Source organism: Acinetobacter sp. 826659, assembly GCF_000588515.1.
Taxonomy (GTDB): Bacteria; Pseudomonadota; Gammaproteobacteria; order Pseudomonadales; family Moraxellaceae; genus Acinetobacter; species Acinetobacter pittii.
The window spans coordinates 519,041-576,711 of the sequence record NZ_JFYD01000001.1; the positions used below are offsets into that span (position 1 = coordinate 519,041).

Sequence of the window (57,671 nt, forward strand, 5' to 3'; positions counted from 1 at the left end):
AACAACATAAACACGTTGCTCTACATCGTTATTGGTCTTTTGTTCAGGCTCAATTTCAACAGTTACAGGTTCAAATAACCATTGTCTTGCCAAATTAAGAACGTCATAACTAAACGTCGCTGAGAACATGAGTGTCTGACGTTGTTCCTTGCGTGGTGAATAACGAACAATACGTTTTACCGAAGGAATAAAGCCCATGTCTAATAAACGGTCAGCTTCATCAATGACTAAAAATTCAATTTGATCGAGCCAGACTTCTTTTTGTTCTACAAAATCGATTAAACGCCCAGGTGTGGCTACCATGATATCGACAAAATTAGCATCAAGTTGCTTCTTCTGCTTATCGAAATCAACACCACCCAATAGGGTCACTAAATGTAAATTAGAGAATTTTGTGAGAAATTTCGCATCACTTTCAATTTGCAATGCCAACTCACGAGTAGGCGCCAAGATTAAAGCACGAGGCTCGCCACGGAAGCGTTGCTCTTGAATCGGATTATTGAGTAAATCATTAATTACACTAATCAGAAAGGCAGCTGTCTTACCTGTTCCTGTTTGTGCTCGCCCAATTGCATCATGCCCGGCTAATGTATATTTTAAAACCTTTTGCTGAATTGGGGTCATTTGAGTAAACCCTAAAGCATCAATCGCCTTTTTAAGTTGCGGATGTAAATTCAAGGTTTCAAAACCAGATGTCATAAATACGCGCTCTAACAAACAATCTCTCGAATGAGAAGATCATTATAAACAAAAACGCCCCAATTCAAAAATTGGAGCGTCCATCATTCATCAAAAAGATGAATTAGTCTTAGTCTAAAGGCTGAACGTTTTCAGCTTGAAAACCTTTTTGACCTTGTACAACGCTAAATTCTACGCGTTGACCATCACGTAGAGAACGGTGACCGTCACCTACGATTGCACGGAAGTGAACGAATACATCGTCGCCGCCGTTACGTTGAATAAAACCAAAGCCTTTAGTGTCATTAAACCACTTTACTACGCCTTGTTCACGAGCTGTCATAAGTCAATCCTCAGATGTTGAAAAAAGGACCTTCCGGTGTTGCAAACAGCAGAGCAAACAAGGTTTTAAAATATTTATAATCTTAAAGCTTGTAATCATTCTGTAAAACTATCAACAATTTCCGGTTACATCCATTTGTTATAGGGTTATTAAATCAATTTGATTGTGTGGTAAATCCTAAAACGGTTCGAGCTTAACACGGGTTTATGACAATTAATAGAATTTTTTTCAAATATTTCCCCTATTTTTAGTTCTTTTTTTAAACAGCTTATTACAATATTTTTTATAGAAATTCCTGCATCTTCTTTCATAAAATATGCTGTATTTATTAAAAATTTGTTAGAATATTTTTTTTAGTTGTTTTGATGATGAATGAGCAATACTTCTTCTAATACAGCACCCATTGAAATTAATGCCCTTGGACAACCCTGCCCAATGCCATTGTTAATGCTAAAACGTGAACTTAAAAAAGCGTCAGGCAAACAACAATTTTTATTAAAATCTTCAGATCCTCATAGTGAAATTGATGTAACTCGTTACTGTGGTTTACATCATTTTATGTGTCAAACTACACACATATCGGAAAGAGAATTTCACTATTTAATTGAAACTCAATAATTCTTTGCTAAACTAAAAGATTAGAAATTGCATAAAATTTTACATTTCTCTACCCAATTTTCCTTAATTATGAAGCTGATTCAAATTAAGATGAATTTATTGGTTATCCCATTCGATCCTATAAGGAGAACTCATGAGTGACAGCAGCAATCAATTGATGCCCCTGTCATTGTCTGCGCCCGGTGTAAACCTTGGTGCATATATCAGTACTGTCAATCAGATTCCTATTTTAACGGCCGAGCAAGAAAAAGAACTTGCTGAACGTTATTATTATGACCAAGATCTTGATGCCGCAAAAATGCTGGTAATGTCGCATTTACGTTTTGTCGTTCATATTGCGCGCAGCTATGCAGGTTATGGCCTACCACAAGGCGACCTTATTCAAGAAGGTAATTTAGGCTTAATGAAAGCCGTGAAACGTTTCGACCCAAATATGGGCGTGCGTCTAGTATCTTTTGCCGTCCACTGGATTAAGGCAGAAATTCATGAATACGTTATTCGCAACTGGCGTATCGTCAAAATTGCAACGACAAAAGCTCAGCGTAAATTATTTTTCAATTTACGTAGTTTAAAGAAATCGAGTAAAAAGTTAACGCTCGAAGAAGCTCAATCGATTGCGAATGACTTAAATGTAACTCCAGAACAAGTTCTTGAAATGGAAGGTCGTTTAACTGCTTATGATGCTGCTTTTGAAGCACAAGGCGATGATGACGATGATACTCCACACACAGCGCCTGCGTTGTATCTTGAAGATAACCGCTACGATCCTGCCCGTTTAGTCGAGAACGAAGACTGGGAAGAGCAAAGTACTTCAGCCTTGCATGATGCAATGGACCAGTTAGATGACCGTTCGCGTAATATTTTACAACGCCGCTGGTTAGATGATGACAAATCTACTCTTCACGAGTTAGCAGCTGAATATAATGTTTCGGCAGAACGTATTCGTCAGCTTGAAAAAAATGCGATGGAAAAAATCAAAACTGCCATGTCAGCAAGCTAAAATAAATGAAAAAAATAAAAGGGCGAATCGCCCTTTTGTTTTATCTGGCTATGTTTAGCCAACCCAATCTATGTTAACGTTGCCTTTCATTATTCAGTTGCGTTTTTTGTTATGTGGATCGCCATTTCAGCCCTTAATCTTGCTTTTGCAGTCATGTTGGGTGCTTTTGGAGCACATGGTCTTAAAGCTCACGCGGGTCCTGAGCAACTTGCTTGGTGGCAGACTGCAACCGACTACTTTTTTTATCATGCGCTTGGCCTATTAGCTCTTGGTATTTTAAGTAAGGTTCTTCCTCATTTCCCAATCAAGTTATCTTTCTTGCTTATCCAAATTGGTATTCTATTTTTTTGTGGTTCGCTTTACATCATGGCGCTAGGTTTACCACGAATATTAGGCGCAATTACGCCAATCGGTGGAGCCTTAATGATTGCGGGATGGCTGGTTTTGGCTTGGAATGCTTTCAAATACGCAAAATAATCGGAATGTGATCATGCAAATTTATTTAAATGGCGAATTAACGGACACGCCTAGCCAAAACCTGTTGCAACTCATTCAGGAGCTGGCACTTGAAGGAAAACGCTTTGCTGTGGAGCACAATCAGCAAATCGTTTCTAAAAGCAAATTAGAGCAAATTACGATTGCTCAACATGACCGTATCGAAATTATTCACGCTGTTGGCGGCGGCTAAGTCGGAGTTATCCATGCAAGACACCCCTCTCATTATTGGTTCACGTTCTTTTCAATCTCGTTTATTGGTCGGAACTGGAAAATATAAAGACTTAAATGAAACGGATTTAGCTATTCAAGCCAGTGGTGCAGAAATCGTAACCGTCGCAATCCGCCGTGTGAATATTGGACAAAATCCAGATCAACCGAATTTACTTTCGGTCATTCCACCAGAAAAATATACAATTTTGCCAAATACCGCAGGTTGTTTTGATGCTGACAGCGCAGTACGCACGTGTATGCTAGCGCGCGAGCTACTTGATGGTCATAACCTAGTAAAACTTGAAGTATTGGGTGATGAAAAAACCTTATATCCAAATGTAACCGAGACCCTAAAAGCGGCTCGTACTTTGATTGATGATGGTTTTGAGATTATGGTCTATACCTCTGATGATCCAATCATTGCGCAAGAACTTGAAAGTATGGGCTGTGTTGCGATTATGCCTTTAGGTAGCCTCATTGGTTCAGGTTTAGGTATTTTAAACCCACACACCATTTCAATTATTAAAGAAAATGCGAAAGTTCCAGTTTTAGTCGATGCAGGCGTTGGCACAGCAAGTGATGCTGCTATTGCGATGGAACTCGGTTGTGATGGTGTATTGATGAATACTGCCATTGCAGCTGCGCAAAACCCTATTTTGATGGCTTCTGCAATGAAAAAAGCTGTTGAAGCAGGACGTGAAGCATTTTTAGCAGGTCGTATGCCACGTAAACGCATGGCAAATGCAAGCTCGCCAGAAACAGGCTACTTCTTTAAGTAATCATTAATTTTGCCTAAATTTTAAAGCACGATAACAAAAGCTATCGTGCCGAGTGGCATGGATGCCACTGTTGAACAGGGGCCACATGGATGTGCCCTCTGTTCAACAAAGGTTTTTGTTACTTTTGACCTTTCAAAAGTAAGTCATAGCCAATATAGAGTTTAATAAATTAAAAATGAGATCAAGGTCGCTTGGCATGTGAAATTATTAATTTAATTAAGCCACTTGCTCATCACGTTTAAACACCAACTCTTTTGCTGATGAGTTATCAACATCAAAGTAGTAACCCTCGGTATTAAAAGCTTTGATGTCTTCAGCTTTATTTAATTGGTTTTCAATAATAAAACGAGCCATTAAACCGCGTGCTTTTTTCGCATAGAAACTAATGACTTTATATTTGCCATTTTTCTGGTCAAGAAAAACGGGCTTCACAATTTCAGCCTTAATTTTCTTTTCATTGACAGACTTGTAATATTCATCTGAAGCTAGATTTACCAGTAATTCAGATTTAATTGCTGCCAAATCTTCATTAATCTGGTTAGTGATAATTTCATCCCAGAACTCATACAAATTATGACCACGCGTATTTTTTAATTTCGTACCCATTTCTAAACGATAAGGCATCATTAAATCTAAAGGACGCAGTAAGCCATAAAGACCAGAAAGCATACGTAAATGCTGCTGTGCAAAATCAATATCTTTGTCTTTTAATTGATAAGCATCTAAACCAGTGTAGACATCTCCTTTAAATGCATAAATTGCTTGGCGAGCATTCGAGAAATTAAATTCTGGATTCCAGTCTCTAAATCGATCTGCATTTAATGTGGCAATTTTTTCACTCACACTCATTAAACTCGCAATTTCCGAAGCAGAAAGTTTGCGACACACATCAATTAATTGTGCTGAGTTTTCTAACAAGCGAGGCTGAGTAAACTCATCTGTAGGTAGTGCTGTTTCATAATCTAAAGTTTTTGCAGGAGAAATTAAAGCAAGCATAGACAACCTGAAAAAATTATTCTTAATACCAACTATAACAGTAGATATTTTTTAATGCTAACTCGTGTTTTCAATGACGACTATCGGTAAAATAGCATTACGTATTGTTATTTAGCGGTTCTTATATGTCTGAGCAAACTTTCATCCAGGGTCCAGTTGGTAAAATTGAACTTTTCGTTGACCGCCCTGAAGGTGAAATCAAAGGCTTTGCGGTTGTTTGCCATCCGCACCCATTGCAAGGTGGAACTCCTCAACATAAAGTCCCTGCTCTTTTAACCCAAATTTTTAATGAATATGGTTGTATTGTTTACCGTCCTAGTTTCCGTGGTTTAGGCGGCAGTGAAGGCGTTCATGATGAAGGTCATGGTGAAACTGAAGATATTTTAGCTGTAATTGAACACGTTCGTAAGCTTCATGAAGGCCTACCATTTTATGCAGGTGGTTTTAGCTTTGGTTCACATGTTTTAGCAAAATGCTTTGCACAGCTCGAATCTGAATTACGACCTGTACAGTTAATTTTATGTGGTTTACCAACGGCTACTGTAGTAGGTTTACGCCACTATAAAACTCCTGAAATTCAAGGTGATATTCTCCTCATCCATGGTGAGCAAGATGACATTACTTTGCTTTCAGATGCGATTGAATGGGCAAAACCACAAAAGCATCCAATCACGATTTTACCTGGTGCTAACCACTTCTTTACAGGTTATTTAAAACAGCTTCGCCAAATCATTACACGTTTTATTATCATGAAATAAACGGTAACTTGATGGGTATAGATTGAGTCTACGCCCATCATTTTATAAGCCGTTTCATTATTGAAAATTATTCCAACTCAGCCCAAAACGGGCCAAATATTTTTTCACCCGATCACTATCGTTCGTTGTATTACGTTGTTGACGAGACACCGAAAAAAGTTGTCTTCCCACCTCTGCCATTGATTTTGAATTTTCACAAACTTTAAGTACCCCACGTAATTGAATCTGGTCAAATTCATCTATTTGCTCTAGTTGTTCAGAACTCAAATAGCTCAATAGAATGTCTGCATCTCTATTTCCATCATTGCAAGATGCGGTCTGAATAAGCCAAAGTTGCTTTAACCGTTGAATTTCTTTTTCTACAGTTTCACGGCGAATTAACTCACCTTCCGATAAAGTTGCTAAACGAGTCACGCTCGCGGCTAGATCTCTAAAATTTCCTTGCCATGATGCATCTGCTGATTTAGCAAATTTTAAATACATTTCTAAAGCTTCACGTTGAAAACGTAATTGTCTTTGATGAATTGCTGCAAAACGTTGTAGCTCAAAATCAATGTTGGGGGCAATATCTTCTATACGGTCTTTTAAATTTGGTAAAAAGAATGTCCATGTATTCAAACGGGCCCATAAATCTTCACGAAAACGACCAGCCCGAACTTCATTACGTAAATCACGGTTAGTACCAGCTATTAGTTGAAAATCGGCCTGAATTTCCTTATCACTCCCAACAGGAAAAAAGCTTTTATCCTCTAGTGCTTTTAGCAGCATAGCTTGCTCATCAAGTCCCAATTCACCGATTTCATCTAAAAATAAAATGCCTTGGTCAGCACTTTTTAATAAACCAGCACGAGATGCAGCTGCTCCTGTAAATGCACCTTTTATGTGACCAAATAAGGTCGACATAGCACTATCACCACGTAAGGTTGCACAGTTAACATCGATAAAACGACCGCTTAATTGAAATTTATCTTTCTTTAATTGAAAAATCTGTTTTGCCAAATGAGACTTACCAACCCCTGTTGCCCCCATAATTAAAATAGGTGCACTAGAACGGGTTGCAACTAATTCAACTTCCTCAATAAGTTGATTAAACGCTTTATTATGAGTAGAAATATTGGCTTTAAGTTGTTGCCAATTTTGTTTTTGTTCATCATCGAAGCGCTGTTTTAAAACATCGTATCGAGATAAGTCTAAATCAATAATTCTATATTCACCTTCTGAGGTCTTTTGCTGATTAGGTGAACTTTGGATAAGTTGAGCTGGTAAATAATGCGCATCTATCAATAAATACCAACAAATTTGAGCAACATGCGTTCCCGTTGTGATATGCAATAAATAGTTATTTTTTTCGACATCAAACGGATAGGTTTTTACAAAATCATAGAGTGCACCATAAACTTCAGCAAAATCCCAAGGATCTTTTATACTGACCTTATGTCCAGAAACCTCAGTTTGTGGAGAGATTTCTTTAGCATCCGCTGCTATAGACTTAACTAAATTAAGATGTTGTCGGTCGTGTAACAGTACCAATTCATCTACAAGCAAATCTTCATGCATTAACAGGCTAATCGTAGGACGCCAACGTTGCCATCGATCTGGCTTTCTCCCCTGATCAAGTGTAGAACCGACAAAGCCAATAACGACTGTTTTCTTTGCATCCGCCATAATTTCTATAAAATTTTATAAGTGTCTATAATATACAATACGCATTTGACCAAAAAATTCCAAGAATATGCTTCATTTTACTTTTTTAGGCACATCTTCCGGTGTACCTACCCTGACACGTAATGTTTCAGGATTAACAGTTCGTAACAGCAAAAATAAGGACTGGATTTTAATTGATGCCGGCGAAGGTACACAGCACCGCGTTCAACAAGCCAGACTTTCTCTACAAAACTTAGTTGCCATTTGTATTACACACGTTCACGGCGACCATTGTTATGGTCTAGTTGGTTTACTAGCAAGTGCAGGCATGAATGCCCGTAGCAAACCATTAATCATGATTGCACCGAAAGAAATTCAGCAATGGTTTGAAATCACTGCCCAGCTTACTGACTTACACTTACCTTACTCACTACAATTTATTGATGTAAATGAAGCAATGCAGCCACAACAAATCACTGATGAATTCATTGTTCAAGCACACCTACTAAGCCATCGTGTTCCAAGTTTTGCTTTTAGTATTTATATAAGATCTATTCAAAAGAAGTTAGATACCCAAGCTCTAACTCAGTTAGGCGTACCTCAAGGCGATATGTGGGGCCATTTAAAACGAGGCTACAATATTGAATTTGAGGGAAAAATATTAAAAGCTCAAGACTTTATCAAAATTCAAAATCAACAAGTTCATGCAATTATAGGTGGAGATAATGACCAACCTGAACTGTTAGCAGACGCTTGCAAAGATGCTCAACTACTTATTCACGAATCAACTTACTTGCAAACGGTTTTAGATAAAGTAGGAAAAGGTCCAATGCATAGCTCAGCAAAAATGGTGGCTGAATTTGCAGAGCAGCAATCTCTGGGTAATTTAATTCTGACGCACTTTAGCCCTAGACATCAGGATAAAGCTGGACAGCACGCTATTGCTGAAGAAGTTCGCCAGTTTTATAAAGGTCATTTTTATTTAGCAAATGATTTTGATGAGTTTACTTTAAACGAAGCTGGACAGCTTTTAAAAGTCGATAAAAATCGTAAAGCCCATTAATAACATATATCTAAAAATATATTTAAATATCTTTTTAGATATATGTTAAACGTTAAAATCTCCAATAAAAATTAATCACACAGAGAAACCAATTATTTTTACATATTAATTTCAATAACTTAATTTAAAGTTAAGTGTTTTTTAAAAAAGTTGGCACACTCAGTGCAATAGTACAAAGCACACAACATCATTGGGATATTGTGAATAACACCTGCCTGCAAACGCTTGGCAGGCAGGCTTTGAAAGGAAAAGAAAATGTCTGTCATTGAAGAAATTAACCAACAAGCTCAATTTGAACAAAAGCAGCAAGAACGTTCTTATCAAGTTCTGCAAAATGAAAAAAGTATGCCAGTCAAAATGTGGACTAAAGGCGTGCTTGTTGATGACAACTCAAAACAACAATTATTGCAAACTGCTCAAATGCCTTTTATTTATAAATGGATGGCTGTAATGCCAGATGTACACTTCGGTTTAGGAGCAACTATTGGTAGCGTGATTCCAACTAAAGGGGCAATTATTCCTGCTGCTGTGGGTGTAGATATTGGTTGTGGAATGATGGCAACCCGTACAAGCTTAACTGCTTCAGATTTACCAGATAACTTACATGCTCTACGTACTGAACTAGAACGATTAATTCCACATGGAATGACTAAGCGCGGACGTGATCGAGGGTCATGGGAAACTCCACCAGAAATGGTAGATCACGCTTGGTCCGATCTAGTGGCAGATTTTGAATACATTTGTGCCAAACATCCACGTTTAAAAAACACCAATAACCGTAAGCATTTGGGAACTTTAGGTACTGGAAACCATTTTGTCGAAATCTGTCTAGATGAGCATGATCATGTCTGGATTATGTTGCACTCAGGTTCTCGTGGTGTAGGAAATGCTATCGGTAACCATTTTATCGAACTTGCACGTAAAGACATGCAGAAGCATTTCATTAATTTGCCAAATAAAGATTTAGCATATTTAGTCGAAGGAACTGAACACTTTGATGATTACTGGTTTGCTGTAGGTTGGGCTCAACGCTTTGCGATGAAGAACCGAGAAATCATGATGCAATCTGCGATTAAAGCCTTGGCTACGATTGTACCAAAGCCTTTTCAGGCACGTTTGGAAGCAGTGAACTGTCACCATAACTATGTGGAAAAGGAAGAACATTACGGTGAAGAAGTAATGGTTACTCGCAAAGGTGCAGTCCGTGCACGCCTAGGTGAATACGGTATTATTCCAGGTTCAATGGGTGCGAAGTCGTTTATTGTCCGTGGACTTGGAAATCAGGAATCTTTCTGTTCATGTTCGCATGGTGCAGGCCGTGTTATGAGCCGTACTGAAGCAAAACGACGTTTTACTGTGGAAGATCAGATTGCACAAACTGAAGGTGTGGAATGCCGTAAAGATGCTGCTGTTATTGATGAAATTCCATCGGCATATAAACCGATTGAAGATGTAATGAAAGCTCAAAGCGATTTGGTTGAAGTGGTGTATACCTTACGACAAGTGGTGTGTGTTAAAGGGTGATTATGGAAAAAGATAGTTTAGATATTCGAAGCTATAGAATCAGGTCAAATGAAGAAAAGCATCTGTTTCTGCCTAGATATCCCTATTCCATCATCTTGGTTGTGGAAACCGATCAAATTCTGCCTAAATGGCGTAATTGGATCTGTGAGCAGATTGTCTATTCAAAACACTGTATTCAAGCAATGGTTACAGGGTATAAGTGTTCTATTTGGCAGGATGTCCTAGATGAAACATATCTATTTTTTTACAACTATCAACCACCAGCCGATCATTGCTTTATGACAACTTGGCAAGAAGATGAAACTTTAGAAGACATTACTGAATGTGCAAAAACTACTATGCAATTAGAAGATATTTCAAACTTAGTGATTGTACATATTGAATAAAAGGTAAATAAAATGAAACTCGCAGAAGCACTTTTACTTCGAAGCGATCAACAAAAAAAGCTTGCTTCGTTAAAACAACGAATTAATGCCAATGTATTGGTACAAGACGGTGATGAACCTAGTGAAGATCCAAATGAGCTCATCAAACAAGTATTCGCTTTAACTCAGGAAAGCAATCAATTGATTTGTCGTATTCACTTGACCAATGCACAAGCAAAACTGGAAGATGGCAAAGTATTATTGTCTCTATTAAGCTTGCGCGATAGTTATGCTGAACAGCATAAGATTTTAATAGATGCGATTGCCAATACACATCGAGAACCTGATCGTTATAGCTCACGTGAAATTAAGTGGAAGAAGGTCATTCCGGTTTCTAGCTTACAAAAGCAGGCGGATGATATCAGTGCGAAACTCCGTGACTTAAACGTTAAAATTCAGGCTGCTAATTGGCAAATTGATCTAATCGATTAAACAATAGATTTTGTGAAATCCTTTTCACAATCAAAGTTTGGACATACTGGGCGAGTACAAGATCCTGCGTTACTTCGATCTGAGGGATTGAAAATAATTCAGGCGGCTATGGCAGCATGTGAGCCGTGCATCGATATTCACTTATCAGGCTCAGCACTATGCACCTAGTAAACCTTTGTCAAAAGCAAAGTCACGCGTTACTTCGCATTACCATGTACTGACAGTATGTTCATTAAATTAGAAAATAAGGAAAATATAAGTGAATACAGTTTTGGCAAATATGCCAAAAGCCATTCAAATTGATGGCTCACAAGGTGAAGGTGGTGGACAGATTTTAAGAACCGCCCTTACCCTTTCAATGATTACAGGTCAGGCATTTGAATTAATTAATATACGTGCAGGACGTAAAAAACCAGGATTAATGCGTCAACATTTGGTTTGTGTACAAGCATCTCAACAAATTAGCCAAGCTTATGTAGAGGGTGCTGAATTACATAGCCAACGTTTATATTTCGCACCTCAGCATGTTCAAAGTGGTAAATATCAATTTCAAATCGGTTCAGCGGGTAGTACAACACTGGTTTTACAAACGCTTCTACCTGTTTTGTTATTACAAAATGAAGCTACTGAACTCACCATTTCAGGGGGTACACATAACCCACTTGCACCAACAGCAGATTTTATTGAACACTGCTTTTTACCTGCTCTAGCTCAAATTGGAATTAACGTAGATTTTAAATTAAGTAAAGCCGGCTTCTTTCCAATTGGTGCAGGTGAAATTCAGGTTACCGTTCAACCATGGCAACATCGAAACAAGCTAAATTTATTAGATCGCGGTGCTTTGCAAAGTAATGAGGCCTTTGCAGCTATATTAAATCTTTCAGAAGAAGCACAGATAGCACAACGTGAATTAACCACATTAAGTAAAAAACTAAACTTAAGCTCTCAGCAGCAATTTCATTTAAATGGAATTAGCCAAGGCAATACAGTCTATGTGAAAGTTACTCATCAATATCACACTCAACTGTTTACGGCTTTAGGTGAGATGCGCAAAAGTGCAGAGCAAATAGCTGAGCATTTAGCAAAAGATGTAAATCTATATTTATCTTCGCAGGCTGTTGTAGATGAGTATTTGGCAGATCAATTGCTTCTACCTTTAGCTCTAGGTCAAGGTGGTGAATTCACCGCACAATGTATTAGCGAACACACTCGTACTCAAGCAGCCATGATTGAAAAATTTATTGATTGTGAAATCGAGTTTATCGAGTTAAATCCACATCATTTTCATGTAAAAGTTAAAGTTTAAGAAGCTCACAATTGAGCTTCTTATTTGTAAAAACTACTCTACAGATGCTAAAGCTGTTACCAGCAGCTTCCAGCATTTCTCTACAGTATCAACTTTGACTCGTTCACCCGGTGCATGTGCCCCCTGAATATCTGGTCCAAAAGAAACCATTTGTAAATGTGGATAATGCTCGGCAATAATCCCACACTCTAAGCCTGCATGAATTACTTTTAGATTTGGCTCAATATTAAATGCATTTTGATAGGCCTGCTGTAAGCACTTTAGAGCAGCCGAATCTGGATTTGGTGTCCAACCCGACACTAACGGCGTAAGTGTAGAGCCGATATTAAATTGACTGAAATGTTTTTGAATTTTTTCTGCAAAGTCTTGAGCTTCTTGATTCACCATTGAGCGAACCATTAAAACAGCTTTTCCACCTTCTCTATTTAGTCTCACCACTCCAATATTATTTGAAGTCTCAACTACATCTGATAGAACCTGACTCATACTTGCAACGCCATAAGGACTTGTTGCTAAAGCTTGCAACCATTCATTTTGCTGTTGTTGAGCAATCACTTCGGTCACTTCAGCACTATTAGGCTGAATAGTTAATTGCAGATTGTCATCAATACCTTGTAGCTGTTTTTTCCATGCTGTTTGATATTCAGCGAGTAATTTTTCTAATTCAGGCAATTGGTTAGATGAAATGGCAATGGTTGCTACAGCTTCGCGAGGTAAAGCATTACGAGCTGTACCACCTATAAACTCAACAAGTCGTCCACCAAGCTTCGCTAAATGCTGATTTAAAAAACGGGCCAGAATAACGTTGGCATTACCACGTCCTAAATGGATATCTACGCCAGAGTGGCCACCTTTAAGACCAGCCATCTGAATATTAACAATATTCAAATTTTCAGGAATTGGTTCATAATTAAGCGGTTGCTCAACTTCAACATCAATACTACCAGCACATCCGAGATACAACTCGCCCCACTCTTCTGTATCAATATTAAATAGCCACTTCCCTTTTAGTACCCCTGCCTGTAAAAGTCGCGCACCACTCATACCTGCTTCTTCATCCACTGTTAAAAGAACTTCAATTGGCCCATGAGCAATATCATTTGAGTCTAAAACTGCCAAAGCTAATGCTACCCCAATGCCATTATCAGCACCTAAAGTAGTATCTTTAGCAATTAACCAGCCATCTTCGAGGACTGGCTGGATCGGGGCTTTAAAGAAGTCGTGTACTGTGCCAGTATTGGCTTGAGTGACCATATCTAAATGGCCTTGCAGAATAACGCCAGACACATGTTCTTTACCCAGAGTCGCATTCTTACGAATAATCAAATTCCCCACTTCATCTACATAAGTTTCTAAATTCCGACTTTCGGCCCAGTTTTGTAAAAACTCACGAAGTTGCTGTTCATGCTTTGACGGACGAGGAATAGTACAAAGTGTTTGAAAATGCTGCCAAACGACTTGAGGAGATAATGCTGCAATATCAACTTGTGTCATGAAAACTACACTCTAATTATGTAAATAACTTAATAATTTCAATATACACAAAGCATTAAAGATAGGTAGCGATTTCGGGAAAGATTTTGTATTTTTATATTTAATTTAAAGAAATTGTACGACTTTTCTAAAAAGCCGTACTTCACAAATAAGTCTTAACAATAATATGTTTAGCTTTTCCACTCAAATGCTGAAAAGCTATGATCGGCCTTTAAACTATTTTCAACGGCCTGTGCAAGCTGACGAATAATACTTTGTGTTTCGATTTTCTCAAACCAGTCTTGTTCTTCATCAGGATTGGCAGAGATTTCACACATTAAATGCCCATCATGGTCTGTTTGCTGGCAAGTAATAGACAATGGTAAAAGGTGATTATCAATACTTACTTCCACCTTTTCATGTTCATGCACAATATGCTGTGCATCAAAACCATAATTCCCCAATTGTTTAAACAGTAAAGCCGCTACATATTCTTGAGTGATATGGCATTCATTTGGTGGATGATCAAGCACCCCATGTTGTGGGCAACTGGCAATAAATTGTAATTTTTTCATCCTTTGTCCTAACACTTTTATCATTATCTGCGCTTAGCATAAGCAATAAACAAACAGCAGCCAAGCCTTTAGCCCGCTGCTGCCGTTGCTATTGTGTTAGCAATTATAAAATGTGTTAGGTCAAAAGTTATTGGCTAACTTCGATTGTTAAGCCTGCACGATTCGCCAACTCCGTGAAAGTCGGAAAGCTTGTCGCCACAGTTTCAGTACCCTGAATGGTAATCGGACCAGAATTACGAAGCCCTGCCATACTAAAACTCATGGCAATACGGTGGTCATGATGTGACTCGATTTCACCGCCAGCAAAGATTGGTGACCAATCGCCAGCTTTGCCTTTACCTTCGATAATGATGCCATCATCAGTTGGCGTACAATCAATACCCATGATTTTTAAGCCATCAGCCATGACCTGAATGCGGTCAGACTCTTTCACACGAAGTTCTGCCGCACCAGTTAATACTGTTTGGCCTTCGGCACAAGCTGCTGCAATAAATAAAGCGGGGAATTCATCAATTGCTAAAGGAACTTGGTCTTCCGGCATATGAATGCCTTTAAGTGTGCGTGAACCTTTAATATGAATATCAGCAATCGGTTCGCCACCAGCAATACGTTCATTTTCAACAGTCAGGTCAGCACCCATCTGTTTTAAAATTTCAATTACGCCAGTACGTGTTGGATTAATACCTACAGCTTCCAGAACAACATCGGAACCTTCTGTAATTGCAGCACCCACCATAAAGAAAGCAGCAGATGAAATATCAGATGGAACCTGAATATCAGTACCTATTAATTTCCCGCCACCAACAAGAGAAATCTTGTTGCCTTCGGTTTTAACATCATAACCAAAAGCACGAAGCATACGCTCTGTGTGGTCACGAGTTGGTTCTGGCTCAGTTACCGAAGTTTCACCTTCAGCCCATAGGCCCGCAAGTAAAATACCCGACTTCACCTGAGCAGATGCCATTGGCAAGTCGTATTGAATGCCTTTTAATTGCTGAGCACCAGTAATACTTACAGGTGGTGTGCCTTTCTCACCTGTTGTCTGGATTTGCGCACCCATTAAACGCAATGGCTTAGCAATACGCTCCATTGGACGTTTAGAAAGTGAAGCATCACCTGTCATGACAGAATCAAACTTTTGTGCTGATAACATGCCTGAAAGCAAACGCATGCTGGTTCCAGAGTTACCCATATACAAGGCACTCGCTGGTGCTTTTAAACCATGCATGCCCACGCCATGAATGGTCACTTCACCATTTTTAGGGCCTTCAATGCTTACACCCATATCACGGAAAGCTTGTAAAGTTGCTAAAGCATCTTCACCTTCAAGGAAGCCAGTTACATGAGTCGTGCCTTCTGCAATAGCACCAAACATAATGGAGCGATGTGACACAGATTTGTCACCCGGTACGGTAAATTTACCTTTAAAAGCCTTATTTCCCGGTAAGATACTGAATTGCTGTGTCACCTTATTTTTCTCCATTAAAGGTTTTTTGGCTAACATATGATTGAAATGCTGACGTGCAGCCTGAGCATGGCCGAGTAAACCCATTAATGCATGAGAGTCTTCGTTTTCAATCAATTTTCTAAGTACGGCAAGTTGCTTTTCGAAGCCATCTACAGCATTTAATATGGCTGTTTTATTGGCAAAGAAAATGTCATGCCACATTTGTGGATCACTAGCTGCAATCCGTGAAAAGTCACGAAAGCCACCTGCTGCATAGCGGAAAATATCAAGGTTATCTTCACGATTCGCAAGTTGCTCAACCAAATTAAATGCCATCAAATGTGGTAAATGGCTCGTATGCGCCAAAACCTCATCATGCTTGGCAACGTCCATACAAATGACTTCAGCTTTAGCAGCAGACCAAAGTTGAATCAGTTTATCAACAGCCCATGCTGCACTTGTTGGTAACGGCGTTAAAATCACTTTGTGATTTGCAAATAAATCGACCTTACCTGCATGAACGCCCGTATGCTCACTACCAGCAATAGGATGTCCCGGCACAAAACCTGCTGGTAAATCTTCACCAAATACAGCTTTTGCTGCATCAACGACATTACCTTTTGTACTTCCTACATCAGTTACAATCGTGGTTTCTGTCAAATGAGGTTTAATTAGCTCAAGCACTTTTTGTGTCGCACGTACTGGCAAGGCTAAAACAACTAAATCTGCCCCTTTCACAGCCTCTACAGGATCAGAAAATCCTTCTTGTATTAAGCCAAGTGATTTTGCATCTTCTAAAGTTTTCTGTGAGCGTGTAGAAGCCACAATATTTGTCGCCAACTTTTCAGCAACAATAACCCGTGCCAAACTCGACCCGATGAGTCCTAAACCAATAAATGCAACTTTTTTAAATAGGGGTTGTGACATAACTTCAACTTTGCTTTTACTCAAAGTGATTTAAACCTTTGAGCAATTTGTTTTTAAGCATAATGACATGACCATCTTGATGCATGTCATTATTCCAACATGAGTAATTAGAGAACGGCAGCAGGATATGAACCTAAAATACGAAGCTCTTTCACCATTGGACGAATATCATTGATTGCAGCAGCAACATTCTCTTGATCGATATGACCTTCTAAATCGATAAAGAATACATATGCCCATTTTTCAGGTAATGCTGGACGGGTCTCAATACTTGTTAAGCTAATATTATGTTTTGCAAACGGCGCTAAAATTTCTAATAAAGCACCAGCACGGTCATGTGCTGAAATTAATAATGAAGTTTTGTCATTGCCACTTTGTGGAATTTTTTCACGGCCAATGACTAAGAAACGAGTGGTATTTTCCGGATTATCTTCAATATTGCTATGTAAAATTTCAAGGTTATACATACCTGCTGCAATATCTGATGCAATCGCTGCTGAATGCCATTCGTTGCGAATACGACGTGCAGCTTCTGCATTTGAGTTTAAAGCAACACGTTCAACACCCGGATAATGCGCGTCTAACCATTGACGACATTGAGCCAAAGTTTGTTGGTGTGCATAAATCTGTTTAATACTGTCTTTACGTGTATTTTCAGAGACTAGAAATTGATGATGAATACGTAATTCAACTTCACCAATCACATTTAAATTCGATGTTTTAAAACAATCTAAAGTATGGTTCACAATACCTTCAGATGAGTTTTCAACCGGAACTACACCATAATGAGCGCTACCCGCTTCCACTTCACGGAACACTTCATCAATTGTTGGTAGTGGACGAACAACTGCATCTTTACCAAAATGCTTAAGCACGGCAGATTGAGTAAAAGTCCCTTCTGGTCCTAAGAATGCAATACTTTGCGGAGCTTCTAAAGCAAGGCAAGCAGACATAATTTCACGGAACAAACGCGCCATGGTGACATCAGACAAAGGACCTTGGTTGCGCTCCATGACTTTGCGTAAAACTTGTGCTTCACGTTCAGGACGATAAAACAAAGGATTCTCTTCGGAAGCAAATTTAGCTTTAGCAACAGCTTCAGCAAGGCTTGCGCGGCGATTTAATAATTCTTGAATCTGTTGATCTACACTATCAATATCTTCACGAATTTGTTCTAAACTAAGAGAAGTCGTTTTGTTTTGATCATCGTTGATCATTAGAATGCAGCCTCAGTAAAATCATCTTTTAAACGAGAGTATAACAATAGTCTGCTTTGATTTGTTAGGCAATATAGCTGTAAGAGCTTTTTTCATTAACCTTTTTGCTTCCATTTCTTGATTACTTTATTTGATAATGATTTTCATTTATCATTTGTATAATAAATTTTATTATCGCCCATTATGCAAAGATCATTTTTCCTTTTATCTACTAGTTTTTTATTGAGTACTTTAATAAGCTGTTCTACCTTCGCCCAAACGCCTATACAAAATCAACCAAAAATCGTTTTTCAAAATAATCAGGCTCAATTTCAAATTAAATCTAAAAATACAGGCCATGATTATCTTATTCAAATTTATAAACCGCCTGTCGCCCCGCCCCAACATGGATATCCAGTACTTTATATATTAGATGGAAATGCTACATTTCCAAGTGCTGCCAATATTGCTCAGTCGATTGGCACTGGTTCTACCAAATTAGGACTAGATCCACTAATGATCGTAGCGGTTGGTTACCCTCAGCAAAAAACCTTTGATGTGCAAAAGCGTGCTTATGATTACACTCCAAAACCTTCTGCTGAATTTCAAGCACAAGGTAAATATAAATATGGGGGTGCTGATCAGTTTATTGCTTTTTTAAATAGCGAACTCAAGCCTACAATTGCAAAACAATTTCCGATTAATAGCCAACAACAAAGTCTTTATGGACATTCTTTTGGAGGTTTATTTGTGCTTTATCATTTTTTTCAAAAGCCAGATGCATTTCAGCGTTACTTTGCTGCAAGCCCTTCCCTCTGGTTTGACCAAGGCATGTTATTTCAGCAGTTAAATCATTGGCAAAGTCAGAAACCAAATCATTCCCCTTTACTCATGACCACAGTCGGTACACATGAGCAAGGTGGTCCTCGCACTCAACTTAACAATAAATTTAATGAAACAGATTTCTTTAAAGCCTTAGAAAATAAACGTTCAAACCAATTTAGTTATTGGCATTTTTATAATCCAGCTGAACAACACATTACAAATTTGTATGCGAGCTTGCCTAAAGCGCTTATGTTTGCTTCGTGCAAAGACCTAGAAAGCTGTAAATCTTTATTTGATGGGCCATTGCAGCAGCCAGCCAAGTAAAAACATAATTACATTTAAAGATGATTATTTTGTTGTTCTTAAAGATAGTCCTCTTAATATATAGATTGGTTATACTGACTCAATATGTCATAACAACAGTAAAATAGAATGAATAAAATTATTGTTTTAAGCCTATTGGGTTTTGCAACTTTTAGTTTAACAGCTTGTGGCGGTTGTCCAATAATTGCAGGTTGCAATGGTACTGATAATTCTCCCTACTATATGACGACTGTCGGTAATCAAGTTCGTGGCATTCCAATCCCACCTCAAACCAAGCTGACATATCAGTCACAACATTTTAGGCAGAAATATGAGCAAACACATGCTTTAAAAGAGAAAAATTTATCAGGCATCTATTTACCACCAGATATAGCAATCATTTGGGGCGGTATGCCAGTAGATATGTTTTTACAGTTTTCTAATCCCGAAATGAAAGGCTTCTCGGTCTATCCAGCACGAGGATTTAAAGCAGAATTATCAAATGAGTTTTTACGTTTATGGAAAAGCTGTGAAAGTGATTTAAACATTAACTTAAAGAATCCAAATGATTGGTCATTTAATCCTGAAAATATGAAAATAACGGGTTGTGGTGTCGTCTTTCAAGAACGTAGTAAATACACCGAAGATTCATTCCATCAAGATGAAGCTGATGAGTTTTTAAGAAAGATGAATCATGCATTACAGCAATTACCGAAACAACAAGACTATCCTGTCATTCAACAGAAGACCAAATAGTTAAAAACAAAACAGCCCATTCTAGGACAGGCTGTTTTTCTCTGCTCAATTAAGCTTTGCCAATTAATCCACGCGCTACGATTTCTTTCATAATTTCATTTGTACCACCGTAAATACGTTGAATACGTGCATCTACAAAGAAACGTGAAATTGGATATTCAGTCATATAACCATAACCGCCAAAGAGTTGCAGCAAGTTATCTGCGACTTTCATTTGCATGTCAGTGCTGAAGCTTTTAAGCGCTGCCGCAGTTTCCACATCTAGCTTGCCTTCTTGATATAGAGCAACATTTCTCTCGTAAAAAGCAGCTGTAGCAAGCTCATCAATTTTTGCTTGTGCTAAAACAAAACGCGTATTTTGGAACTGTGAAATGGGTTGACCAAATGCATGACGCTCTTTTACATAAGCAGTTGCCAAATCAATTGCACCACGAATAGCGCCAATTGCGGTAGATGCAATAGCTGTACGTTCTCGCGGTAACTCTTGCATTAAATAAGCAAAACCTTGTCCAGCTTGACCGAGTAACTGGTTTTTAGGAACTTTAACATTGTCAAAAAATAGCTCAGATGTGTCTTGAGAATGCAGACCGATTTTGTCTAAATTTGTGCCTTTTTTAAAGCCTTCTAGATGCGTATCTGCCAATAATAATGACACGCCTTTTGCACGCGCTTGAGGATCAGTTTTTACTGCAAGCACCACAAGATCAGCATGTTGTCCATTTGAAATAAAGGTTTTTGAGCCATTTAATAAATAATGGTCATCTTGCAAAATGGCGCTAGTACGCATTGATTGTAAATCCGAACCCGCTCCAGGTTCAGTCATACCAATTGCACCAACCACTTCACCTGTTACCATTTTCGGCAACCAATATTGTTTTTGCTCTTCTGTCCCGATGTGTAAAATATATGGTGCAGCAATTTCAGAGTGGCAAGAAATCGCTGTTGATAATGCACAGAATCCAGCACGTGCCGATTCTTCAACCAACATTAATGAATAATAGGTTGGTACGCCGTAACCACCGTATTCTTCTGGAACATCCACACACAAAAAGCCATTTTCGCCCAGTTGATTCCAGACAGCACGTGGCATGATTCCTTCGCGTTCCCATTGATCGTATTGCGGTGCAATATGCTCATTCATAAAACGTTTAAAATTATCACGGAATAATTCTAAATCTGCATCGTATGCCAACATAATATTTTCCTTCGGCTTTATTGTTTTATCTAATCTGATTGTTGTGCATGCTAATCATTTTTTAAGCTACTGTCATGACATAGCTGCTCATTAAAACTGTACTTTTCAGTCAGCCAATAAAAAAGGAAGCCAAAGCTTCCTTTTTTATATAGGTTTATTTGAATTAATCTAAACCTTCAGCGACTTGAGGAGTTTTTTGCTCCATCATTTTTCTGTCGACTTCATCTGGATTGTTTAAAGCATCATTTAGCTTATCTTTATCTAAAGCACCGACCCATTTTGCAACAACAATCGTTGCTAATGAGTTACCAACGAGGTTAGTTAAAGCACGTGCTTCTGACATGAAACGGTCAATACCTAAAATCAATGCCAAACCTGCTACTGGAATATGTCCAACAGCAGACAAAGTTGCAGCCATAACAATAAAGCCAGAGCCTGTTACACCCGCCGCACCCTTAGATGAGATTAAGAGTACTAATAGCAAAGTAATCTGATGTTGAATATCAAGCTGTGTATTTGTTGCCTGAGCAATAAAGATTGCAGCCATAGTCAAATAAATTGACGTACCATCAAGGTTAAATGAATAACCTGTTGGGATAACCAAACCAACCACAGATTTTTCACAACCTGCAATTTCAAGTTTACGTAACATGCGAGGCAAAACAGATTCAGAAGAAGATGTACCAAGTACAATTAATAACTCTTCACGAATCAGGCGAATCATCTTAAGAATACTGAATCCACTAATACGGCTGATTGTACCCAAAATTAAGAAGATAAAGAGTAAGCACGTAATATAGAAGCAGATAATGAGCTGCCCTAATTGTACGAGTGAACCAACGCCATATTTACCGATAGTGAATGCCATTGCACCGAATGCACCAATCGGAGCCAATTTCATGACCATATTCACAATGTTAAAGAACACATGTGCAACTTGATCAATAAATTTTAAAACTGGACGTCCTGCATCACCTAACTTATGTAAAGCAAAACCAAAGAGGATTGCAAAAAGAAGGACTTGTAAGATTTCACCATTTGCAAATGCACCAACCACCGTATCAGGGATGATGTGCATTAAGAAATCAATGGTAGATTGTGACTCACCAGAACTGACGTATTTTTGAATGCCCGAAGTATCGAGAGTGGTAGGGTCAACATTCATCCCTACACCCGGTTTAGCAATGTTAATTACAACAAGGCCAATTAGAAGTGCAATTGTTGAAACGATTTCAAAGTATAACAACGCAACGCCGCCAGTTTTTCCGACTGACTTCATGCTTTCCATGCCAGCAATACCGCTTACCACGGTACAGAAAATAACTGGAGCAATGATCATCTTGATCAAGCGAATAAAGGCATCACCTAATGGCTTGAGTTTTTCACCTAACCCCGGAATATGCTGTTCGACACCATTGACAATTTGCGTTGAGCTTGGGGAAAAATGTCCTACCAAGATACCCGCAATAATTGCAATAATCACCTGAAAATAAAGTGATTTATAAATCGGTTTTTTAGCCATAACTTTACTTCAATCTATATTTCCAAGTCCGTTGGAAATACCAAAATGAAACGTCTATTCTTTACGAATACACAGCCCTAACCTTTCACATTAACACCGCAAAAGGGAAATGGTTTTTTGTGAACAAAAAACCTTCCTACTACCTCAATGAAAACAAAATCAATGTTTTCTAAAACAGGAGAATACCTGAAGTTTCTAACCACTTTGAGTAGCTAGAAATAACCTCTTACTTTTTCAATAAAAAGCTGAAGATATAGGAGAATCACATAAAATTATGATATGAGTGCTCAAAAAAGCACGAGAAAGTGTACTCGAATTAAATAACGATTCGGTTAATTTTTTAGCTAATACGCATAAAAAACACTCAGGTAACCCTAAGACTTTAGTATAAGAAACACTTTTGATATTTTTTCAGCAGCTTTTTATGTCATATTGATTAAATACTTGTGGACATTTCATTTTGAGCTGCCTACATCCCATCATTTTTATTGTTTTGAACTACGATGAATACTAAACGTAATATCTATAAAGATGCTGAACATCCCTTTGCTCAATATGTCCGTATTTTAGGTAAGGGGAAAACCGGATCTCGCTCTTTAAGCTATGAAGAAGCTTATCAAGCATTTACCATGATTTTAAAAGGCGAAGTGTTAGATGTGCAGCTAGGCGCATTTTTAATGCTGCTTCGGGTTAAAGAAGAATCTATTGAAGAACTCGCGGGTTTCGTTCAAGCAACCAAAGACCAGCTTCATTTTGAGCCTTTAGATGTTGATTTAGATTGGTCATCTTATGCAGGTAAGCGAAAACACTATCCATGGTTTTTATTAGCCGCTCTTACGCTTGCCCAGCATGGCCATAAAATTGTTATGCATGGTGCGTCAGGTCACACGCTTAACCGTGTTTATACAGAGCAAGTCTTAGAATATCTTGGTTATCAAATTTGTCATTCTGAACAAGAAGTTCGTACACAATTAGCAGAGCAAAATTTTGCTTACTTACCACTAGACGTGATTTCACCAGTTTTAAGCGAATTGATATCTCTAAGAAATGTCATGGGATTGCGTTCACCTATTCATACTTTGGCCCGTTTAATCAATCCTTTTAACGCTAAGGCTACCTTACAAGCAATATTCCACCCTGCTTACAGAACTACTCACCAACATAGCGCATTACGCTCAGGCTATCAAAATAGTGCCGTTATTAAAGGCGAAGGTGGTGAATTTGAACGAAACCCAGATGCTAAAACACTCATTTGCGGTATTAAAAATGGTGAGCTCTATGAACATGAGTTGCCAAAGCTCACACCTGAACGAAGCCCAATTGAAGAAGAATTAGATTTAGCAACGTTTAAAGCAGTATGGCTTGGTCAACAGCACCATGAATATGGAGAAATAGCCGTAACAGAAACCATCGGAATCGCGCTATATACGATGGGCGTTGTTGCTAGTTTTGAAGAAGCGATGCAAAAAGCAAAAGTGTTATGGGATACACGAAATTTAAGCAATCTTAATTCGTAGTTAACAAATGCTATCGTGAAGGTCGACATGGATGTCGACCGTATCACTGCGATACAGGAAGTATCGTCAGTGATACAAAGGATTTTTGTTACTTTTGATCCTTCAAAAGTAATAAAAGCCTATATGCTATAACTTATGAAAAACATGCTATATAAGGCTCTATGGAATAACCAAAAATAATTTTTCTGTCTTATTAAGTTTTAAACAAAACGAATCGGTTTAAACTCTGGTTCATGCTTGTGATGATCATCATCACACTCTTCACCTTCTTCTTTTGTACCACGGTCAATATAACCGCTACGCTGATCTTCTGGTAAGTTCTTCAACTCCCAAGCGATTACAGCTTGCATACAAGTTTCACGCTGCTCTTTCGTTAAAACAACGCCATTTGGCCATTTACCAATTTCTACTGCTGTTTTTAAACGCTCTACAATTTCAGGGTTTAAAACAGATAGCATTTGTTCAATATTCATGATTCATCTCTTTGAAAAGATTCAAAATCTTGGTTCCAACCAAGTTTGGTACGGCAGGCCATATAGAAATCATAACCTGGTGGATGCAATAAACTTAGTTTAAATGGGTGTTTACGGATGTGTAAACTGTCTCCAACATTGAGCGAGACACTATGTTGTCCATCTGCACTCACCATTGGTAACACCCGATTTTCGCGAATAACGATTTTAATTTCGCTTTGACCACCGACTACGATGGGACGTGATGACAATGTATGGGGATGCATTGGAACTAATGCAATAGCATCCATACTTGGATGTAAAATTGGGCCACCACCTGACAATGCATAAGCCGTTGATCCGGTTGGCGTCGAAACAATTAAACCATCACTATGTTGGCGGTAAACATATTGACCATCAATATTAAGTTCGAAGTCAATCATGTGTACCGATTTACCCGAGTGCAAAACCACATCATTTAAAGCAATGGCGTCATAAATGACTTCACCATTTGTTCGTACTTCCATTTCAAGTAAGAAACGACGGTCAAGCTGGAAATGACCTTGAAGTACTTGGTCAAGTTTGAAAATGGCTTCTGAAGGTTTGATATCAGTTAAAAAACCTAACCGCCCGCGGTTAATACCAATAACAGGCGTATTGTAGCGAACTAAAGCTCTAGCAGCGTGGAGTAAAGAACCGTCGCCTCCAACAACTATGACTAAATCAGCAACTTCACCCAATAAATGACGACTTACAATTTGTGCATGATCATAAGGCACTAATTCAGCAGTTTCCTGATCAAAAATGGGGTTTAAGCCTAGGTTCAACAAATGATCATGAATTAAACATAGTGTTTCTACTACTGATGATTTATCTGGTCGACCGATTAACCCGACGTTTCTGAAGGACTTATGTGAAATTTGCACGAATGAGTAAGCTCCGCTGCGATACTTGGCTATAATAACATTAACCTGATTAATTTAAAAAAACATAACAACAAGATGCTGTAAAATTCAATCTAAGTTTTCCAATTATTCACAGTTTTATCATTGCAAATTGATGACAAGCTATCGCATCATTACAGGCATTGTTAGGGTTTTATCTCATTTTTATGAAGTTTGAACGTGGTATCGGTTTCTTTGCACTAATCTTTTCCATTTTGGTCATTGGTGCTTTTATTGCTCTTAGTATCTATCTGATTCGTTTAGATAATATTATCCGTGAAAAATTTGAAGGACAACGGTGGGATATTCCCGCCAAAGTGTTTGCACGTCCTTTGGAAATTTATAATAACGCACCTATTACCCAAGCAAATTTCACTCAAGAATTAAAACTCTTGGGTTACAAAACTTCAAGTAATTATGACAAGTCTGGAACCTATGTTGCTCAGGGTAGCAATATGTATATCCACACGCGTGGTTTTGATTACGGCGACAGTGTTGAACCCGAACAAGTACTAGAGTTAAGTTTTGCAAATGACCAAGTTGCTGAAGTTAGAAGTACAAAACCTTCTTCAACGGGTGTTGCGCGACTAGAGCCACTTCTGATTGGAGGGATCTACCCTCAACATAATGAAGACCGTGTTCTCATTAAACTGAATAATGTCCCTAAACCACTTATTGAAGCTTTAATTTCAACAGAAGACCGTAATTTCTATCATCATCACGGTATTTCAATTCGTGGTACTGCTCGTGCATTAGTGAGCAATATCACAGGTGGTAAACGTCAAGGTGGTTCAACCCTGACTCAACAATTAGTTAAAAACTTCTACCTCACACCTGAACGCACACTCAAACGTAAAGTTAATGAAGCATTAATGGCTTTACTCATTGAGCTGCATTACAGCAAAGATGAAATTTTAGAAGCCTACTTAAATGAAGTGAATCTAGGCCAAAATGGTAGCTACTCAATTAATGGCTATGGTTTGGCTTCTCAATTTTATTTTGGTTTACCTTTACGTGAGCTTAGCGTTGCACAGCAAGCTTATTTAGTTGGTTTAGTGCAAGGCCCTTCTTTATATAATCCTTGGAAAAATCCTGAAGGTGCAAAAAAACGCCGCGATACCGTGTTAAATAACATGCGTGTAATGGGTTATTTAACTCAAGCAGAATATGAAGATGAAATTGCACGTCCTTTAAATGTGTTAAATAAGCCAAGTTTAGGCCCTGCAAAATTCCCTGACTTTTTAGATATCGTGCGTCGTCAATTACGCACAGAATATCAAGAAAGTGATTTAACTAATCAAGGTTTGCGTATTTTTACGACTTTAGACCCAATTACTCAAACTCAAGTTCAAAATGCGTTTAAAGCCTCAGTAGACCGCTTAGCAAACAGCAACCCATCACGTTTGAAAAACTTACAGGGTGCTGTACTGATTGCACATCCAGAAAACGGCGAGCTTGTTGCTGCTGTTGGTTCTACACAAGACTTTACTGGTTTTAACCGTGCTGTAGATGCGAAACGCCAAGTCGGTTCTTTATTAAAACCTGTAATTTATTTAAGTGCTATTGAATCTGGGCGTTACAACTGGGCAACCCAAATTGAAGATGCGCCGATTAGTGTCCCTGTAGATGGTGGCAAAAGTTGGACACCTAAAAACTACAGTGGTGGCGGACATGGTGTAGTCAGCTTGAGTGAAGCTTTGGCAAATTCATATAACCTATCTGCTGTGCGCTTGGGTCAAGAGTTTGGTCTATCGACATTTACCAACAACTTAAGAAAGTTTGGTGTTGAATCAACCATTCCTGCTTACCCTTCTATTTTCCTTGGGGCAGTCAATATGTCACCAATGGAGGTTCTGGGAATTTATGAGAACTTTGCTACAGGTGGCTTTAAATATCCGACTCGTGCGATTCGATCTGTCGTAGATGCAAATGGTCGCCTGCTTGACCGTTATGGCCTGAATGTTCAACAAACCATTGATCCATCTGTTGGCTATATTATGAATTATGGTCTACAACAGGTTATGTCTTCGGGTACTGGTCGCGCAGCTTATAATAGCTTGTCTCCAGCTTTAAAATTGGCAGGTAAATCAGGTACGACTAACGATACACGTGACTCATGGTTTGCGGGCTACTCAGGCAACCACGTTGCTGTAGTTTGGTTAGGTTTAGATGACAACAAAGTGACTGGATTAACAGGTTCATCTGGTGCATTGCCAGTATGGATTAATGTGATGAAACAATTACGTCAAACGCCTGTAAACCTACGCCAACCAGACACTGTACAGTGGCAGTGGATTGACCGTGCAACGGGTGATTTATCTGCTCAAGCTTGTGATGGTGCTATGTATATTCCGATGCTAACGCATACGGTTCCGCACCGTGCTACGCCATGTGGAGCACCTTATTATCAAGTTGATCCAACATATACGCCACAAAGTGATAACACAATTCCTGACTCTCAGGATGATAATACCGACAGTTATATTCGTGAAAGTGAAAACCAGATGGAACAAGATCTGTCAAACAACTCACGAGTAATTTCAAGTGGTAGTTATAACAACTAAGCGTTAACAGGAAATTAGGATATGTTGAAGAAAGGTGTTTTTTATATTGGTGCTGTTCTTATGGTCGGCTGTACAACTCTGCCCGATCATTCTGACTCCAAAGAGAAAACACCTACTCCTCCAGTCAAAAAGACGGAAACTCCATCAGGTGTAAAAATTACGCCTTATGATCACCCAGAAATTCAACGTAAAAATTTACAGGTGATTGTTCCTCAGCAAAAAAAGCCTCAACATTTTAGTGATGATGGCAGCCAGCTACCAGCTTTTAAAGTGTTAATGCAAAAAACGCAGCAGGCTTATAAAAACCAGCAATGGTCAGAGGCTGAGCGCTATGCGCTTCAAGCACAGCGTTTAGCACCACAAGCAGCTGAGACTTACTTATTCCTTGCCCTTACGGCAAATCATAAACAGCAATATTCTAATGCTGAGTCTTTAGCAAGACGTGGTTTGAGTTTTGCCCAAAGTCAGCCAATGAAAAAGCAGCTTTGGTTGGTTATCTTAAAAGCTGGGCAACAACGCAATAATCAAAAAACTGTTCAAGAAGCACAACAAGCATTAAAAGCTCTCTAGCTTTTAATGCTTTTTTATTTTCTCATTAGAAATTACGAATACCTGCTAAGCCATATGCACCATGCTGCTGTGCAGTGGCTAAATCTTCCGGATCCACTCCTCCTAATGCAAAAACCGGAATCTGGCTATTTTGAGCGAGATCACTAAAACGTTCCCAACCTAATGCTACAGCTTCTGGATGAGTCATTGTTGATTTTACAGGACTAATAAAAACAGCATCACAACCAATCTGCTGAGCTTGCTTTAAAGAAACAGCATCATGACAAGCAGCAATATATCGTACGCCCACTGTTAAATCGCCTTTATGCAAATTCATGAGCTGAGATTGTTTTAAATGAACGGTCTTTATTTGTTTTTGTAATTCAGGACTTAATTGCTGCCACATATCGATATTAATAATTAAATTTGATCGTTGCCCTTCATCTAAAGCAGTTAATTGCTCTATATACTGCGGCTCAAATTCTTCGATACGCCAGTACAATAAAGCATCACTGCTTTCTACCATTGAAAGCGTATTGCTAATTTTGATGAGATGAGGCCAGTAGAGCCTTTTTATAATATCTTTATTCGCTTTTGGAAAGTTTAGATGAAGCAACTGTTCACGTGTATACCAGGCCCATGGTTGATGAATAAGATTTAATAACTCGTCAGGTACATAACTATGGAACAAATGAAGGTTGACGATAATGTCATCATATTCATGGTGAATATAATCAAACTGGTGCCAATCTTTTAAACCAATACCCACTTCTTCATAGATTTCACGGCGGCAGGCTTCTTCTGGTGTTTCACCCTGCTCAACCTTTCCTCCAGGGAACTCATGCTTTCCACCTTGATGTTGCTGCTCTTCGCGCCATCCAACTAAGATTTTTCCACGATGGATCAAGATTGCTATAGCGACATCGACTATTGGTTTGGGCATCTTTTTACTCTCTAAAACTTTTCTCAAGTGTAAGCAAATTTTATCATTTTATAAAATCTTAAAAATCTCATTGACAGATCTATTCGATAATGATTATCATTTAAATCGTTCAAGAACATACCACGGAGCACAACAAATGAACGCACCTTTTAGCTTATTTACCCGTAACAATGACACAGCTCACGCCTTACCAATGTTACATTCTAATAACCTCTTTGCATTAGGCCGTGAAATTCGCATTATGCATGCTGGCGAGGAATATCGTTTACGCCTCACTCGCAACAATCGCCTAATTTTAACTAAATAAAAAACATACTCGCGTTTCAATAATATTCGTGGGAAAACAAAAAATGGATAGCATGGGTAACCATGCTATTTTTTATGAAGGAAGAATAATCTCCGCCCTCAGACCACCTTGGTCAGCATGCATAAAACGTAATTTGCCATTATGCAATTCAATAATTTTTCGAGTAATTGAAATTCCTAAGCCAGAACCTTGCTGCTGAGTACCAAGTACCCGAAAAAAACGCTGCCCTAACCGTAATAGCACTTCATCATCTACTCCATTTCCCGTGTCTTCAATAGACACCTTAATTTGCTGTTCATATTGACTAATCTCAACATGAATAGAGCCTAGTGTCGGACTATAACGAATGGCGTTATCAAATAAATTTCTAAAAGCAATAAACAGTAATTCTTCATTCGCATATGTTTTAGTTTCTGTCGATAAGGTATTTACCTCTATCAACATCTGTTTAGCTTTCGCGTCTAAATCTACAGTTTCAATCACTCTAGCCAGTAAGTAATTTAAATCGATAACTGTCTTAGGAAGTTCGGGTTGTTCAGCTTCATTGGGTTCTAAGCGGGCCAGAAGTAGTAAATTCTCAAGTATTTTTGTACTTCTAGAAACGTCTTCTTGTATGCGTTCAAAATCTTGATGAAGTTCTGGAAGATGTTGGTATTTACGCTGTAAAACCTGAAGACGCATTTGTATGGCAGATAAGGGAGAACGTAGCTCATGCGAAGCATCCGCGGTAAAACGCTGTTCAGCAACAAGAGCCCTTTGCAATCTTGCAAGCAATTGATTTAATGCATCTATAACAGGTTGAATTTCTGTAATGACATCTGGTTCTTGAATTGGCTCTAAATTTGATGCAGTTTTTTGAGCAATTCGTCTAGAAAGTAAATTGAGTGCAGCCAATTGATGCTCGGTACGCCAACTTACAATGACCCATTGCAGTAACCAAAACAACACCATAAGACCGCTATATCCAGCAAGTGCTTTGAGTACCTCTTCAACACGTGTACTCATTGGTTGAAAAACTTCAACTTGTAGCTGAGAGTCTTCTTGTTGTGCAGCCAGACTACGCCATAATTGGCCATCAAACCAAAAATACGAAAAACCTTCTGATAAGTTACCTTGCTCAAAAAGTTCATGCTGATAGCTATGAGAATGGGTAAGTACTTGGCCTGTGTTTAATAACTCATACTGAATATCAAATTCATCACTCAACTCATCAAACTGTTTCATGGAGTGTTCAGAAAGATCGGAAACCAGCAAAGTATCTGAAATTTCATCCATGATTTCGTCTTGCACTGACATGTTGTGATAGATCGAAAATATGGTGAGTAAGCTTAAAGCCAGTAATCCCACCACGATACTACTCCACATCGTAGTTTTAACCAGTTGCGATTGCAAAGATGAGCGATTCGATTTCATTTTAAATCTCCCATACGGTAGCCTAGCCCCCGTATGGTTTTAATACTGCTGCTTCCGATTTTTTTTCGAAGTTGATAAATAAATACTTCGATTGCGTTACTTTCAATTTCCTCGCCCCATGCATAGAGTGCTTCTTCTAATTGATCACGGGTAATAATATGCTCGGGATGCACCATAAGCTTACGCAATATTTGGAATTCTTTTGCCGTTAAATCGATAGACTTGCCTGCGCTTAATACAACTTTCGCTTGTGTATCAAGTTGTAGGTCACCCCATGTTAAAACCGATTGCTGACTCAAAGTTTGTTTGCGTAATTGAGCGCGGATGCGAGCCGATAACTCTTCTAAACTAAAAGGCTTAACCAAATAATCATTTGCGCCTAAATCTAGCCCCTCTACCCGATCATGAATGCTGTCACGTGCAGTGATAAAAATAACAGGAACATTTTTTTGTTTATGGCGGATCGTTGTTAAAACCTTTTCACCAGCCAGTTGAGGCAGCCCCCGATCAAGTAAAATACAGTCATAATCATGCTGTTCGATTGCCGTAAGTGCATAATCACCTCTTTCGACCCAATCTACCTGATAACCGTCTAACTCTAACCATGATTGAATGCTTTCAGCTTGAGAGCGATCATCTTCTGCAAGCAAAATTCTCATCTATTTTTCCTGTTATATCCTGATTTGATCTTGCCAAGCCTTTATAAAAAAAGCAAAGCCGCATGATTTAAATGCGGCTAAAAGTAGTAGATCTACAGACCTTATTCATTAGAACTGAACTTGATCCACATCAATTTCTACGCGTTTTAAAGGCTTATAGTCAATGTCTACTTCACCAATTAAAGTTACATTTGTATTGGCTGAAATAGGGCGACCTTGCCAAAGTTCATCATCTACATCAATTGTAATGCTACCTGTTTTGTCACGGAATTGATATTTTTCATCACCTAAAGATTTTACAACCTGACCATGTAATTTGATCGGTGTATTATCTTTTGAGGTTAATGCCTGTTTTACTGTGGTGACAGTTGCCGGAGCAATTGCAGCTTGATTCACTGGTGTATTCGCCACAACTACGCCAGCAGCAGTCATACCAGCAGTCATCAACATTACTTTAAGCATATTCATATTATTACCCTCTGTTTATGGTTCCCTCTTGGGATAAAGCAATTAAATCAACCATAAATGAGGTGAATCTTAAGAAAAACTTAATTTAATGGCACAACCCTCAAGACCTCTTCTAATGTCGTAAGCCCTTCAATCACTTTACGGGCTCCAGCAATTCTTAAAGGTTCTATACCTTCTTTTTTAGTTTGAGTTCTTAAATCATTTAATACGACATGACTACTAATAAGATGTTTAAGCTCAAGACTGACTGGCATAAATTCGTAAATACCGACTCGCCCTTTATAGCCTGTATGTCGACATTCTTCGCAGCCTACCGCTTGATAAACCGTTTCAGGCATTTCCATAATGTAGTCAAAGGTTAGGTGTTCCCACTCATCCTCATTAATGTGAGTTTTTTGCTTACAGTGTGGACAAAGCTGGCGGACTAAGCGCTGCGCGAGAACACCTAAAATGGTTGCGGCTGTCAAAAATGGCTGAACCCCTAGATCATGTAAACGAGTCAAACTAGACGGTGCATCATTGGTATGTAAAGTTGATAAAACCAAATGACCTGTTAATGCTGCCTGAATGGCCATATTCGCTGTATCTTGATCACGAATTTCCCCAATCATAATAATGTCAGGGTCCTGACGCATAAGCGCACGCACGCCGTCTGCAAAGCCTAATTCAATTGCATTATTGACCTGCATTTGGTTAAAACTAGGCTCTAGCATTTCAATCGGATCTTCAATGGTACAGACATTGACCTGCTCGGTTGCAAGCTGCTTTAAAGATGAATATAGCGTGGTCGTTTTACCGGAGCCTGTGGGACCCGTGACTAAAATAATGCCGTGGCTATTTTTTGTTAATTGTTGCCACTGTTGTAATAAACGCTCTTCAAAACCTAGTTGCTGAAAAGAACGTACCAGCACATCAGGATCGAAAATTCGCATCACCAGTTTTTCACCAAATGCTGTTGGTAAGGTTGATAAACGCAATTCGGTTTCTTGCCCTTTAGGCGTACGTGTTTTTAACCGACCATCTTGTGGCTTACGCTTTTCTGCTACATTCAAACGTCCTAAAATTTTAATCCGAGAAATCACGGCGGTCAGTGTATTTGAAGGCATGTTATAAATGGTGTGCAAAACGCCATCAATCCTAAACCTGACTTTACCGTTATCTTTGCGCGGTTCCATGTGAATGTCACTGGCACTCTGCTCAAATGCAAACTGTAAAATCCAGTCAACTAATTTCACAATATGCTGATCATTAGCATCTGGGTTTTGACTATCGCCAAGCTGCAAAAGTGCTTCAACATTTTTACTGTCACGGTCATGAGCTGCATCTTTTTGAGCAGAGTTTACCGCGCGACTCACCTGATAATATTCGCGCAAATAGCGTTGTAACTGTTCGGGATTAAGCAGTACCCGTTCAATTTTTTTAGGCGCTAGACTACGTTCAAGGTTATTAAGCCAATCTGTTTGAAATGGTTGATCTGTTCCAATCACGATTCGGTCAGCATGAATTTCAACAGCTAAAATATGGTTACGAATGGCAAACTCTTGTGACATGACCTGCGTTAAAGCACTGACATCTGCCTTTAAAGGATCGATCACAAATAGAGGTAGCTGAACCCGATCTGCAAACCATAAACATAAGCGGTTTAAACTCAAATGCGCATGTGTGTGTTGCTGATCTTTTAAATTAAAATGTGCTATCCATTGTAATGGATGCCACTTTAACTGGTCTTTTTGGCGGTGACTTGTCTGTACCAGTAATTTATCTCGTTCTGTTATACGGCCTTCTTGTAATAATTGTTCTAGACACCAATACGTATCTATTTCTACATGTGCATTCATGCGTTATCCCCAATATATTTTTATAATATAGCAGAGATGTTTTATATTTAAATATCCTTTAACATCAGTTAATTAAACTAATTCTCATCTTAATATTTTTTTGTGTCACAGGTCATATTTATAGAAATATTTTCTACATAGTTTTGTCTAAAAAAGACACTATGCTCACTATAATAAAAAGCATAAACTGAATATGAATACATGATTTTAAAATGATTCAAATCCACATATAACAATAAGCGAAGAGGAAGTAATATGGAACTTCCAATGACAATGTCATTACAAACAGCATCATTTGAAGAATTTATTACTGTCATTGCTGCGGCGCTTGGTTGTGGCTTATTAATTGGTTTAGAACGAGAACGAAGTAAGCTTAAACATGAATATAAAACCTTTGCGGGTTTCCGTTCTTTTGCAATTAGTGCTTTATTAGGAGCGGTCTGTTTTTTGTTTGGCATTGAAATTGGAATTGTAGGTGCCTTACTCATTGGTGCTATTAGTATTGTTTCCCTCAAAAATCAGCCCAATGACCCAGGCGTAACCACCGAACTCGCCTTTATTATGACTTATTTCATTGGGGCACTTTGTATTTGGAATATTTCGCTCGCTGCTGGCCTAGCTGTGATCATGACAACTATCTTAATAGCTAAGCAGTCTATGCATGGTATTGCCAGTCAGTGGATTACTGAATCAGAATTACGTGATGGTATTTTTCTACTTGCCTTACTGTTAATTGCTTTGCCTTTAGTTCCAAATAAACCTTTTTGGGGGCCAGTTTTAAATCCACATGTGATTTTAAAATTACTGACTTTAATCTTATTTGTACAAGCCCTTGCCCATATAGCAAAGCGACTTTTGTCATCAAAAAATGCTTTATTGCTTTCTTCTTTAGCTTCTGGATTTGTTTCTAGTACAGCAACTATTGCCAGTTTAGGTTTAGAAGTACGCTCTGGCAAAGCCAATGCAACAACAAATGCAGGTGCTGCATTGATGTCTTGCGTTTCAACACTGATTCAAACCTTAATTATTGTGATCGGTATTAGCTTTGCTTGGTTCAAGCTGATTATATTTCCTACACTTATTGCCTTAGTAGTTTTAGCAGTATGGGCCTTTATTTTATTACGTAAAGCCGAGCCTAGTACGGCTTCGCCCGAGCTTGACTCAAGAATGTTCAGCTTAAAAGAAGCCATTATTATTGCAGGCACACTCACCCTCATTCAGGCAGGTGTTTATGGTTTAAGTCTATCTTTAGGCGATGCGGGATTAATCGCGGGGACTTTACTTGCTTCATTATTTGAAATACATGCAGCTATAGCGGCGGTCATTGTGCAAGGTGAACCTGATAGCGCACATATGACACCTTTATTAATTGCCTTTTTAGGAGGTTTTGCAGTTCATGCTCTTGCTAAAAGTGTGAACTCTGCAATTTCGGGCGGACTACGCTATGCCCTTGCTTTCGTTCCCGCCCAGCTCATTCATATGGCTATTTTTATTACTTTACTTTGGCTTAACATCCACTGGTTTTAAAATATCTATTGTGTAAGCGAAGAAGTCTTAGTCTTAACCACATCAATGACGGTAACTACAAATTGATCGACCTTAAAATGAATATCAAAGTCTGAAAATTTCATTTTATAAATTCTTTCAGGGTCTTCTTGATAGGCAGGCCGAGGATCTAAAGCCAATACTTGCTCAAGCTCATCAATGTATTGCGAATCTATTTCTTTATTTTGCAGAAAATATTTTTGAGCTGTTAACGCAGTTTCATTCCAAATAACTGCCTTTCGTTCAGGTTCTGCATGTGCATAACCACTTTGAGCCTCCTCAATTGCATCAGAATATTGAATATAAGGTTTGATATCTAAAATTGGAGTGCCATTTAATAAATCACTTCCTGTGACATAGACACGGACAGACTTGCCCACCTTTTCCACTTTATTAAGCTTTACAACTGAAAGCCCGATTGGAGAAGGTCTATACATACTTCGTGTAGCAAATACTCCAATTTTTTCATTACCACCTAAACGTGGTGGACGAACCTGTGGCCGGAACTTATCTGCACTGCCTTGATTTTTATTGTCATGAAACTGCCAAACTAACCAGAGATGACTAAATTGCTCAATTCCCTCAAATGCTAACAAGTCGTTATAAGGTTCAACCATATCAATATAAGACTCAATATTGACCAAATTGGGCTGGCGTGGAATACCAAATTTTTCACGATAGGGAGAACACATATGGCCAATGATGGGGAAGGTGACAGAATTGATCATCACTTTTTCTTATAAACACAATTAAATATATTCAGTTTATCGGGAATGAAATTAGATTAGAATAGCAATCTGTTTTCTTTTAATCGTGATCGAGACCTTTAATGGCTGCTTTTAACGTTGAACGCATTACTCATGTTCACCACTGGAATGACACTCTTTTCAGTTTTAAAACTACACGCGATACCAGCTTACGTTTTAAAAATGGTCAGTTCGTAATGATCGGACTTGAAGTGAATGGCAAACCGTTAATGCGTGCGTATTCGATTGCAAGTGCAAACTACGAAGAAGAGTTAGAATTCTTCTCAATTAAAGTACAAGACGGTCCTTTAACTTCGATTTTGCAAAAAGTACAAGTTGGTGATGAAATCTTAGTTTCTAAAAAACCAACAGGTACTTTGGTTCATGATGACCTTTTACCAGGTAAAAACTTATACCTTTTATCTTCTGGTACTGGTCTTGCTCCATTCTTATCAATTATTCGTGATCCAGAAACTTACGAACGCTTTGAAAAAGTAATCGTTGTTCATGGTACACGCTATATTTCTGAATTAGCTTATCAAGACCTTATCTTAAACGAATTACCAAACCACGAATTCTTTGAAGAGTTAGGTATTAAAGACAAGCTTGTTTACTACCCTACTGTTACTCGTGAACCTTTCCACACTCAAGGCCGTGTAACAACTGCAATTGAAACTGGCGCTTTATTCGAAAAAATCGGTTTACCACGCTTCAACCGTGAAACTGACCGTGCAATGCTTTGCGGTAGCCCTGCATTCCTAAAAGACGTGGCTGCATTACTTGACCAACACGGTTTAGTTGAATCACCTCGTATGGGTGAAATGGGCGACTACGTCATTGAACGTGCGTTCGTAGAAAAATAATTTTTTCTAGACATAAAAAACCGAGGCAAAGTCCTCGGTTTTTTTATTTCTGTTTTTATAACTTAATTGTGCCATCGATACAGGTGACAGCGGTTCCACCCACCAAAATTTTATCTTGATACAATTCAAGTTGAAGTTGTCCGTCTCGACCTACCGCCCCACCTTGTGAAGAAACTACGACATCATTTTGTGCAGGAAGAATCCCATAATAACGAATAAATGAAGCTACGCTACCATTACCACTACCACAAACAGGATCTTCATTTATTCCACATGAAGGGGCAAATGAACGAACTTCTATGTGTTTTTGTTCATCATTATTTTCATGAAAACCAAAAACTGTCGCACCCGTAACTTTCATTTCTAAGTCATGTTCTTTTAAAGCGGCAAAGTCTGGTTGGCTATCTAAAACAGCGTCAGCATTAACAGCTTGTAATACAATCCAGCGCGCCCCTACATCTACCAATGCAGCGTTCCATTGAGTATTAATTTCACATTTTAAAATTTCTGCTAATTTCTCAGTATGCATAGCATCTAGTGGAGTAATTTTAGGCTTAGGTAGTTCAAATGAAATATGACTTGATTCACTCACAGTCAGAGTCACCAAACCAGCACCACACTGCTGTACCAGCTTACCTTCTTTCGCTTTAATTAGCCCCGCCTCAAGCAAAGCATAGGCAGTACCAATTGTAGGATGGCCTGCAAATGGCAATTCATTTTGCGGAGTAAAGATTCGAACCTGATAGTCAGCTTGTGAATCGGTCGCAGGGAGTACAAATGTGGTTTCAGAAAGATTGGTCCAGTTCGCAATGGCTTGCATCTGCTCAGACGTTAAGGTGCTGGCGTCCATAATGACCGCAACAGGATTTCCTTTAAATGCTTGTGAAGTAAAAACATCAACTTGTTTAAATGCAACAACAGACATAGACCTCTCCTACTGATTTTAATATTAAAAAATATGGCTTTAAATCCTCACCATTTCTTGATCTTACTGATTTATTTTTAATGGTCACAGTATCAGTTAATATTAAAAATAATAGACACAGTTGTTAAAAATAGATTCAGATTAAATGGATAAATCTATAAAACTAACAATATTTGAGATAAATCAGGGATCGCTATAAAGTGTATCCATTGCTTTGGCTTTTTAATGAATGGATATGTACAAATATAAAAAAGTGAGTGATGACCTCACCCTTCAAATTCAGAATGGCAGGCAACCTGTGGGTTCTCGGTTGCCATCAATTCGAGATTGTGCCCAGCATTATCAGGTCAGTATTAACACTGTAAAAGAAGCTTATCGCCAGCTTGAAGACCAAGGTTTAATTTCAGTTCGTCCACAGTCTGGTTACTATGTTTGTCATGCACCTTCAAACTTACTAGAACTCGAAGAGCGTTATGTCAGTGAAGAAAAAGTATCACTTTCAGGAGTTAGTTGTTTTCTCGCACAAATTGTTAAAAAGCAAATGGACCCCGACTATGTCAATTTGGCCCTAGCTTGCCCTTCTGGGGAAAATTTTTATCCAATTGAACGCTTAAAACGCTTAACTGCTCAAGTTTTACGGACACAGCCAGATATTTTTAAAAGCTATACCTTGCCGCCCGGTTCTATACGTTTACGTACTCAAATTGCTAGGCGAAGCTTACAGTTAGGTATGTTTCTTTCAGCAGATGATATTGTGCTCACTCATGGCACGATGGAGGCTTTAAGTCTCGCGATTATGGCAACCACTCAAGCGGGTGACAGCATAGCGCTTGAGATTCCTACATTTCATAACCTGTACCCCCTCCTTCATAATTTAGGTCGAAAAATTGTAGAAGTGCCGACCTCACCACATACAGGTATGTGTCTGGATGCACTTGAAGAACACTTAAAATCTCAAAGTGTACAAGCCATTTTAACCATTCCGACAGGACACAATCCTCTCGGTTTTAGCATGCCTGAGAGCAGCCGCCGTCGCTTGGCAGAGTTAGCTAATCAGTTTCAAGTTCCTGTTATTGAAGATGCGATGTATGCTGAATTGCAACACACCGAACCCCTCTTACCCAACATCAAAACGTTTGACCAGAACGGATGGGTTTTGGTGTGTGGTAGCTATACCAAGACTGTAGCACCTGATTATCGGATTGGTTGGTTAGAAGCTGGGCGCTTTCGTAATATTGTGCAGCAGCTTAAATTTACAACCACTGTTGCCGAGCCAGCTTTACTCACAGAAACGTTAGGCCTTTTCTTAGAAAATGGTGGTTATGACCTGCATTTACGTCAACTCAAAAAACGCTATCAACAACAAATTGACACCATCAAATCTTATATTTGCCGCTATTTCCCACTCGGTACCCGAGTCAGTCGTCCACAAGCGGGATTTATTTTATGGTTAGAGCTACCCGAATCAATTGATACTCTAGAACTGTTTCATCAGGCCATGGATGAAAAAATCTTATGTATGCCGGGAATTTTGTGCTCGGCTGATAAACGTTTTAGTCATTGTTTACGTATTGCAGCTTGTTTTGAGTTAAATCCCAAAATGTTAAATGCTTTGATGCGCTTAGGAGAGCTAGCAAAAAATATGCTGCCCGTACAAAAAGATAGTGGTCAAATCCCTACTAATTCAGTAGGTTGAATCCCAAATGCGGAGTTAATAAAATAAAACCATATACTTTTTATGCCTTTTATTTTATGAAAACTGAGCTTCTCTCTCCCGCAGGTTCACTTAAAAACATGCGCTATGCTTTTGCCTATGGTGCAGATGCCGTATATGCAGGCCAACCACGTTACAGTTTACGTGTGCGCAATAATGCTTTTGATCATGACAACCTAAAAATCGGAATTGATGAAGCCCACGCTTTGGGCAAAAAGTTTTATGTTGTGGTGAACATTCAACCGCATAACAGCAAATTAAAAAACTTTATTCGTGATCTTGAACCAATTTTAGCGATGCAACCAGATGCACTCATTATGTCTGATCCGGGCTTAATCATGATGGTGCGTGAGCATTTTCCAGAAATGCAAATTCATCTATCGGTTCAAGCCAACGCTATTAATTGGGCCACTGTTAAGTTTTGGAAAGACTACGGTCTAAGCCGTGTGATTTTATCGCGTGAGTTATCTTTAGAAGAAATAGAAGAAATCCAGCAACACGTACCCGATATTGAACTTGAAGTTTTTGTACATGGTGCTCTATGCATGGCCTACTCAGGCCGCTGCTTACTTTCCGGATATATGAACAAGCGTGATGCCAACCAAGGTGCTTGTACCAATGCTTGCCGTTGGGACTATAAGTTGCATGAAGCCCAAGAAGATGCAAACGGCGATGTAATTCCAGTTACTCAACTCAACGCGTCAGAAAAGTCTTGCTGCTCATCAGCACAATTAGAAACAACCTCGGCTCAAACGCTGCTGGTACAACGCAATGATGAAGAAATGTTTGCTGCCGAAGAAGATGAACACGGCACCTATTTTATGAACTCTAAAGATTTACGTGCGGTACAACATGTAGATCGTTTAACCAAAATGGGGATTGCCTCACTGAAAATTGAAGGCCGTACTAAATCCTATTTTTACTGTGCCCGTACCGCCCAAATTTATCGAAAAGCTATTGATGATGCTTTAGCAGGCAAACCATTTGACCCAAGCTTAATGAACCAACTCGAAGGTTTGGCAAACCGTGGTTATACCGAAGGCTTTTTGAGACGTCATGTGCATAGCGAATATCAAAACTATGCTGATGGTTCATCGCATTTCAACTACCAACAATTTTGTGGAGAGGTTTTAGAACGTCACGGCGATTATATTCGCATTGAAGTTAAAAACCGTTTTGTGGTGGGCGACTCACTTGAGCTGATGACGCCTCAAGGTAATATCACCTTTACTTTAACCGAAATGCGCGATTTAAAAGGTAACCCAATTACCGATGCTAAAGGTTCGGGGCATTTTGTTGAGATTCCACTTTCACAAGATGTTGATGTTAGTTATGCCCTACTCATACGCAATTTGCCGCATGCTAAGGAAAACATTACTGCCTCAACATTAGCTTATTCAGCGAGTTAAACATGGCACTTTTGATAACAAGTGACTGTATCAATTGTGATATGTGCTTACCGGAATGCCCCAATACAGCTATTTTTGAAGGCAACAAAGTTTATGAAATTGATCCACTTCGTTGTACCGAATGTGTAGGCTTTTATGATGCACCCACATGTAAGGCGGTTTGCCCTATCGATTGCATAAAACCAGACCCTGCACATATTGAAAACAAAGAGCAACTGCTAGAGAAATTTAAGGATTTAAATATACTCGGCGAATCTATGTCTTAAAAAGTCTATCAAGGATCAGGCTAAGGTTGCTGATCCTCTTAAATGACTATACAGATCAATGATTAAATAAATGAATAAATAGCTTAAGCCACTTTGCTAATGATAAAATCAAATGATCAGTTCAGTTTGTTTTACTGGTATTTTTGTACCCCAAAAATTGCACAATCGTTAAAATTGGTCTAACCATTTCAACATTTCATATAGATTGATTAAAACTCTTTCTGGCGTAGCTCCCTATGTCTTATCTTTATTTAGCAATTGCGATTGCTTGTGAAGTCGTTGCAACTTCAGCCTTAAAAGCATCTCAAGGTTTTACTGTTCCCATTCCGTCCATCGTTACGGTGGTGGGCTATGCAATTGCTTTTTATTTATTATCCCTGACGCTAAAAACAATTCCGATCGGGATTGCATATGCCATTTGGTCGGGTGCGGGTATTATTTTAATTTCTGCAATTGGCTGGATATTTTACAAACAGCATTTAGACTTGGCGGCCTGTATTGGTCTTACTTTAATGATTGCAGGTATTATCATTATTAATGTGTTTTCTAAAAATACCCATTTATAAAAATATAATTAAAAAGCAACCGAGTAAGATGCAAATCCTTGTTTAAAAAATTTCACCTTACTCGGTATGAATAGCTTATTTCAAACTGCCCGTCAAAAATTGCTTTAAACGCTCACTTTTCGGGTTATTGAGTACTTCATTAGGATGGCCCTGCTCCTCAATTTTTCCTTGATGCAAAAAAATCACTTGATTAGATACATGACGCGCGAAGCCCATTTCATGTGTCACCACAATCATAGTACGTCCTTCTTCAGCCAAGCCCTGCATTACTTTTAGTACTTCACCCACCAGCTCTGGATCAAGCGCGCTGGTGGGTTCGTCAAACAACATAACTTCTGGTTCCATAGCCAAAGCACGAGCAATCGCTACACGTTGCTGCTGACCACCAGATAAAAATGCCGGATATTTACTTTCAACACTTTCAGGTAATCCAACTTTGCGTAGATATTTCCTTGCACGCTCTTCAGCTTCAGCACGTTTTACCCCAAGTACGTGAATGGGCCCTTCAATGACATTTTCTAGCACTGTCATGTGTGACCACAAATTAAAATGCTGAAATACCATCATGAGCTGCGTACGCATTTTTTGTAGTTGCTTTGGTTCAACTACTTTTAAATTGCCTTTTTTATCAAAGACTGTGCGTAGTTTTTCACCATTGAGCTTAATCGTGCCATTGCTCGGTTGTTCCAAAAAGTTAATGCAGCGGAGTAAAGTACTTTTACCTGAACCCGATGAACCAATAATACTAATCACATCACCGGCATTTGCATCAAGTGATATTCCTTTAAGCACTTCATGATCGCCGAATTTCTTATGTAAATCGCGAATCACTAGTTTTGCAACTTGTTCCATTTATGTCTCCTAATGATTCGATGGCTTTAAAAATGCCAACCAACGTTTTTCAAGCTTACGAAATAGCCCAATCAAAATAAAAGCCAACACTGCATATAACACCGCGGCAATTCCAAAAGCATTGAAGGTGTCATAGGTTGCCGCATTCACATCACGCGCAATTTTTAAAATGTCAGGAACAGTTGCTGTAAATGCAATGGTTGTCGCGTGCAACATTAAAATGACTTCATTGCCGTAAAACGGTAAAGCACGGCGTAACATCGATGGAATGATAATGCGAGTGTACCGTTTCCATTTTGACATACCGAAAGCTTGTGCAGCCTCAATCTCTCCATGGGGAATAGAACGAATCGCCCCAGCGAAGATTTCAGTTGTATATGCACCAGTATTGAGCGCGAATGCCAAAATGGTGCAATTTATGCCCTCTCGAAAAAAAGCATCAAGAGTCTGGTGTTCATGGATATAATCAAAGCTGTAAATACCTGAGTAAATAATCAGCAATTGAATATAAAGTGGTGTGCCACGGAAAACATAGGTATATAACCAAACTGGGCCACGCAACCAAAGATTTTCTGATACTCGTGCAAGTGATAAAGGCACAGCAAGCACAAAACCAATGCCAATAGAAAGCACCAATAACCAAGTCGTCATCGCTACGCCAGTCATTTGCAAACCATCGGTCCAAAGGTATGCCTGCCAATATTGTTGAAGGATTTCAATCATAATTGTCCCTTTTTCACACCGACGGAATAACGACGTTCAAGCCACATTAAAATCAGGTTTGACACGGTGGTAATCGCTAAATAAATGGCAGCAGCCACGATGCTAAAAAAGAACAGTTGCATGGTACTTCTACCTGCATCTTGCGTAATTTTTACAATGTCAGTCAGGCCAATAATAGAAACTAGTGCTGTCGCCTTAATTAAAACTTGCCAGTTATTACCAATACCAGGCAGCGCAAAACGCATCATTTGAGGGAATAACACTCGGTGAAAAACCTGCCAAGGCGACATACCATAAGCCATTGCTGCTTCAATTTGGCCTTTTGGAACCGATTGAAATGCACCACGAAAGGTCTCGGTAAAATATGCACCATAAATGAACGCTAAAGTAATCACACCCGCCACAAATGGGTTGATATCAATTTGGTCCATTTGCAGTGCTTCAGTAATTTGGTTGAGACCCAACTGCAAGCTATAAAATAACAGCAGCATAATCACCAAGTCAGGTACACTTCGAATGAGCGTAGTATAAGCTGTTGCTATATAACGTAAAATTTTAATACTAGAGAGTTTTGAGCTCGCACCAATTAAGCCAATAATCACAGAAAGTAAAAGTGACAACAACGCAAGCTGTATGGTCATCCATGTCCCGCTGAGCAGGAGTGGCCCAAAGCCAGAAAAAAACATGACTCATCTTCTCCTTAAAAACAATATCTAATATTGATGAGATGAGAATAGATTTAAAAATGTCGGCGCAAAGCCGACATTTTTCACATCATTAGTAAATGCTAAAGGAGAAATATTTTTTCTCGAGTTTTTTGTATGTACCATCTGCAATGATTGCAGCGAGTGCTTTATTAATATTGGCTTTTAAATCCGCATCTTCTTTGCGTAAACCAATAGCTGCACCTACACCTAGTGTTTTTGCATCAACCACATTGCCACCAGCAAAACTGAAGTTTTTGCCTTTTGGTTGTTTTAAGAAAGCGCCATCAACCATAATTGCATCTTGTAAAGTTGCATCCAAGCGACCTGACATCATGTCTTGATAAATCAAATCTTGGACTGGATAAGGTACAACCGTTACACCTTTTGGTGCCCAATAGGTTTTAGCATAAGTTTCTTGAATTGTGCCCTGTTGTACACCGACACGTTTGCCTTTCAAAGAGGCAGCGGTAGGCAATAAAGGCGAGCCTTTTTTTGCAACCATACGGGTTGGTGTATTGTAGATTTTGCTACTAAATGCAATTTGTTTTGCACGCTCATCAGTAACGGTCATTGATGAAAGAATACCATCAAACTTTTTCGCTTTAAGTGCCGGAATCATCCCGTCAAAAGAGTTCTCAACCCAAACACATTTGGCTTTAAGTTTTGCACAAATAGCATTCCCTAAATCAACATCAAAACCAGTTAACCTGCCATCTGGTGTTTTATATTCAAATGGTGCATAAGACGACTCAGTACCAAAACGAATCACCTTCCAATCCTTTGCTTGAACATTCGTTGCAACAGCAGCCAAAACTAAGGTTGTTGAAACGAACATTTTTTTCATAAAGCTTGCCATCTTGAAGCTTCTCCTTAAAATCCTAATAAGGTGATAAAAACTTGAGCAATTGCTAAATTACTCTTCTGCCGAAATAATTGCAATTTCTATACCAGTAAATTAAGGATTTATGAAGATGACTAAACAGTGGATTGTATTAACTGATTAAATGTTGAAAAATCACTCAAAATATGAAGCTAATTTTTGAGTGCATAGGCTTCTGCCATATTTTCATTTTCGACCAAGGTCCGAATGGTATATTCATGGTTATGTTCTTTGGCAGTGGCAAATTCACATTTCTGATCCCATAACATTGAGCAACCACTCAGCAATGGACAACCTGCAAATAATTCGGCTACCCAATCGACAAAGACTCGAACTTTAGGCGATAAATGACGATTTTGTAGATAAACGACTGATATTGGCATAGGTGCAGGTAACCATTCAGTCAATACTTCCCTAAGCGCTCCAGATTCTAAATGTTTTGCCACCATGTAATATGGGCATTGAATTAAGCCAAAACCTTGCACTGCCAAATCAATATATGAATCACCATCGTTGACAGAAACACGCCCTTTCACACCAACGCTATGAATCTCACCATCGACCATAAAATCCCAGTCGATATTGCGTCCTGTACGGCTGTTAAAGTAATGCACGACCTGATGTTTTTGTAAGTCTTCAATGGTTTTGGGTTCCCCATGCTCCATCAAATAACGTGGTGCAGCAACCGTCACACATTGAATTGTTCCGATACGGCGGGCAACTAAACTCGAATCTTTCAGTTGACCAATACGAATGACACAGTCCACCGCATCTTGAACCAAATCGACCGGACGATCACTCATTCCAATCACCAAATCAATATCAGGATACTTGGAATGAAAATCACAAAGCATCGGAATCAGAATCAGCCGCCCAATTGAAGCTTTAACATCAATACGCAGTCTTCCTCGTGGTCCGCGCTCCGAATCATGGAAAGTTGATTCTACATCTTCGACATCAGCTAAAATTCGCGAAGTACGCTCATAATAAACCGCACCATCTGGTGTCAAACTAAGTTTGCGGGTTGTTCGGTTAAGCAATCGAACTTGTAAATGTTTCTCTAAAGCTTGAATGGTTGTCGTCACAGAAGCACGCGGTAGGCCTAAACTGTCAGCAGCTAAACTAAAACTATTTGTTTCGACAACTTTGTTAAATACTTTCATCGCATGAAATAGATCCACACGCACACTCCTATCAATTAATGCATTTTTTAATCAAACACATCAATTGTTATAAAAATACGAATAGTGTTATCGAATTTAATATATTTATTCGTGATTGACAAACTTTTATGCTCCGTCCATCCCATAAACCCTGTTTCTCCCATACGGACCAAAACTAAAAGTCTGAAAACAGGTATCCAAATAACTAGGAGCACCTCATGTCATTTTCCCGCAAACAGTTCGCACTGTCTGCCATCTTTGTTGCCCTTTTAGCAACAGGAGGCAGTTTTATGTTTTTACATGAAAATGCCGATGCAAAAGCTGCACCGACCTCTACCCAACAAGCTGCTACTGTTGATATTTCTAATGTTATCAGCAAAACCATTACCGACTGGCAAGAATACTCTGGTCGTTTAGAAGCAATTGATCAAGTCGATATTCGACCCCAAGTTTCCGGCAAACTCATTGCCGTTCACTTCAAAGATGGCAGTCTCGTAAAAAAAGGCGACTTACTTTTTACCATTGATCCACGACCTTTCGAGGCAGAACTGAATCGTGCCCAAGCTCAACTCGCTTCAGCTGAAGCACAGGTCACTTATACGGGTTCTAATCTTTCTCGTATTCAACGTTTAATTCAAAGTAATGCTGTCTCACGTCAAGAACTGGATTTAGCTCAAAATGATGCACGTTCAGCCAATGCCAACCTACAAGCAGCTAGAGCAGCCGTTCAATCTGCCCGTTTAAATCTTGAGTACACCCGTATTACAGCACCAGTTAGTGGTCGAATTTCCCGTGCCGAAGTAACAGTCGGCAATGTAGTCTCTGCGGGTAACGGTGCACAAGTCTTAACAAGTTTAGTATCTGTCTCTCGCCTCTATGCATCTTTCGATGTTGATGAACAAACTTATCTGAAATACATCAGTAACCAGCGCAACTCAGCACAAGTTCCTGTTTATATGGGACTTGCCAATGAAACTGGTTTCTCTCGCGAAGGTACGATCAACTCAATTGACAATAACCTAGATGCAACCTCGGGTACGATTCGTGTTCGCGCGACTTTTGATAATCCAAACGGTGTTTTATTACCGGGCTTATATGCACGAATCCGTTTAGGCGGTGGTCAACCTCGTTCAGCAATTCTGATTAGCCCAACCGCAGTTGGGGTCGATCAAGATAAACGCTTTGTCGTAGTAGTTGATGCTAAAAATCAGACGGCCTACCGTGAAGTAAAACTCGGTGCACAACAAGATGGTTTGCAAATCGTGAATAGCGGATTACAAACGGGTGATCGTATTGTAGTGAACGGCTTACAGCGAATTCGTCCGGGCGACCCTGTGACCCCGCACCTCGTTCCTATGCCAAATTCACAAATCACTGCTAGCAGTACTATTCCTCAACCTCAGCCAACAGATAAAACATCAACTCCGGCAAAAGGTTAATCAAATATGAATATTTCTAAATTTTTTATTGATCGGCCGATCTTTGCTGGTGTGTTATCAGTACTGATTTTACTCGCCGGCCTGCTTTCGGTATTCCAGTTACCGATTTCTGAATACCCAGAAGTTGTTCCGCCATCTGTGGTGGTACGTGCTCAATATCCGGGTGCAAACCCGAAAGTGATTGCTGAAACCGTTGCCTCTCCGCTTGAAGAATCAATCAACGGCGTCGAAGACATGCTGTATATGCAATCTCAGGCTAACAGCGACGGCAACTTAACCATTACGGTGAACTTTAAACTTGGGATTGATCCAGACAAAGCGCAACAACTGGTTCAAAACCGTGTGTCTCAGGCCATGCCTCGTTTACCGGAAGACGTACAGCGTTTAGGTGTTACTACCTTAAAAAGCTCACCAACTTTAACCATGGTTGTGCATCTGACTTCACCAGATAATCGCTATGACATGACCTACTTACGTAACTATGCAGTACTCAACGTGAAAGACCGTTTAGCGCGTTTACAAGGAGTTGGTGAAGTCGGATTATTTGGTTCTGGGGACTACGCGATGCGCGTATGGCTCGACCCGCAAAAAGTAGCACAGCGTAACCTCACCGCGACCGAAATTGTGAATGCAATCCGTGAACAAAACATTCAGGTTGCAGCGGGTACAATCGGTGCATCACCAAGTAATTCCCCTTTACAGCTTTCAGTCAATGCTCAAGGCCGTTTAACGACTGAGCAAGAATTCGCAGATATCATTTTAAAAACTGCACCAGATGGTGCGGTCACCCGATTGGGTGATGTTGCTCGTGTTGAACTTGCAGCCTCTCAATATGGCTTTCGTTCATTACTCGACAACAAACAAGCAGTCGCAATTCCAATTTTCCAAGCACCGGGTGCGAATGCTTTGCAAGTTTCCGATCAAGTGCGTAGCACGATGAAGGAGCTTTCAAAAGATTTTCCATCTTCAATTAAATACGACATCGTTTACGATCCAACCCAGTTCGTACGTGCCAGTATTAAAGCGGTTGTTTATACCTTGCTTGAAGCGATTGCATTGGTTGTTGTGGTTGTTATTTTATTCTTACAAACATGGCGTGCCTCAATCATTCCATTGCTTGCTGTACCAGTTTCAATTATTGGTACATTCGCGCTCATGCTTGCTTTTGGTTACTCGATCAATGCGCTTTCACTGTTCGGGATGGTACTTGCCATCGGCATTGTGGTCGATGACGCTATTGTTGTCGTCGAAAATGTCGAGAGGAATATTGAAGCAGGCTTAAGCCCAAGAGATGCAACTTATCGCGCGATGAGAGAAGTGAGCGGACCGATTATTGCCATTGCTTTAACGCTGGTTGCCGTGTTCGTACCACTTGCATTTATGACAGGCTTAACAGGGCAGTTTTATAAACAATTTGCCATGACGATTGCCATTTCAACGGTTATTTCGGCATTTAACTCCCTTACCCTATCTCCTGCTTTAGCTGCCATGTTACTAAAAGGACATGATGCTAAACCTGATGCATTAACACGCCTGATGAACCGTGTATTCGGACGTTTCTTTGCATTATTTAACCGCGTATTTACTAGAGCGTCGGACAACTATGGTAAAGGCGTAAGTCGTGTTATCTCTCATAAAGCTTCGGCAATGGGTGTCTATGCTGCGCTTTTAGGTTTAACCGTTGGTATCTCTTATATTGTTCCGGGCGGTTTCGTTCCTGCGCAGGACAAACAATATTTGATTAGCTTTGCTCAATTACCAAATGGCGCATCATTAGATCGTACTGAAGCGGTCATCCGTAAAATGAGTGATACGGCACTTAAACAACCTGGTGTGGAAAGTGCTGTTGCCTTCCCTGGCCTCTCAATTAACGGTTTTACCAACAGTTCGAGTGCTGGTATTGTCTTTGTGACCTTAAAGCCATTCGATGAACGTAAGGCTAAAGACTTATCTGCCAATGCAATTGCTGGTGCTCTCAACCAGAAATATTCAGCTATTCAAGATGCCTATATTGCGGTTTTTCCACCACCACCCGTGATGGGCTTAGGCACCATGGGCGGCTTTAAACTCCAACTCGAAGACCGAGGTGCATTAGGCTATTCAGCCTTAAATGATGCTGCCCAAAACTTTATGAAAGCAGCACAATCAGCCCCTGAACTGGGTCCAATGTTCTCAAGTTATCAAATTAATGTACCTCAACTAAATGTAGATCTGGACCGTGTAAAAGCTAAACAACAAGGTGTTGCTGTAACAGATGTTTTCAACACCATGCAAATTTATTTAGGTTCTCAATACGTTAACGACTTTAACCGCTTTGGACGTGTTTATCAGGTTCGTGCGCAAGCCGATGCTCCTTTCCGTGCTAACCCTGAAGATATTTTGCAGCTTAAAACCCGAAACAGTGCGGGACAAATGGTGCCGTTATCTTCATTGGTAAATGTAACTCAAACCTATGGTCCTGAAATGGTCGTTCGTTATAACGGCTATACCTCAGCAGATATTAACGGCGGACCTGCACCGGGTTATTCATCTAGCCAAGCAGAAGCTGCGGTTGAACGTATTGCTGCTCAAACTCTACCACGTGGTATCAAATTTGAATGGACAGATTTAACTTACCAAAAAATCTTGGCTGGTAATGCAGGACTCTGGGTATTCCCAATTAGCGTCTTACTGGTGTTCTTAGTTTTAGCTGCTCAATACGAAAGTCTAACTTTGCCTTTAGCTGTAATTTTAATTGTACCGATGGGAATCTTGGCGGCTCTGACAGGTGTTTGGCTGACAGGTGGAGATAACAACATCTTTACCCAAATTGGTCTGATGGTACTAGTCGGGCTGGCCTGTAAAAATGCCATATTAATTGTCGAATTTGCACGGGAACTCGAAATGCAAGGTGCGACTGCATTCAAAGCGGCAGTTGAAGCAAGTCGTCTACGTTTACGCCCAATTTTAATGACTTCTATTGCATTCATTATGGGTGTCGTACCACTGGTTACTTCAACTGGTGCAGGTTCTGAAATGCGTCATGCGATGGGTATTGCAGTATTCTTCGGCATGATCGGTGTAACGCTGTTTGGTTTGTTCCTGACCCCTGCCTTTTATGTCCTGATTCGCACATTGAACAGCAAACATAAATTGCATTCGGCAGCAGTTCATGAAGCACCTTTATCTACCCCACATGATCATTAAGGAGGACATTTAATGGCTACATCAAAACAAAGCTTATTATTGTCCTCACTCATGGGAAGCCTGCTGCTTGCAGGCTGCTCTTTGGCACCGGAATATCAACCTGCAAAGGTCATAGTTCCCGTCAAATTTAAAGAGTCTGACCCTAAACTTGAAGACAATAACTGGAAAATTGCTCACCCTGCCGATCAGCAGGTTCGAGGTGAATGGTGGCGTGTTTTTAATGATGCTCAATTAAATGAGCTCGAACAACAAGCCATTTCTGGAAACCAGAGCCTTAAAGCGGCAGCGGCTAATATTCATGCTTCACGTGCGTTACGTTCCGCAGCACAAGCTGAACGCTTGCCAAGTATTGGTGCTGGCTTTGGACCAACTCGTCAAAAACCCTCTCCTGCTTCACTGGGTTTAGATGACAATGCCCATACGTCTGCACAGATCTTATGGCGTGCTCAAGCCAATGTTTCATATGAGCTCGATTTATTTGGCCGTATTGCCAGTAGTGTCAATGCAGCAACAGCTGATGTACAGCAACAAGAAGCTCTATATCAATCGGTGCTTTTAGCTTTACAAGCAGATGTTGCCCAAGGCTACTTTCTCATTCGTCAGCTTGATGCTGAACAAGCAATTTATAATCGCACTATTAAACTGCTTGGCGAGACACGCGACTTAGTTCAAACACGTTTTAGAAATGGTTTAGTCAGTGAATTAGATGTTTCTCGCGCACAGACCGAACTTGCTACAGCACAAACCAATGCATTAAATATTGCTCGTAACAGAGCCAATGCAGAACATGCACTTGCAGTATTGTTAGGCAAAACACCTGCTGATTTTAGCTTGGCAGTTCAACCTTTAACTGCAAACAGCATTCGTCTGCCAGCAGGTTTACCTTCGGCTTTACTTGAAAGACGCCCTGACATTGCGGCTGCCGAGCGTGCTATGGCAGCAGATAATGCGCGTATTGGAATTGCACGTGCTGCTTTCTTCCCAAAACTGGACCTAACAGGTGCACTCGGTTATGAATCATCAACTTTAGGTGATTTAGGAAAATGGTCGAGCCGTACATTCTTACTTGGTCCAGTCGCAGGCACTATTTTGTCTTTGCCATTATTTGACGGCGGACAACGTAAGGCTGGAGTTGCTCAAGCACGAGCTGCCTATGAAGAAAGCGTTGCGAATTATCGCCAAACTGTGTTGAATGCATTTCGCGAAGTTGAAAATGGTTTATCAGATCAAAGAATACTTGATCAGCAAATTCAAGCTCAAAATCAAGCACTCTCCTCTTCTCGTCATGCAAATCAATTGTCTCATTTACGTTATCGAGAAGGTGCTATCAGTTATCTTGATGTGATTGACTCGGATCGGACTATTTTGCAACAAGAACAACTTTCTGCACAGCTAAACGGCACTAGAATGATGGCTAGTGTAAATTTAATCCGTGCATTAGGTGGTGGCTGGCATAATGCCGAGTCATCGGTAAAATCTAAAAGTTAATTCTTATCTAATTAACTTGATATAAAAAAAGCGCCATATGGCGCTTTTTTTATATTTACAACTTATTGTGCGTATACAGGGAATTTTGCACAAAGAGCTTCAACTTTCGCTTTTACTTCAGCAATAACTTTTTCGTCACCTTTGCTGTCAATCACGTCAGCGATCCAACCTGCAAGTTCACGAACTTCAGCTTCACCGAAACCACGAGTTGTTACTGCTGGAGTACCGATACGGATACCAGAAGTCACAAATGGAGAACGTGGGTCATTTGGAACTGAGTTTTTGTTCACAGTAATGTGAGCAGCACCTAACCAAGCATCTGCATCTTTACCAGTTACATCTTGCTTGATTAAAGATAACAAGAACAAGTGGTTGTCTGTACCGCCAGAAACAACATCATAACCACGAGCGATGAATACTTCAGCCATAGCTTGAGCATTTTTCACAACTTGTTGTTGGTAAGCTTTGAAGTCATCAGACATAGCTTCTTTGAAGCAGATTGCTTTAGCAGCAATCGCATGCATTAATGGACCACCTTGGTTACCAGGGAATACAGCTGATTGAAGTTTTTTCTCAATTTCTTCATTCGCTTTCGCAAGGATTAAACCAGAACGTGGACCACGAAGTGTTTTGTGAGTCGTCGTCGTTGTTACGTCAGCAATTTGAACTGGGTTTGGATATACACCAGCAGCAACAAGACCTGCAACGTGAGCCATATCAACAAAAAGGTAAGCGCCAACTTTGTCCGCGATGTCGCGGAAACGTTGCCAATCTACAACACGGCTATAAGCAGAGAAACCAGCAACGATCATACGTGGTTTGTGCTCTAACGCTAAACGTTCAACTTCTTCGTAATCGATCTCGCCAGTTTCAGCGTTTAGACCGTATTGAACTGCATTATAAGTTTTACCAGAGAAGCTTACTTTTGCACCGTGAGTCAAGTGACCACCGTGAGCCAAGCTCATACCTAAAACTGTATCGCCCGGGTTAAGAAGCGCTAAATAAACAGCAGAGTTAGCTTGTGAACCAGCGTGTGGTTGAACGTTTGCGTAATCTGCACCAAAAAGTTCTTTAGCACGATCAATCGCCATTTGCTCGATGATATCCACATACTCGCAACCGCCATAATAGCGTTTGCCTGGATAACCTTCTGCATATTTGTTCGTAAGTTTTGATCCTTGCGCTTCCATCACAGCAGGAGAGCAATAGTTTTCAGATGCAATTAACTCGATATGTGCTTCTTGACGCTCACCTTCAGAAGCAATTGCTTGAGCTAATTCTGGATCAAATTCAGAAATGGAAATATTGGCAAACATTAGCGGGGGTCCTATAAATTAGGGCTTTTAAGCCGTGCTAAGATTGCGGCATATTGTAGCATGAACTTTATAATTAAACAGAATGAAGTTAGCTCAGTTTTAAATAAAAATGGCTCAAGTTTTATAAAAAATGAGCCATTGTTTATAAATCAAATAAAAAGCTCGTTTAAAGCTTATATTTTAAATTTATCCATCGTTAATTTTAGCTTACAACAATATTAAAAAGTCTTTAAATATCAACAACTCTATTGAGCTGCCAGTAAAGACTGAACATTTCCAACAATATTATCTACATTACTGCTCATCACCGTGCCATGATCCCAGTTACCAGTCACATAACTATTAATTTTAGTACCTAAGGTAGTGGCATTAGATATCAATAGATCAGTTGCCAATTTAGGTACTGTAGGATCAGCTATCCCTTGATAAATGATGATTGGAGTAGTGACTTTGGCCTGTAAAGGTTGAGAATCTTTTTCCAAAAACGTTTTAACTAGTGGCACAGCCATAAAATTAGGTTGTGTACGCGTATAACCATCTAATGTTTCCCCATGAGTTGCAATATAAACTTGCATAGTAGCGCTAAAATCCCCGAGTAAAGGTTCATAACAAAAACCTTCAGCGCCTTGTGCAATCCTTGCAGTAGATTCAGTAAATACTTGAAGATAATTAAAGTCTGGATGGGTATTACGAATTCCTGCTACAACAAGCGCTGTAAATGCATCAAGCTGCGCATAGATTGCCTTTTTTTCATATACTGATGCACTTGCAGCTTTTAATTCTCCATTTAAAAGAATACTTCCTAAATTAGAAGCAGGTGCTACCGCCACTGTACCTTTATAGTCTAGTTGTGCACGGCTCGCATATTGTGCAGCACCTAATGCAGCATGCCCACCCTGAGAATGTCCTACTGTTAACCATTTTTTTGAGGTTAATAAATTACGTTGTGATAAATAGTTACGTGTTGCAACCACTGCATCTGTAATTGAAAAGGCCTCACTTTTAACATTTAAAAATGGATGTATGCCTGGAGTACCTAAACCCTCATAGTCAGGTGCCACCACAACATAACCTGCGGCTAGTAATTTACTAATTAAATCTTTTGTACTATCTGCTAAAGCTGCTTTACTTGGTGCGCAAGCATCTGCCACACCCGTAGTACCATGCGCCCAGACTACAATTGGCCAACCGCCTACTGGCGGTGGATTATTTGGTGTAAATACCAAACTGGTTGCCTGTACCTCTTGGCCACTTTGACCTAACATTTTATAAGTCAAAATACTACTTTCTGCGGCAACTGTTCCTAAGTTGGTGCTTGTGTAAGCCTCGACCTTAACCACAGGATTTTGAATATTATTGGTTGGTGTCCCTGATGGATTAGTAGGAGCGGAGCCATCATCACTACTCCCTCCTCCACAAGCGACTAAAAATAAACTCGTGCTAAGAACGCTCGTCATTAATAGGTTCATTTTCATTGCTATATCTTCCCTTAAATTCCATTTTTGTTTTGCTTTAGTTTTTTAATCAACATTTCCTAATGTCTTAAAATATTTACGCCTAATCTTTATTTTCCGCAAGTTCTATTGGATGAAATTAATCTCAGAAAACTCTATTTTTAATATAAATTAACGTTCTCGCTACTCTCAGGCCTCACTTCATGTTTTAAAGTGGGTAGCCAACTGTTAACATTCTTGATTACTCGTGATTGATTAAAGGGCCAGTTATGCAAACCATTATTTTAGATACAGAAACACATACACTAAATGGTTTGCCTATTGAAATTGCGTATGCCCCAATTGAAATTAATGCAGGCAAGCTAACCTTAGATAAAAGCAAATTGTTTGATCAACTTTATCAGGTTGGTACACCTATCTCTTACGCGGCTATGGCAGTACACCATATATTAGAGTCAGATTTAGAAAACCAGCCCCACTATAAAACTTTTAAATTGCCAGAGACTACAACTTATATTATTGGTCACAATATTGATTACGATATTGCCGCGATTGCTCGTTGTGGTGTGGATGTATCGAATATCAAACCGATTTGTACACTAGCTTTAGCGCGCAAAACTTGGCCTGATGCAGAAGCGCATAATATTTCTGCACTCATCTATATGATTTCTCAAGGCAGCAGTAAAGCTCGAGAATTGCTCAAAGGCGCCCACCGAGCCGATGCGGATATTATTTTGACTGCTAATATTTTGATGCATATTGTCTATCATTTAAATATTCAAGACATTGAAGAGCTTTACCGAGTTTCTGAAGAAGCACGTATCCCTACGACTATTAATTTTGGTAAGCATAAAGGCACAGCAATTGCTGAACTTCCTAAAGACTATATTCAATGGTTATTACGCCAAGATGAACTGGATGTCTATTTACGTAAAGCATTAGAAGGCGCATTTTAAAGTCTTAAATAGATGATATTCATCAATTCTTCATCATATTGTCATTTTTGAGTTTTATGGTTAACCCCATTTATATTTTATTAAAAACAGTACTGTTCAACTGAGAAAATTGAACAGTCTGATTTTTTTATTTGGGGAAAAATGATGGCTGGTTTTTATCGAACCAATTTGGGAAGAGTCGCGCTTCAACAACGTAACATTAGTTTAAATGCAAAACAAAGACGTTTACTACTATTAATAGATCACGAAGATTTTCAAAATTTAAATAGTGAATTTAAAAAACGTATTGCATCTCCAGAGCTTATTCAACAGCTCATCGACTTAAAACTTATTGCTTCTTCTAGCGAAAATTCTTCAGAATTAAATGAACAAATATCTTTCCCACAATCACCTGTAACTACAATAGAAGCTCATCAAAAAAGCACTATAGATGATAATAAAAGTGATGATACAGTTAGTGAAATTCAGGTTACTCAATCATCATCTTTTCAACTTTCACATACTGAAATTACCCAGCCACCAGTTCCATTTCAAACACTCTCTTTTGAAGAAATACAACATTTGATGAAGCAAAGCTTGAGTCAATATTGTGGGCTTATGGCAAAACCGCTTATTCAAAAAATAGAACAAATAAAAACGCTTCAAGAGCTTAAAATGTGCCAAATGCAATGGATTACCAGCTTACAGGAGTCGCGTATTCCGCCTCATGAACTAGCATATACGCTTCATTCTATTAATTATTCAATTCAACTTATTCAACAACGCATCTAAAAAAAGCAACAAGCTGCTGTTTAATTAAGCATTAAACTCACTTGTTACCTATTTCGTGCTTTACCTATTGGTGTTTTTTTCCTATGATGTGGCCCACACATGTGCGCTCGTAGCTCAGTTGGATAGAGTACAGGTTTCCGAAGCCTGGGGTCGTGGGTTCGATCCCCGCCGGGCGCACCAGTTTATATATAATAACTTCATAAACTTATCTCAATTTTATAAAATTCCGACTATTTTACTTGGTTTATTAATCATTATCGCTCAAAATATACCCCTCTTTCATAATGTGAGAATTTCATGACTGATGCTTTGGTTTTAAGAGATTTGTCCAAAACATATCGTAATGGTTTTCAGGCGTTAAAAGGTATTAACCTCACTGTGCCTGAAGGTGAATTTTATGCGTTGTTAGGCCCAAATGGTGCCGGCAAATCGACAACCATTGGTATTATCAGTTCCCTCACGAAAAAAACCGAAGGAACAGTTGAGATTTTTGGACATAATCTCGACACTCATCCATCCTTGGCAAAACAACAACTTGGTGTTGTCCCTCAAGAA

Annotated in this window: 56 protein-coding genes and 1 tRNA gene (2 of these 57 running past the window's edge); 31 read left to right on the top strand and 26 right to left on the bottom strand. The window is 39.3% G+C overall.

All coding sequences use genetic code 11. The features are described from left to right. Positions 1-699, bottom strand: the 5' portion of a protein-coding gene (rhlB, locus tag J663_RS02490; RefSeq protein WP_002115257.1) for an ATP-dependent RNA helicase RhlB. Its footprint begins 453 nt before the window's first position; the window shows 699 of its 1,152 coding nt (coding positions 1-699); its start codon is at positions 697-699; its stop codon lies off the left edge, out of view. Between the two features lie 109 nt (positions 700-808). Further along, complete coding sequence (locus tag J663_RS02495; protein WP_000126912.1) at positions 809-1,021, bottom strand: cold-shock protein; 213 nt, start codon at positions 1,019-1,021, stop codon at positions 809-811. Between the two features lie 372 nt (positions 1,022-1,393). On the opposite strand from J663_RS02495, the gene J663_RS02500 reads away from it, so the two are divergent. From J663_RS02500 to J663_RS02520, 5 genes are all read left to right on the top strand, one after another. Beyond that, positions 1,394-1,639, top strand: coding sequence for a sulfurtransferase TusA family protein (locus tag J663_RS02500; RefSeq protein WP_033847590.1), 246 nt, complete (start codon positions 1,394-1,396; stop codon positions 1,637-1,639). A gap of 133 nt (positions 1,640-1,772) precedes the next feature. Continuing rightward, a complete protein-coding gene (rpoH, locus tag J663_RS02505) occupies positions 1,773-2,639 on the top strand; it encodes an RNA polymerase sigma factor RpoH (RefSeq protein WP_002115267.1) in 867 nt (288 codons plus the stop codon). A gap of 111 nt (positions 2,640-2,750) precedes the next feature. Continuing rightward, positions 2,751-3,116: a DUF423 domain-containing protein gene (locus tag J663_RS02510; protein WP_002115263.1), complete on the top strand. Its 366-nt coding sequence runs from the start codon at positions 2,751-2,753 to the stop codon at positions 3,114-3,116. Between the two features lie 13 nt (positions 3,117-3,129). Further along, on the top strand, positions 3,130-3,327 hold the full coding sequence (gene thiS, locus J663_RS02515) for a sulfur carrier protein ThiS (protein ID WP_004700562.1): 198 nt from the start codon (positions 3,130-3,132) through the stop codon (positions 3,325-3,327). A 13-nt stretch (positions 3,328-3,340) separates the two neighbouring features. Next, positions 3,341-4,126 (top strand): thiazole synthase, encoded by a 786-nt coding sequence (locus J663_RS02520; protein WP_001154366.1) that lies wholly within the window; start codon positions 3,341-3,343, stop codon positions 4,124-4,126. A gap of 216 nt (positions 4,127-4,342) precedes the next feature. On the opposite strand, the gene yaaA is transcribed toward J663_RS02520, so the two are convergent. Beyond that, positions 4,343-5,122 carry a peroxide stress protein YaaA gene (gene yaaA, locus J663_RS02525; protein WP_033847593.1) on the bottom strand — a complete coding sequence of 260 codons (780 nt, stop codon included), beginning with the start codon at positions 5,120-5,122 and terminating at the stop codon, positions 4,343-4,345. Positions 5,123-5,247: 125 nt separating this feature from the next. Here yaaA and J663_RS02530 point away from each other — a divergent pair, with 125 nt between their 5' ends. Beyond that, positions 5,248-5,880, top strand: a complete 633-nt coding sequence (locus J663_RS02530) for an alpha/beta hydrolase (RefSeq protein ID WP_033847595.1) — start codon at positions 5,248-5,250, stop codon at positions 5,878-5,880. Between the two features lie 57 nt (positions 5,881-5,937). Here the strand turns inward: J663_RS02530 and rtcR are convergent, their stop codons facing one another. Continuing rightward, the gene (gene rtcR / locus J663_RS02535; protein ID WP_033847596.1) at positions 5,938-7,545 is read right to left on the bottom strand and encodes an RNA repair transcriptional activator RtcR; all 1,608 of its coding nucleotides are present in this window, start codon (positions 7,543-7,545) and stop codon (positions 5,938-5,940) included. A gap of 67 nt (positions 7,546-7,612) precedes the next feature. Between rtcR and J663_RS02540 the strand changes: the two genes are divergently transcribed. From J663_RS02540 to rtcA, 5 genes are all read left to right on the top strand, one after another. After that, entirely contained in the window at positions 7,613-8,587 is a 975-nt protein-coding gene (locus J663_RS02540) for a ribonuclease Z (protein ID WP_033847597.1), read from the top strand. Positions 8,588-8,842: 255 nt separating this feature from the next. Beyond that, complete coding sequence (locus J663_RS02545) at positions 8,843-10,111, top strand: RtcB family protein (RefSeq protein WP_033847599.1); 1,269 nt, start codon at positions 8,843-8,845, stop codon at positions 10,109-10,111. Between the two features lie 2 nt (positions 10,112-10,113). After that, the gene (locus J663_RS02550; RefSeq protein WP_033847601.1) at positions 10,114-10,497 is read left to right on the top strand and encodes a hypothetical protein; all 384 of its coding nucleotides are present in this window, start codon (positions 10,114-10,116) and stop codon (positions 10,495-10,497) included. A 12-nt stretch (positions 10,498-10,509) separates the two neighbouring features. Then, positions 10,510-10,968 (top strand): DIP1984 family protein, encoded by a 459-nt coding sequence (locus tag J663_RS02555; RefSeq protein ID WP_033847602.1) that lies wholly within the window; start codon positions 10,510-10,512, stop codon positions 10,966-10,968. Between the two features lie 259 nt (positions 10,969-11,227). Beyond that, positions 11,228-12,274: an RNA 3'-terminal phosphate cyclase gene (gene rtcA / locus J663_RS02560; protein ID WP_033847604.1), complete on the top strand. Its 1,047-nt coding sequence runs from the start codon at positions 11,228-11,230 to the stop codon at positions 12,272-12,274. Between the two features lie 33 nt (positions 12,275-12,307). Here rtcA and J663_RS02565 read toward each other — a convergent pair whose 3' ends face one another. The 4 genes from J663_RS02565 to pheA form a co-directional block, all read right to left on the bottom strand. After that, positions 12,308-13,768, bottom strand: a complete 1,461-nt coding sequence (locus tag J663_RS02565) for an aminoacyl-histidine dipeptidase (protein WP_033847607.1) — start codon at positions 13,766-13,768, stop codon at positions 12,308-12,310. A 170-nt stretch (positions 13,769-13,938) separates the two neighbouring features. Continuing rightward, the gene (locus J663_RS02570; RefSeq protein ID WP_000735997.1) at positions 13,939-14,322 is read right to left on the bottom strand and encodes a hypothetical protein; all 384 of its coding nucleotides are present in this window, start codon (positions 14,320-14,322) and stop codon (positions 13,939-13,941) included. Between the two features lie 127 nt (positions 14,323-14,449). Continuing rightward, positions 14,450-16,696, bottom strand: a complete 2,247-nt coding sequence (locus J663_RS02575) for a bifunctional prephenate dehydrogenase/3-phosphoshikimate 1-carboxyvinyltransferase (RefSeq protein WP_033847609.1) — start codon at positions 16,694-16,696, stop codon at positions 14,450-14,452. Positions 16,697-16,803: 107 nt separating this feature from the next. Further along, the gene (gene pheA / locus J663_RS02580; protein WP_002049199.1) at positions 16,804-17,913 is read right to left on the bottom strand and encodes a prephenate dehydratase; all 1,110 of its coding nucleotides are present in this window, start codon (positions 17,911-17,913) and stop codon (positions 16,804-16,806) included. A 183-nt stretch (positions 17,914-18,096) separates the two neighbouring features. On the opposite strand from pheA, the gene J663_RS02585 reads away from it, so the two are divergent. Next, positions 18,097-19,041, top strand: coding sequence for an alpha/beta hydrolase (locus J663_RS02585; protein ID WP_033847610.1), 945 nt, complete (start codon positions 18,097-18,099; stop codon positions 19,039-19,041). A gap of 108 nt (positions 19,042-19,149) precedes the next feature. Beyond that, positions 19,150-19,776 (top strand): hypothetical protein, encoded by a 627-nt coding sequence (locus J663_RS02590; RefSeq protein WP_033847611.1) that lies wholly within the window; start codon positions 19,150-19,152, stop codon positions 19,774-19,776. A gap of 49 nt (positions 19,777-19,825) precedes the next feature. Here J663_RS02590 and J663_RS02595 read toward each other — a convergent pair whose 3' ends face one another. Both J663_RS02595 and J663_RS02600 read right to left on the bottom strand, forming a co-directional pair. Then, positions 19,826-20,971, bottom strand: a complete 1,146-nt coding sequence (locus J663_RS02595) for an acyl-CoA dehydrogenase family protein (protein ID WP_005073480.1) — start codon at positions 20,969-20,971, stop codon at positions 19,826-19,828. Positions 20,972-21,134: 163 nt separating this feature from the next. Next, a complete protein-coding gene (locus J663_RS02600; protein WP_002118145.1) occupies positions 21,135-22,493 on the bottom strand; it encodes a dicarboxylate/amino acid:cation symporter in 1,359 nt (452 codons plus the stop codon). A gap of 503 nt (positions 22,494-22,996) precedes the next feature. Here J663_RS02600 and J663_RS02605 point away from each other — a divergent pair. Next, entirely contained in the window at positions 22,997-24,010 is a 1,014-nt protein-coding gene (locus J663_RS02605; RefSeq protein ID WP_033847614.1) for a glycosyl transferase family protein, read from the top strand. 200 nt (positions 24,011-24,210) lie between these two features. On the opposite strand, the gene J663_RS02610 is transcribed toward J663_RS02605, so the two are convergent. Next, a complete protein-coding gene (locus J663_RS02610) occupies positions 24,211-24,483 on the bottom strand; it encodes a YeaC family protein (protein ID WP_002118245.1) in 273 nt (90 codons plus the stop codon). Continuing rightward, the gene (locus J663_RS02615) at positions 24,480-25,388 is read right to left on the bottom strand and encodes an NAD(+) kinase (protein WP_005073476.1); all 909 of its coding nucleotides are present in this window, start codon (positions 25,386-25,388) and stop codon (positions 24,480-24,482) included. The genes J663_RS02610 and J663_RS02615 overlap by 4 nt, the downstream gene beginning before the upstream one ends. A gap of 185 nt (positions 25,389-25,573) precedes the next feature. On the opposite strand from J663_RS02615, the gene mrcB reads away from it, so the two are divergent. Beyond that, positions 25,574-27,970, top strand: a complete 2,397-nt coding sequence (gene mrcB, locus J663_RS02620; RefSeq protein WP_033847617.1) for a penicillin-binding protein 1B — start codon at positions 25,574-25,576, stop codon at positions 27,968-27,970. Positions 27,971-27,991: 21 nt separating this feature from the next. After that, on the top strand, positions 27,992-28,540 hold the full coding sequence (locus J663_RS02625; RefSeq protein ID WP_002118198.1) for a tetratricopeptide repeat protein: 549 nt from the start codon (positions 27,992-27,994) through the stop codon (positions 28,538-28,540). A 25-nt stretch (positions 28,541-28,565) separates the two neighbouring features. On the opposite strand, the gene J663_RS02630 is transcribed toward J663_RS02625, so the two are convergent. Further along, positions 28,566-29,462 carry an NUDIX domain-containing protein gene (locus tag J663_RS02630; protein ID WP_017386522.1) on the bottom strand — a complete coding sequence of 299 codons (897 nt, stop codon included), beginning with the start codon at positions 29,460-29,462 and terminating at the stop codon, positions 28,566-28,568. Between the two features lie 136 nt (positions 29,463-29,598). Here J663_RS02630 and hemP point away from each other — a divergent pair, with 136 nt between their 5' ends. Then, positions 29,599-29,769, top strand: coding sequence for a hemin uptake protein HemP (gene hemP / locus J663_RS02635; RefSeq protein WP_002118129.1), 171 nt, complete (start codon positions 29,599-29,601; stop codon positions 29,767-29,769). Positions 29,770-29,841: 72 nt separating this feature from the next. On the opposite strand, the gene J663_RS02640 is transcribed toward hemP, so the two are convergent. The 4 genes from J663_RS02640 to J663_RS02655 all read right to left on the bottom strand — a co-directional run bounded on the left by J663_RS02640 (position 29,842) and on the right by J663_RS02655 (position 34,147). Continuing rightward, the gene (locus J663_RS02640; RefSeq protein ID WP_033847621.1) at positions 29,842-31,182 is read right to left on the bottom strand and encodes a sensor histidine kinase; all 1,341 of its coding nucleotides are present in this window, start codon (positions 31,180-31,182) and stop codon (positions 29,842-29,844) included. Then, positions 31,179-31,841: a response regulator transcription factor gene (locus tag J663_RS02645; RefSeq protein WP_002118246.1), complete on the bottom strand. Its 663-nt coding sequence runs from the start codon at positions 31,839-31,841 to the stop codon at positions 31,179-31,181. Before J663_RS02645 ends, J663_RS02640 begins: the two co-directional genes overlap by 4 nt. 108 nt (positions 31,842-31,949) lie before the next feature. Next, complete coding sequence (locus tag J663_RS02650) at positions 31,950-32,309, bottom strand: NirD/YgiW/YdeI family stress tolerance protein (protein WP_002118236.1); 360 nt, start codon at positions 32,307-32,309, stop codon at positions 31,950-31,952. Between the two features lie 80 nt (positions 32,310-32,389). Next, the gene (locus tag J663_RS02655; RefSeq protein ID WP_033847623.1) at positions 32,390-34,147 is read right to left on the bottom strand and encodes a GspE/PulE family protein; all 1,758 of its coding nucleotides are present in this window, start codon (positions 34,145-34,147) and stop codon (positions 32,390-32,392) included. A 255-nt stretch (positions 34,148-34,402) separates the two neighbouring features. Here J663_RS02655 and J663_RS02660 point away from each other — a divergent pair, with 255 nt between their 5' ends. Continuing rightward, complete coding sequence (locus J663_RS02660; RefSeq protein ID WP_017398590.1) at positions 34,403-35,674, top strand: MgtC/SapB family protein; 1,272 nt, start codon at positions 34,403-34,405, stop codon at positions 35,672-35,674. A gap of 5 nt (positions 35,675-35,679) precedes the next feature. On the opposite strand, the gene tsaA is transcribed toward J663_RS02660, so the two are convergent. Then, a complete protein-coding gene (gene tsaA / locus J663_RS02665) occupies positions 35,680-36,420 on the bottom strand; it encodes a tRNA (N6-threonylcarbamoyladenosine(37)-N6)-methyltransferase TrmO (RefSeq protein ID WP_065421955.1) in 741 nt (246 codons plus the stop codon). A gap of 101 nt (positions 36,421-36,521) precedes the next feature. Between tsaA and J663_RS02670 the strand changes: the two genes are divergently transcribed. Beyond that, complete coding sequence (locus J663_RS02670; protein WP_002118187.1) at positions 36,522-37,301, top strand: ferredoxin--NADP reductase; 780 nt, start codon at positions 36,522-36,524, stop codon at positions 37,299-37,301. A gap of 55 nt (positions 37,302-37,356) precedes the next feature. Here J663_RS02670 and J663_RS02675 read toward each other — a convergent pair whose 3' ends face one another. Continuing rightward, complete coding sequence (locus J663_RS02675; RefSeq protein WP_032005304.1) at positions 37,357-38,226, bottom strand: PhzF family phenazine biosynthesis protein; 870 nt, start codon at positions 38,224-38,226, stop codon at positions 37,357-37,359. 229 nt (positions 38,227-38,455) lie between these two features. Here J663_RS02675 and J663_RS02680 point away from each other — a divergent pair, with 229 nt between their 5' ends. From J663_RS02680 to abeS, 4 genes are all read left to right on the top strand, one after another. Beyond that, complete coding sequence (locus tag J663_RS02680; RefSeq protein WP_081404565.1) at positions 38,456-39,922, top strand: PLP-dependent aminotransferase family protein; 1,467 nt, start codon at positions 38,456-38,458, stop codon at positions 39,920-39,922. 56 nt (positions 39,923-39,978) lie between these two features. Continuing rightward, on the top strand, positions 39,979-41,349 hold the full coding sequence (yegQ, locus tag J663_RS02685; RefSeq protein WP_033847628.1) for a tRNA 5-hydroxyuridine modification protein YegQ: 1,371 nt from the start codon (positions 39,979-39,981) through the stop codon (positions 41,347-41,349). Positions 41,350-41,351: 2 nt separating this feature from the next. After that, positions 41,352-41,615 carry a YfhL family 4Fe-4S dicluster ferredoxin gene (locus J663_RS02690; protein ID WP_033847630.1) on the top strand — a complete coding sequence of 88 codons (264 nt, stop codon included), beginning with the start codon at positions 41,352-41,354 and terminating at the stop codon, positions 41,613-41,615. A gap of 236 nt (positions 41,616-41,851) precedes the next feature. Continuing rightward, positions 41,852-42,181 carry a multidrug efflux SMR transporter AbeS gene (gene abeS / locus J663_RS02695; protein ID WP_002118134.1) on the top strand — a complete coding sequence of 110 codons (330 nt, stop codon included), beginning with the start codon at positions 41,852-41,854 and terminating at the stop codon, positions 42,179-42,181. Positions 42,182-42,256: 75 nt separating this feature from the next. Here abeS and J663_RS02700 read toward each other — a convergent pair whose 3' ends face one another. From J663_RS02700 to J663_RS02720, 5 genes are all read right to left on the bottom strand, one after another. After that, positions 42,257-43,033, bottom strand: coding sequence for an ABC transporter ATP-binding protein (locus J663_RS02700; protein WP_002118209.1), 777 nt, complete (start codon positions 43,031-43,033; stop codon positions 42,257-42,259). 9 nt (positions 43,034-43,042) lie between these two features. Beyond that, entirely contained in the window at positions 43,043-43,756 is a 714-nt protein-coding gene (locus J663_RS02705) for an ABC transporter permease (RefSeq protein ID WP_033847632.1), read from the bottom strand. Then, entirely contained in the window at positions 43,753-44,442 is a 690-nt protein-coding gene (locus J663_RS02710) for an ABC transporter permease (RefSeq protein ID WP_033847634.1), read from the bottom strand. The genes J663_RS02705 and J663_RS02710 overlap by 4 nt, the downstream gene beginning before the upstream one ends. A 91-nt stretch (positions 44,443-44,533) precedes the next feature. Continuing rightward, on the bottom strand, positions 44,534-45,319 hold the full coding sequence (locus J663_RS02715) for an ABC transporter substrate-binding protein (protein ID WP_033847636.1): 786 nt from the start codon (positions 45,317-45,319) through the stop codon (positions 44,534-44,536). 176 nt (positions 45,320-45,495) lie between these two features. Next, positions 45,496-46,524 (bottom strand): LysR family transcriptional regulator, encoded by a 1,029-nt coding sequence (locus J663_RS02720; RefSeq protein ID WP_033847638.1) that lies wholly within the window; start codon positions 46,522-46,524, stop codon positions 45,496-45,498. Positions 46,525-46,724: 200 nt separating this feature from the next. On the opposite strand from J663_RS02720, the gene adeF reads away from it, so the two are divergent. The 3 genes from adeF to J663_RS02735 are packed head-to-tail and all read left to right on the top strand — an operon-like array spanning position 46,725 to position 52,619. Then, a complete protein-coding gene (adeF, locus tag J663_RS02725) occupies positions 46,725-47,945 on the top strand; it encodes a multidrug efflux RND transporter periplasmic adaptor subunit AdeF (protein ID WP_033847639.1) in 1,221 nt (406 codons plus the stop codon). Between the two features lie 6 nt (positions 47,946-47,951). Continuing rightward, a complete protein-coding gene (adeG, locus tag J663_RS02730; RefSeq protein ID WP_033847641.1) occupies positions 47,952-51,131 on the top strand; it encodes a multidrug efflux RND transporter permease subunit AdeG in 3,180 nt (1,059 codons plus the stop codon). A gap of 12 nt (positions 51,132-51,143) precedes the next feature. Then, the gene (locus J663_RS02735) at positions 51,144-52,619 is read left to right on the top strand and encodes an efflux transporter outer membrane subunit (protein ID WP_033847643.1); all 1,476 of its coding nucleotides are present in this window, start codon (positions 51,144-51,146) and stop codon (positions 52,617-52,619) included. A 62-nt stretch (positions 52,620-52,681) separates the two neighbouring features. On the opposite strand, the gene glyA is transcribed toward J663_RS02735, so the two are convergent. Next, the gene (glyA, locus tag J663_RS02740) at positions 52,682-53,935 is read right to left on the bottom strand and encodes a serine hydroxymethyltransferase (protein WP_014207236.1); all 1,254 of its coding nucleotides are present in this window, start codon (positions 53,933-53,935) and stop codon (positions 52,682-52,684) included. A 60-nt stretch (positions 53,936-53,995) separates the two neighbouring features. On the opposite strand from glyA, the gene J663_RS18720 reads away from it, so the two are divergent. Continuing rightward, positions 53,996-54,157: a hypothetical protein gene (locus J663_RS18720; protein ID WP_002118133.1), complete on the top strand. Its 162-nt coding sequence runs from the start codon at positions 53,996-53,998 to the stop codon at positions 54,155-54,157. A 23-nt stretch (positions 54,158-54,180) separates the two neighbouring features. On the opposite strand, the gene J663_RS02745 is transcribed toward J663_RS18720, so the two are convergent. Next, positions 54,181-55,410, bottom strand: a complete 1,230-nt coding sequence (locus tag J663_RS02745) for an alpha/beta fold hydrolase (RefSeq protein WP_033847646.1) — start codon at positions 55,408-55,410, stop codon at positions 54,181-54,183. A gap of 248 nt (positions 55,411-55,658) precedes the next feature. Here J663_RS02745 and J663_RS02750 point away from each other — a divergent pair, with 248 nt between their 5' ends. The 4 genes from J663_RS02750 to J663_RS02765 form a co-directional block, all read left to right on the top strand. Beyond that, entirely contained in the window at positions 55,659-56,345 is a 687-nt protein-coding gene (locus J663_RS02750; RefSeq protein WP_002118253.1) for a putative quorum-sensing-regulated virulence factor, read from the top strand. 141 nt (positions 56,346-56,486) lie between these two features. Beyond that, the gene (locus J663_RS02755) at positions 56,487-57,116 is read left to right on the top strand and encodes a hypothetical protein (protein WP_081404566.1); all 630 of its coding nucleotides are present in this window, start codon (positions 56,487-56,489) and stop codon (positions 57,114-57,116) included. 103 nt (positions 57,117-57,219) lie between these two features. Further along, positions 57,220-57,296 (top strand) — tRNA-Arg (locus tag J663_RS02760). A 117-nt stretch (positions 57,297-57,413) separates the two neighbouring features. Beyond that, positions 57,414-57,671 carry the 5' end (the start) of an ABC transporter ATP-binding protein gene (locus tag J663_RS02765; protein WP_002118101.1) on the top strand. The gene runs 678 nt beyond the window's last position, so 258 of the gene's 936 nt are visible here — the first part of the coding sequence; the start codon lies at positions 57,414-57,416; the stop codon falls past the right edge of the window.

Coding starts and splice junctions, on each gene's coding strand:
- J663_RS02495 (WP_000126912.1), bottom strand. CDS start 1,021: ATGACAGCTCGTGAACAAGGCGTAGTAAAGTGGTTTAATGACACTAAA.
- J663_RS02500 (WP_033847590.1), top strand. CDS start 1,394: ATGAGCAATACTTCTTCTAATACAGCACCCATTGAAATTAATGCCCTT.
- rpoH (WP_002115267.1), top strand. CDS start 1,773: ATGAGTGACAGCAGCAATCAATTGATGCCCCTGTCATTGTCTGCGCCC.
- J663_RS02510 (WP_002115263.1), top strand. CDS start 2,751: ATGTGGATCGCCATTTCAGCCCTTAATCTTGCTTTTGCAGTCATGTTG.
- thiS (WP_004700562.1), top strand. CDS start 3,130: ATGCAAATTTATTTAAATGGCGAATTAACGGACACGCCTAGCCAAAAC.
- J663_RS02520 (WP_001154366.1), top strand. CDS start 3,341: ATGCAAGACACCCCTCTCATTATTGGTTCACGTTCTTTTCAATCTCGT.
- yaaA (WP_033847593.1), bottom strand. CDS start 5,122: ATGCTTGCTTTAATTTCTCCTGCAAAAACTTTAGATTATGAAACAGCA.
- J663_RS02530 (WP_033847595.1), top strand. CDS start 5,248: ATGTCTGAGCAAACTTTCATCCAGGGTCCAGTTGGTAAAATTGAACTT.
- rtcR (WP_033847596.1), bottom strand. CDS start 7,545: ATGGCGGATGCAAAGAAAACAGTCGTTATTGGCTTTGTCGGTTCTACA.
- J663_RS02540 (WP_033847597.1), top strand. CDS start 7,613: ATGCTTCATTTTACTTTTTTAGGCACATCTTCCGGTGTACCTACCCTG.
- J663_RS02545 (WP_033847599.1), top strand. CDS start 8,843: ATGTCTGTCATTGAAGAAATTAACCAACAAGCTCAATTTGAACAAAAG.
- J663_RS02550 (WP_033847601.1), top strand. CDS start 10,114: ATGGAAAAAGATAGTTTAGATATTCGAAGCTATAGAATCAGGTCAAAT.
- J663_RS02555 (WP_033847602.1), top strand. CDS start 10,510: ATGAAACTCGCAGAAGCACTTTTACTTCGAAGCGATCAACAAAAAAAG.
- J663_RS02565 (WP_033847607.1), bottom strand. CDS start 13,768: ATGACACAAGTTGATATTGCAGCATTATCTCCTCAAGTCGTTTGGCAG.
- J663_RS02570 (WP_000735997.1), bottom strand. CDS start 14,322: ATGAAAAAATTACAATTTATTGCCAGTTGCCCACAACATGGGGTGCTT.
- J663_RS02575 (WP_033847609.1), bottom strand. CDS start 16,696: ATGTCACAACCCCTATTTAAAAAAGTTGCATTTATTGGTTTAGGACTC.
- pheA (WP_002049199.1), bottom strand. CDS start 17,913: ATGATCAACGATGATCAAAACAAAACGACTTCTCTTAGTTTAGAACAA.
- J663_RS02585 (WP_033847610.1), top strand. CDS start 18,097: ATGCAAAGATCATTTTTCCTTTTATCTACTAGTTTTTTATTGAGTACT.
- J663_RS02590 (WP_033847611.1), top strand. CDS start 19,150: ATGAATAAAATTATTGTTTTAAGCCTATTGGGTTTTGCAACTTTTAGT.
- J663_RS02595 (WP_005073480.1), bottom strand. CDS start 20,971: ATGTTGGCATACGATGCAGATTTAGAATTATTCCGTGATAATTTTAAA.
- J663_RS02600 (WP_002118145.1), bottom strand. CDS start 22,493: ATGGCTAAAAAACCGATTTATAAATCACTTTATTTTCAGGTGATTATT.
- J663_RS02605 (WP_033847614.1), top strand. CDS start 22,997: ATGAATACTAAACGTAATATCTATAAAGATGCTGAACATCCCTTTGCT.
- J663_RS02610 (WP_002118245.1), bottom strand. CDS start 24,483: ATGAATATTGAACAAATGCTATCTGTTTTAAACCCTGAAATTGTAGAG.
- mrcB (WP_033847617.1), top strand. CDS start 25,574: ATGAAGTTTGAACGTGGTATCGGTTTCTTTGCACTAATCTTTTCCATT.
- J663_RS02625 (WP_002118198.1), top strand. CDS start 27,992: ATGTTGAAGAAAGGTGTTTTTTATATTGGTGCTGTTCTTATGGTCGGC.
- J663_RS02630 (WP_017386522.1), bottom strand. CDS start 29,462: ATGCCCAAACCAATAGTCGATGTCGCTATAGCAATCTTGATCCATCGT.
- hemP (WP_002118129.1), top strand. CDS start 29,599: ATGAACGCACCTTTTAGCTTATTTACCCGTAACAATGACACAGCTCAC.
- J663_RS02640 (WP_033847621.1), bottom strand. CDS start 31,182: ATGAAATCGAATCGCTCATCTTTGCAATCGCAACTGGTTAAAACTACG.
- J663_RS02645 (WP_002118246.1), bottom strand. CDS start 31,841: ATGAGAATTTTGCTTGCAGAAGATGATCGCTCTCAAGCTGAAAGCATT.
- J663_RS02650 (WP_002118236.1), bottom strand. CDS start 32,309: ATGAATATGCTTAAAGTAATGTTGATGACTGCTGGTATGACTGCTGCT.
- J663_RS02655 (WP_033847623.1), bottom strand. CDS start 34,147: ATGAATGCACATGTAGAAATAGATACGTATTGGTGTCTAGAACAATTA.
- J663_RS02660 (WP_017398590.1), top strand. CDS start 34,403: ATGGAACTTCCAATGACAATGTCATTACAAACAGCATCATTTGAAGAA.
- tsaA (WP_065421955.1), bottom strand. CDS start 36,420: ATGATCAATTCTGTCACCTTCCCCATCATTGGCCATATGTGTTCTCCC.
- J663_RS02670 (WP_002118187.1), top strand. CDS start 36,522: ATGGCTGCTTTTAACGTTGAACGCATTACTCATGTTCACCACTGGAAT.
- J663_RS02675 (WP_032005304.1), bottom strand. CDS start 38,226: ATGTCTGTTGTTGCATTTAAACAAGTTGATGTTTTTACTTCACAAGCA.
- J663_RS02680 (WP_081404565.1), top strand. CDS start 38,456: ATGGATATGTACAAATATAAAAAAGTGAGTGATGACCTCACCCTTCAA.
- yegQ (WP_033847628.1), top strand. CDS start 39,979: ATGAAAACTGAGCTTCTCTCTCCCGCAGGTTCACTTAAAAACATGCGC.
- J663_RS02690 (WP_033847630.1), top strand. CDS start 41,352: ATGGCACTTTTGATAACAAGTGACTGTATCAATTGTGATATGTGCTTA.
- abeS (WP_002118134.1), top strand. CDS start 41,852: ATGTCTTATCTTTATTTAGCAATTGCGATTGCTTGTGAAGTCGTTGCA.
- J663_RS02700 (WP_002118209.1), bottom strand. CDS start 43,033: ATGGAACAAGTTGCAAAACTAGTGATTCGCGATTTACATAAGAAATTC.
- J663_RS02705 (WP_033847632.1), bottom strand. CDS start 43,756: ATGATTGAAATCCTTCAACAATATTGGCAGGCATACCTTTGGACCGAT.
- J663_RS02710 (WP_033847634.1), bottom strand. CDS start 44,442: ATGTTTTTTTCTGGCTTTGGGCCACTCCTGCTCAGCGGGACATGGATG.
- J663_RS02715 (WP_033847636.1), bottom strand. CDS start 45,319: ATGGCAAGCTTTATGAAAAAAATGTTCGTTTCAACAACCTTAGTTTTG.
- adeF (WP_033847639.1), top strand. CDS start 46,725: ATGTCATTTTCCCGCAAACAGTTCGCACTGTCTGCCATCTTTGTTGCC.
- adeG (WP_033847641.1), top strand. CDS start 47,952: ATGAATATTTCTAAATTTTTTATTGATCGGCCGATCTTTGCTGGTGTG.
- J663_RS02735 (WP_033847643.1), top strand. CDS start 51,144: ATGGCTACATCAAAACAAAGCTTATTATTGTCCTCACTCATGGGAAGC.
- glyA (WP_014207236.1), bottom strand. CDS start 53,935: ATGTTTGCCAATATTTCCATTTCTGAATTTGATCCAGAATTAGCTCAA.
- J663_RS18720 (WP_002118133.1), top strand. CDS start 53,996: ATGAACTTTATAATTAAACAGAATGAAGTTAGCTCAGTTTTAAATAAA.
- J663_RS02745 (WP_033847646.1), bottom strand. CDS start 55,410: ATGAAAATGAACCTATTAATGACGAGCGTTCTTAGCACGAGTTTATTT.
- J663_RS02750 (WP_002118253.1), top strand. CDS start 55,659: ATGCAAACCATTATTTTAGATACAGAAACACATACACTAAATGGTTTG.
- J663_RS02755 (WP_081404566.1), top strand. CDS start 56,487: ATGATGGCTGGTTTTTATCGAACCAATTTGGGAAGAGTCGCGCTTCAA.